General features: G+C 65.5%; 50 protein-coding genes and 1 pseudogene (1 of these 51 only partly in view). 24 read left to right on the top strand and 27 right to left on the bottom strand.

The features are described 5' to 3' along the window. Positions 1-820: the final stretch of a membrane-bound PQQ-dependent dehydrogenase, glucose/quinate/shikimate family gene (locus tag CG51_RS10050; RefSeq protein ID WP_051930382.1), read on the top strand. It extends 1,610 nt beyond the left edge of the window; the window shows 820 of its 2,430 coding nt (coding positions 1,611-2,430); its start codon lies off the left edge, out of view; its stop codon occupies positions 818-820. Between the two features lie 57 nt (positions 821-877). Here the strand turns inward: CG51_RS10050 and cydX are convergent, their stop codons facing one another. The 5 genes from cydX to cydD all read right to left on the bottom strand — a co-directional run bounded on the left by cydX (position 878) and on the right by cydD (position 7,143). After that, positions 878-1,003 (bottom strand): cytochrome bd-I oxidase subunit CydX, encoded by a 126-nt coding sequence (gene cydX / locus CG51_RS19135; RefSeq protein WP_051930381.1) that lies wholly within the window; start codon positions 1,001-1,003, stop codon positions 878-880. Positions 1,004-1,015: 12 nt separating this feature from the next. After that, the gene (gene cydB / locus CG51_RS10045; protein ID WP_035744508.1) at positions 1,016-2,167 is read right to left on the bottom strand and encodes a cytochrome d ubiquinol oxidase subunit II; all 1,152 of its coding nucleotides are present in this window, start codon (positions 2,165-2,167) and stop codon (positions 1,016-1,018) included. Positions 2,168-2,171: 4 nt separating this feature from the next. Next, positions 2,172-3,752, bottom strand: coding sequence for a cytochrome ubiquinol oxidase subunit I (locus CG51_RS10040; RefSeq protein WP_035744507.1), 1,581 nt, complete (start codon positions 3,750-3,752; stop codon positions 2,172-2,174). Between the two features lie 83 nt (positions 3,753-3,835). Further along, positions 3,836-5,512, bottom strand: coding sequence for an amino acid ABC transporter ATP-binding/permease protein (locus tag CG51_RS10035; protein WP_035744505.1), 1,677 nt, complete (start codon positions 5,510-5,512; stop codon positions 3,836-3,838). Further along, complete coding sequence (gene cydD, locus CG51_RS10030; RefSeq protein WP_084695135.1) at positions 5,509-7,143, bottom strand: thiol reductant ABC exporter subunit CydD; 1,635 nt, start codon at positions 7,141-7,143, stop codon at positions 5,509-5,511. Before cydD ends, CG51_RS10035 begins: the two co-directional genes overlap by 4 nt. Positions 7,144-7,283: 140 nt before the next feature. Between cydD and CG51_RS10025 the strand changes: the two genes are divergently transcribed. The 3 genes from CG51_RS10025 to CG51_RS10015 are packed head-to-tail and all read left to right on the top strand — an operon-like array spanning position 7,284 to position 11,429. After that, positions 7,284-8,618: a cytochrome c gene (locus CG51_RS10025; RefSeq protein ID WP_198947722.1), complete on the top strand. Its 1,335-nt coding sequence runs from the start codon at positions 7,284-7,286 to the stop codon at positions 8,616-8,618. A 20-nt stretch (positions 8,619-8,638) separates the two neighbouring features. After that, positions 8,639-9,109, top strand: coding sequence for a (2Fe-2S)-binding protein (locus CG51_RS10020; protein WP_035744503.1), 471 nt, complete (start codon positions 8,639-8,641; stop codon positions 9,107-9,109). Further along, the gene (locus CG51_RS10015) at positions 9,102-11,429 is read left to right on the top strand and encodes a xanthine dehydrogenase family protein molybdopterin-binding subunit (protein ID WP_035744502.1); all 2,328 of its coding nucleotides are present in this window, start codon (positions 9,102-9,104) and stop codon (positions 11,427-11,429) included. The genes CG51_RS10020 and CG51_RS10015 overlap by 8 nt, the downstream gene beginning before the upstream one ends. Here the strand turns inward: CG51_RS10015 and CG51_RS10010 are convergent. Further along, on the bottom strand, positions 11,426-13,663 hold the full coding sequence (locus CG51_RS10010) for a glycoside hydrolase family 3 N-terminal domain-containing protein (RefSeq protein ID WP_198947723.1): 2,238 nt from the start codon (positions 13,661-13,663) through the stop codon (positions 11,426-11,428). The two genes, CG51_RS10015 and CG51_RS10010, sit on opposite strands and share 4 nt — an antisense overlap. 226 nt (positions 13,664-13,889) lie before the next feature. On the opposite strand from CG51_RS10010, the gene CG51_RS10005 reads away from it, so the two are divergent. Next, positions 13,890-15,356, top strand: coding sequence for an MFS transporter (locus tag CG51_RS10005; protein ID WP_051930379.1), 1,467 nt, complete (start codon positions 13,890-13,892; stop codon positions 15,354-15,356). Between the two features lie 12 nt (positions 15,357-15,368). Here the strand turns inward: CG51_RS10005 and CG51_RS10000 are convergent, their stop codons facing one another. The 3 genes from CG51_RS10000 to CG51_RS09990 form a co-directional block, all read right to left on the bottom strand. Continuing rightward, the gene (locus CG51_RS10000) at positions 15,369-16,046 is read right to left on the bottom strand and encodes an SDR family NAD(P)-dependent oxidoreductase (RefSeq protein WP_035744499.1); all 678 of its coding nucleotides are present in this window, start codon (positions 16,044-16,046) and stop codon (positions 15,369-15,371) included. 37 nt (positions 16,047-16,083) lie between these two features. Further along, a complete protein-coding gene (locus tag CG51_RS09995) occupies positions 16,084-18,120 on the bottom strand; it encodes an NADH:flavin oxidoreductase (protein ID WP_035744591.1) in 2,037 nt (678 codons plus the stop codon). Positions 18,121-18,248: 128 nt separating this feature from the next. Continuing rightward, positions 18,249-18,866, bottom strand: coding sequence for an NAD(P)-dependent oxidoreductase (locus tag CG51_RS09990; protein ID WP_035744496.1), 618 nt, complete (start codon positions 18,864-18,866; stop codon positions 18,249-18,251). Between the two features lie 105 nt (positions 18,867-18,971). Between CG51_RS09990 and CG51_RS09985 the strand changes: the two genes are divergently transcribed. Further along, complete coding sequence (locus CG51_RS09985; RefSeq protein ID WP_035744494.1) at positions 18,972-19,355, top strand: winged helix-turn-helix transcriptional regulator; 384 nt, start codon at positions 18,972-18,974, stop codon at positions 19,353-19,355. 32 nt (positions 19,356-19,387) lie between these two features. On the opposite strand, the gene CG51_RS09980 is transcribed toward CG51_RS09985, so the two are convergent. From CG51_RS09980 to CG51_RS09950, 7 genes are all read right to left on the bottom strand, one after another. Further along, entirely contained in the window at positions 19,388-19,789 is a 402-nt protein-coding gene (locus CG51_RS09980) for a type II toxin-antitoxin system VapC family toxin (protein ID WP_035744491.1), read from the bottom strand. Next, a complete protein-coding gene (locus CG51_RS09975) occupies positions 19,789-20,034 on the bottom strand; it encodes a type II toxin-antitoxin system Phd/YefM family antitoxin (protein WP_035744488.1) in 246 nt (81 codons plus the stop codon). The genes CG51_RS09980 and CG51_RS09975 overlap by 1 nt, the downstream gene beginning before the upstream one ends. A gap of 129 nt (positions 20,035-20,163) precedes the next feature. After that, a complete protein-coding gene (locus CG51_RS09970; protein ID WP_035744486.1) occupies positions 20,164-21,543 on the bottom strand; it encodes an aminotransferase family protein in 1,380 nt (459 codons plus the stop codon). An 85-nt stretch (positions 21,544-21,628) separates the two neighbouring features. After that, complete coding sequence (gene glcF, locus CG51_RS09965) at positions 21,629-22,939, bottom strand: glycolate oxidase subunit GlcF (RefSeq protein ID WP_035744484.1); 1,311 nt, start codon at positions 22,937-22,939, stop codon at positions 21,629-21,631. After that, positions 22,939-24,024 carry an FAD-binding protein gene (locus CG51_RS09960; protein ID WP_035744482.1) on the bottom strand — a complete coding sequence of 362 codons (1,086 nt, stop codon included), beginning with the start codon at positions 24,022-24,024 and terminating at the stop codon, positions 22,939-22,941. Before CG51_RS09960 ends, glcF begins: the two co-directional genes overlap by 1 nt. Before the next feature lie 11 nt (positions 24,025-24,035). Further along, positions 24,036-25,472 carry an FAD-linked oxidase C-terminal domain-containing protein gene (locus tag CG51_RS09955; protein ID WP_035744480.1) on the bottom strand — a complete coding sequence of 479 codons (1,437 nt, stop codon included), beginning with the start codon at positions 25,470-25,472 and terminating at the stop codon, positions 24,036-24,038. A 186-nt stretch (positions 25,473-25,658) separates the two neighbouring features. Further along, positions 25,659-27,815: a malate synthase G gene (locus CG51_RS09950; protein WP_035744478.1), complete on the bottom strand. Its 2,157-nt coding sequence runs from the start codon at positions 27,813-27,815 to the stop codon at positions 25,659-25,661. Between the two features lie 106 nt (positions 27,816-27,921). On the opposite strand from CG51_RS09950, the gene CG51_RS09945 reads away from it, so the two are divergent. Continuing rightward, on the top strand, positions 27,922-28,731 hold the full coding sequence (locus CG51_RS09945; protein WP_035744590.1) for an IclR family transcriptional regulator: 810 nt from the start codon (positions 27,922-27,924) through the stop codon (positions 28,729-28,731). A gap of 439 nt (positions 28,732-29,170) precedes the next feature. On the opposite strand, the gene CG51_RS09940 is transcribed toward CG51_RS09945, so the two are convergent. Beyond that, a complete protein-coding gene (locus CG51_RS09940) occupies positions 29,171-31,480 on the bottom strand; it encodes a molybdopterin-dependent oxidoreductase (RefSeq protein WP_035744475.1) in 2,310 nt (769 codons plus the stop codon). Positions 31,481-32,573: 1,093 nt separating this feature from the next. Further along, on the bottom strand, positions 32,574-33,587 hold the full coding sequence (locus tag CG51_RS09935; protein WP_035744473.1) for a zinc-binding alcohol dehydrogenase family protein: 1,014 nt from the start codon (positions 33,585-33,587) through the stop codon (positions 32,574-32,576). Positions 33,588-33,835: 248 nt separating this feature from the next. Here CG51_RS09935 and CG51_RS09930 point away from each other — a divergent pair, with 248 nt between their 5' ends. The 5 genes from CG51_RS09930 (at position 33,836) to CG51_RS09910 (ending at position 39,176) form a co-directional block, all read left to right on the top strand. Beyond that, positions 33,836-34,861: an ABC transporter substrate-binding protein gene (locus tag CG51_RS09930; protein WP_035744471.1), complete on the top strand. Its 1,026-nt coding sequence runs from the start codon at positions 33,836-33,838 to the stop codon at positions 34,859-34,861. Between the two features lie 6 nt (positions 34,862-34,867). After that, positions 34,868-35,635, top strand: coding sequence for an ABC transporter ATP-binding protein (locus CG51_RS09925; RefSeq protein ID WP_035744469.1), 768 nt, complete (start codon positions 34,868-34,870; stop codon positions 35,633-35,635). A gap of 211 nt (positions 35,636-35,846) precedes the next feature. Beyond that, the gene (locus tag CG51_RS09920; RefSeq protein ID WP_035744589.1) at positions 35,847-36,659 is read left to right on the top strand and encodes an ABC transporter permease; all 813 of its coding nucleotides are present in this window, start codon (positions 35,847-35,849) and stop codon (positions 36,657-36,659) included. A gap of 72 nt (positions 36,660-36,731) precedes the next feature. Further along, the gene (locus tag CG51_RS09915) at positions 36,732-37,979 is read left to right on the top strand and encodes an Hsp70 family protein (RefSeq protein WP_035744467.1); all 1,248 of its coding nucleotides are present in this window, start codon (positions 36,732-36,734) and stop codon (positions 37,977-37,979) included. A 129-nt stretch (positions 37,980-38,108) separates the two neighbouring features. Beyond that, the gene (locus CG51_RS09910) at positions 38,109-39,176 is read left to right on the top strand and encodes an AI-2E family transporter (RefSeq protein WP_035744465.1); all 1,068 of its coding nucleotides are present in this window, start codon (positions 38,109-38,111) and stop codon (positions 39,174-39,176) included. Here CG51_RS09910 and CG51_RS09905 read toward each other — a convergent pair. Together CG51_RS09905 and rocF are read right to left on the bottom strand one after the other, a co-directional pair. After that, positions 39,173-40,219 carry an ornithine cyclodeaminase gene (locus tag CG51_RS09905; RefSeq protein ID WP_035744464.1) on the bottom strand — a complete coding sequence of 349 codons (1,047 nt, stop codon included), beginning with the start codon at positions 40,217-40,219 and terminating at the stop codon, positions 39,173-39,175. The genes CG51_RS09910 and CG51_RS09905 overlap by 4 nt on opposite strands. 6 nt (positions 40,220-40,225) lie before the next feature. Then, positions 40,226-41,152 carry an arginase gene (rocF, locus tag CG51_RS09900; RefSeq protein ID WP_035744463.1) on the bottom strand — a complete coding sequence of 309 codons (927 nt, stop codon included), beginning with the start codon at positions 41,150-41,152 and terminating at the stop codon, positions 40,226-40,228. Positions 41,153-41,271: 119 nt separating this feature from the next. Here rocF and CG51_RS09895 point away from each other — a divergent pair, with 119 nt between their 5' ends. Beyond that, the gene (locus tag CG51_RS09895; RefSeq protein ID WP_035744586.1) at positions 41,272-41,706 is read left to right on the top strand and encodes an Lrp/AsnC family transcriptional regulator; all 435 of its coding nucleotides are present in this window, start codon (positions 41,272-41,274) and stop codon (positions 41,704-41,706) included. Between the two features lie 38 nt (positions 41,707-41,744). Here the strand turns inward: CG51_RS09895 and CG51_RS09890 are convergent, their stop codons facing one another. Further along, the gene (locus CG51_RS09890; RefSeq protein WP_035744460.1) at positions 41,745-42,623 is read right to left on the bottom strand and encodes a universal stress protein; all 879 of its coding nucleotides are present in this window, start codon (positions 42,621-42,623) and stop codon (positions 41,745-41,747) included. Further along, the gene (locus CG51_RS09885) at positions 42,620-44,113 is read right to left on the bottom strand and encodes an amino acid permease (RefSeq protein ID WP_051930375.1); all 1,494 of its coding nucleotides are present in this window, start codon (positions 44,111-44,113) and stop codon (positions 42,620-42,622) included. The genes CG51_RS09890 and CG51_RS09885 overlap by 4 nt, the downstream gene beginning before the upstream one ends. 435 nt (positions 44,114-44,548) lie before the next feature. Between CG51_RS09885 and CG51_RS09880 the strand changes: the two genes are divergently transcribed. Genes CG51_RS09880 through CG51_RS09870 form a run of 3 tightly spaced genes read left to right on the top strand, consistent with a single transcriptional unit; the run spans position 44,549 to position 47,095 of the window. Continuing rightward, a complete protein-coding gene (locus CG51_RS09880) occupies positions 44,549-45,652 on the top strand; it encodes a methionine ABC transporter ATP-binding protein (protein ID WP_051930373.1) in 1,104 nt (367 codons plus the stop codon). Next, positions 45,621-46,295 (top strand): methionine ABC transporter permease, encoded by a 675-nt coding sequence (locus CG51_RS09875; protein WP_035744457.1) that lies wholly within the window; start codon positions 45,621-45,623, stop codon positions 46,293-46,295. Before CG51_RS09880 ends, CG51_RS09875 begins: the two co-directional genes overlap by 32 nt. A gap of 23 nt (positions 46,296-46,318) precedes the next feature. Continuing rightward, on the top strand, positions 46,319-47,095 hold the full coding sequence (locus CG51_RS09870; protein WP_035744455.1) for a MetQ/NlpA family ABC transporter substrate-binding protein: 777 nt from the start codon (positions 46,319-46,321) through the stop codon (positions 47,093-47,095). A 445-nt stretch (positions 47,096-47,540) separates the two neighbouring features. Here the strand turns inward: CG51_RS09870 and CG51_RS21120 are convergent, their stop codons facing one another. The 3 genes from CG51_RS21120 to CG51_RS09855 are packed head-to-tail and all read right to left on the bottom strand — an operon-like array spanning position 47,541 to position 48,335. Continuing rightward, positions 47,541-47,639 carry a hypothetical protein gene (locus CG51_RS21120; RefSeq protein WP_416171697.1) on the bottom strand — a complete coding sequence of 33 codons (99 nt, stop codon included), beginning with the start codon at positions 47,637-47,639 and terminating at the stop codon, positions 47,541-47,543. Beyond that, on the bottom strand, positions 47,599-47,901 hold the full coding sequence (locus CG51_RS20725) for a hypothetical protein (RefSeq protein ID WP_143412884.1): 303 nt from the start codon (positions 47,899-47,901) through the stop codon (positions 47,599-47,601). Before CG51_RS20725 ends, CG51_RS21120 begins: the two co-directional genes overlap by 41 nt. A gap of 2 nt (positions 47,902-47,903) precedes the next feature. Next, positions 47,904-48,335 (bottom strand): LPD3 domain-containing protein, encoded by a 432-nt coding sequence (locus CG51_RS09855; protein ID WP_269845389.1) that lies wholly within the window; start codon positions 48,333-48,335, stop codon positions 47,904-47,906. Between the two features lie 168 nt (positions 48,336-48,503). On the opposite strand from CG51_RS09855, the gene CG51_RS20035 reads away from it, so the two are divergent. Continuing rightward, positions 48,504-49,067 (top strand): AAA family ATPase, encoded by a 564-nt coding sequence (locus CG51_RS20035; RefSeq protein WP_156961339.1) that lies wholly within the window; start codon positions 48,504-48,506, stop codon positions 49,065-49,067. Between the two features lie 21 nt (positions 49,068-49,088). Here CG51_RS20035 and CG51_RS19130 read toward each other — a convergent pair whose 3' ends face one another. Further along, complete coding sequence (locus CG51_RS19130) at positions 49,089-50,159, bottom strand: siderophore-interacting protein (protein WP_051930370.1); 1,071 nt, start codon at positions 50,157-50,159, stop codon at positions 49,089-49,091. Positions 50,160-50,503: 344 nt separating this feature from the next. Here CG51_RS19130 and CG51_RS09845 point away from each other — a divergent pair, with 344 nt between their 5' ends. The 3 genes from CG51_RS09845 to CG51_RS20030 are packed head-to-tail and all read left to right on the top strand — an operon-like array spanning position 50,504 to position 52,739. Continuing rightward, a complete protein-coding gene (locus tag CG51_RS09845) occupies positions 50,504-51,439 on the top strand; it encodes a sulfurtransferase (protein WP_035744578.1) in 936 nt (311 codons plus the stop codon). Next, complete coding sequence (locus tag CG51_RS09840) at positions 51,439-52,578, top strand: YeeE/YedE family protein (RefSeq protein ID WP_035744448.1); 1,140 nt, start codon at positions 51,439-51,441, stop codon at positions 52,576-52,578. The genes CG51_RS09845 and CG51_RS09840 overlap by 1 nt, the downstream gene beginning before the upstream one ends. Then, entirely contained in the window at positions 52,575-52,739 is a 165-nt protein-coding gene (locus tag CG51_RS20030; protein ID WP_156961338.1) for a hypothetical protein, read from the top strand. Before CG51_RS09840 ends, CG51_RS20030 begins: the two co-directional genes overlap by 4 nt. A gap of 42 nt (positions 52,740-52,781) precedes the next feature. Here the strand turns inward: CG51_RS20030 and CG51_RS09835 are convergent, their stop codons facing one another. Then, positions 52,782-53,255, bottom strand: coding sequence for a YbaK/EbsC family protein (locus CG51_RS09835; protein WP_035744446.1), 474 nt, complete (start codon positions 53,253-53,255; stop codon positions 52,782-52,784). A gap of 157 nt (positions 53,256-53,412) precedes the next feature. Between CG51_RS09835 and panB the strand changes: the two genes are divergently transcribed. From panB to CG51_RS19525, 4 genes and pseudogenes are all read left to right on the top strand, one after another. Beyond that, positions 53,413-54,303, top strand: coding sequence for a 3-methyl-2-oxobutanoate hydroxymethyltransferase (panB, locus tag CG51_RS09830; RefSeq protein ID WP_051930368.1), 891 nt, complete (start codon positions 53,413-53,415; stop codon positions 54,301-54,303). 235 nt (positions 54,304-54,538) lie between these two features. Then, the gene (gene panC, locus CG51_RS09825; protein ID WP_035744445.1) at positions 54,539-55,414 is read left to right on the top strand and encodes a pantoate--beta-alanine ligase; all 876 of its coding nucleotides are present in this window, start codon (positions 54,539-54,541) and stop codon (positions 55,412-55,414) included. 157 nt (positions 55,415-55,571) lie between these two features. Beyond that, a complete protein-coding gene (locus tag CG51_RS09820; RefSeq protein WP_084695133.1) occupies positions 55,572-56,627 on the top strand; it encodes a linear amide C-N hydrolase in 1,056 nt (351 codons plus the stop codon). A gap of 328 nt (positions 56,628-56,955) precedes the next feature. Beyond that, positions 56,956-57,201 (top strand): annotated as a pseudogene (locus CG51_RS19525) (hypothetical protein); the annotation flags it as partial.

Raw genomic sequence — 57,201 nt, 5'->3', positions numbered from 1 at the left:
GCCGGAGTTTTCAGGCATCGATCCGAAGAAACCCCTCGGTATCGACGAAACGGACATGTGGGGGGCGACACCCTTCGATCTGATGTGGTGCCGCATCCGCTTCCGCGAGGCGCGGTGGGACGGGCCTCTCACGCCTCCAGGCGAAGATTCCGTTTTCTTCTTCCCCGGCTCGCTGGGCGGCAGCAACTGGGGCTCGGGCTCCTTTGATCCGGAGCGCAAAATCCTCGTCGCGAACTGGAACCGGGTGCCGATGTATCTTCGGCTGATGCCACGGTCAGAAGCGGACGCGGCTGGTCTGAAGGCTGCCGACGGTCGTCCCGGCGTCAGCGTGGGTGGCGCGGTCCCGCAGGAGGGCACGCCCTATGCCGCAGACCTGAAACCCTTCATGTCGCCTTTGGGCGCGCCTTGCCTTGCGCCGCCCTACGGCCTTGTGACAGCGGTTGACCTCACCACGAAGGAGGTGCTCTGGCAGCGCCGGTCGGGCACGGCCGAGGACAGCGGTGTAACCATCGCGGGCAGCACTATCCGCTCGCGTCTTCCGATCAGCCTCGGCGTTCCCGGGCTGGGAGGCTCCATCACCACCAAGTCGGGGCTCGTGTTCGTCGCGGCTTCGGGGGAGCAGTCGCTCCGCGCAATGGACCTCGAGACGGGCGATATCCTGTGGAAAGGGCGCCTGCCGGCGGGCGGCAACGCGACCCCGATGACCTATCTCTCGGAAGAGAGTGGGCGGCAGTTCGTGGTCATCGCGGCAGGTGGTCATAACCTCATGCAGACGCAACCGGGCGACTATCTCGTCGCCTATGCCCTGCCGAGACAGTAACGTCCTGCCCCTCGAAGAAGCCGGCCCGGAGCAATTCGGGCCGGCTTTCTCATGGCGTCAGCGCTGGTGGCCGGCCTCGTCCAGCGTCTCGCGGCCATCCTCCAGTATCTCGAACCACATTGCATTCAGCACAGCAAAGGTTACGGCCAGCGGCAGACCGAGTATCCAGGCGAAGTACCACATATTCGGATCCTTTCAGTAAGCGTGACTGTCGCCGGTCACGTCCTCTTTTTTAACCTTGCCCCAGAGCAGCTTGTAGGCCCAGGTGGTGTACAGGGCGATGATCGGCAGGAAGACCACCGAGGTCACCAACATGATGAACAGGGTCAGGTGGCTGGAAGACGAATCCCATACGGTTATGCTTGCCCCCGGCATTTCGGAGGACGGCAGGATGAACGGGAACATGGAGAGCCCGACGGATGAGATCACTCCGAAGATGGACAGTTGGCTCAACATAAGCACACCGACCTCCCGCTTCGCCGCTATCATTCCCAGAACGCCGAGCGCACCGACAAAGCCTGCCGCCGGGGCGATCAGCATCCAGGGATGGGCGCCATAGTTGGTGAACCATCCCCCCGCATAGACCTCCACCGTCTTGGCGAGCGGGTTGGAGGGACCGTTCTCCGGAAAGGTGCTCGTGACCACATAACCATCGATGAAGGCCCAGAGCAGCAGCCCGCCGAGAGCATAAAGCACCAGCGTCGCTATCGCCGCCCATGTGCCGAACCGCCGCGCCCGCTCCTGCACCGGCCCTGTGGTCTTCACGATGAGCCATGCGGCGCCATGCATGGCAAGCATCGCGACTGACAGGACGCCGCAAAGCAGCGCATAGGGGTTCAGAAGACCGATGAACCACCCATCGTAATAGATGCGCATGTCCGGGCCGAAGCGGAAGGGCACCCCCTGAAGCACATTGCCCACTGCTACGCCAAAGATGAGCGCGGGCACGAACCCCCCGATAAACAACGCCCAGTCCCAGTTGTAGCGCCAGGTCAGACTCTCCCGCTTCGAGCGGTATTTGAAGCCAACGGGCCGCAGGATGAGCGCGAACAGGATCGCAAACATCGCAAGGTAGAAGCCCGAGAAGGACACGGCATAGAGTGGTGGCCACGCGGCGAAGATCGCGCCACCGCCAAGGATCAGCCACACCTGGTTACCCTCCCAGACTGGCCCGATAGTGTTGATGACGATACGCCGCTCGACATCGTTCTGACCCGCGAAGGGCAGGAGCATACCCACGCCGAGGTCGAATCCGTCCGAAAGCGCAAAGCCGATCAGAAGAACGCCCAGAAGAACCCACCAGATAAGGCGGAGTGCGTCGTAGCTTAGCAAATCATGCAGGATCATGGCATCACTCCGCCGGCGTCACGATGGGTTTCGGGATGAGGGGCGCCTCCGGTTCGTAGTCCGGCTGCGGGCCCTTGCGGATGGCGGCCAGCATGAGCTTGACCTCGATCACGATCAGCGTGGCATAGATCAGAGTGAAGCCGATGACCGTCATCAGCACCGTGCCGGCCGAGAGGTCGGAGACGGAGAGGAATACCGGCAATACCCCTTCGACTGCCCAGGGCTGACGACCGTACTCGGCAAGGATCCAGCCGCATTCCGCCGCAACCCAAGGCAACACCATCGCCCAGACCGCCACTTTCAACAACCAGGGGTGCCGATCGAGCGATCGCCTCGTGCTCATCACGAAGAAGGTGCCCATCAACAGGATGTTGAAGAACCCGACGGCCACCATGATCCTGAAGACCCAGAACAGCACCGGAACGTTGGGTACCGTGCTCCAGGCCGCGCGGTCGATCTGATCCTCCGTCGCCAGCCGCGGGTCGTCGATATACTGCTTGAGCAGCAGCGCATATCCGAGATCCGCCTCCCTCTCGCGGAAGGAAACGCGCGCCGCGCCGGAAGCGGCCGCGTCAGGCGCCATGCGGATGGTCTGAAGCGCGTCATAGGCGATCATGCCAGACCGGATCCGCTCCTTCGCATGATCGACGAGATCGAGAATGCCGGGTATCTGCGTAGTAAGGGAGCGCGTGCCGATCAACCCCATGACCCAAGGGATATGAATGGCGTAGCGATTCTCCCGCGCCTGCATGTCCGGGATCGCGAAAAGGGTGAATGGGGCAGGCGCGGGCTCCGTTTCCCACATGCCCTCCAGCGCTGCCATCTTCATCTTCTGGTGCTCGGACGTGAGGTAGCCCGACTCGTCACCCAGCACCACGACCGAGAGTGCGGCCGCAAGCCCGAAGGATGCGGCGATGGTGATCGACCGCTTGGCGACCGCAACATGCCAGCCGCGCAGCAGATACCAGGCCGAGACCCCTAGCACGAAGACAGACGCCACGACATAGCCGGCGGAGACGGTATGCACGAATCGCGCTTGCGCGACCGGGTTCATCAGAACATCGAAGAAGCTGGCAACCTCCATCCGCATCGTGTCCGGGTTGAAGTGCGCGCCCACCGGATTCTGCATCCAGCCGTTGGCAATGAGAATCCACAGCGCGGAGAAGTTGGAGCCGATCGCCACGCAGTAGGTCGCGATGAGGTGGCCCACCTTCGACATCTTGTCCCAGCCGAAGAAGAACAGACCGACGAAAGTCGCCTCAAGGAAGAAGGCCATCAACCCCTCGATGGCCAGCGGCGCACCGAAGATGTCGCCGACATAATGGCTGTAGTAGCTCCAGTTCATGCCGAACTGGAACTCCATCACAATGCCGGTCGCTACCCCGAGGGCGAAATTGATGCCGAAGAGTGTGCCCCAGAACTTGGTCATCTGGCGCCAGATGACCCGGCCCGTCATCACATAGACTGTCTCCATCGCGGCAATCATGACGGATAGGCCCAGCGTGAGCGGCACGAATAGGAAATGGTAGAGCGCCGTCAGAGCGAACTGGAGACGCGAAAGTGTGACAACGTCAAAAAAATCCATGGCTGGCCTTTCCGGGCGAGCTCTTGCTCCGTTCCTGGACGTCCGCGGCGCGCGGGCGTCGGTCTGGCAAGGGCGCGGCTGTCCTAATCGGGACGTAGCGCCGAAAGGGCGGCGGTATAGCTCGCCTCCCCCTGACGATGGAGACAGGCAATCCGGCCCTGCTCCATCGTTATCAGCAGGTCGGCGCCTTCAGCCTCCCGCCGTACATGGGTTACGATCACCATTGTGTGACCTGATCGGCGCAAATCAAGCCGTTGGGCAATATCCCGCGCCGTTGTTGCATCTATGCCCTCCGTCGGCTCATCGAGCAGCCAAAGCGGCGCCGGGCGGAGAAACAGCGTTGCGAGGGCCAACCGCCGGGCCTCTCCGCCGGACAGGCCGATCCCGCCCTCGCCCAGCGGAAAGGCAAGACGAGCGGTGAAGCGGGGGAGCCCGGCATCCTCCAGCCCCCGTATAAGCGCCGCGTCATCGGCGCAGGGGTCAGCGAGGCGGAGATTATCGGCGAGGCTGTCCTGAAAGAGTTCGCTCCGCTGGGTCAACAAAGTGGATGGCAGAACGGCCACCTCCCCCCGCCGTGCCCGAACCTCCCCCGCGAGCAGCAGAAGAAGCGTCGATTTGCCCGCCCCTGACGGGCCGATGACGGCCACCTTCTCCCCCCTGCGCAGGCTCAAGGTGATGTCATGCAACGTTTCTCCGCGCGCAACCGGGCCGGCGGACACGTGCCGCAAAACCACAGCCTGCCCCTCAGGTGGGAGGGGAAGCGGCGCGGGCGAAGGCAGCATCACCAACCGCGGACCAAGCCGCCGTGCCGCCAGCCGCGCGCGCGCAGCCTCCGCGCCTACCCGACGCAACGCGGCCAGCGGATCGCCTGCGGCCACGGCCAGCAGAATGCCAAAAGCCGCCACGGCCACCCCGATGCGGTTTTCCGACACCATCCCGGCAACAACCAGTGTCACAGCCGCGATCAGCACGGCGCTTACGACTGTCGCGCCAGCACCCGCAGCGACCTCAACTCGATTGGCACGGTCATCCGCGCGCGCCAGTGCCCCATCCAAAGCAGCAATTCGTTCGCATTCTGCCGGAAGGCGCCCGGCCATCGCGTAATCCGCCTGATTTCGCACAAGCGTGATGACATGGCCGCGCAAGCCCTCCAACCATCGGCTGCGGGCATATATCGCGGATGAGCCCGCCCGAAGCGAAAGCAGCGGGATGATCGCCACAGCGGCAGTCAGTACGATGAAGGCCCCAAGACCCAGCACCGGCGAGACCACCGCCAATGCCAGCCCGACCCCCAGCGCCGCCAGTCCCGCCGCCGCCAGCGGGACGGCAACTCGCAGATAAAGCGAATCCAGCGCCTCGCTGTCGGCGCTGATCCGGAACAGCAGGCGCGAGGGGCGGGTGGCAAGCGCGCCCGCCGCCTCGGACGGGCTCCACCCCCGGAACAGGCGCACGCGTAGCTCAGCCAGCGCGCCAAGCGTCGCACCATGGGTTACCAGCCGCTCGCCATAACGCGCCACGGTGCGGAGCACGGCAAGCAGGCGAATGCCCGCAGCAGGCATCAGGACACCGAAGCTCAGCGCCGTTGCCATCGACAGCCCTGCGAGCGCCGTCGCTGTGATGAACCATCCCGAAAGACCCAGCAGCGCGACACCGGCCAGAGCCGTGATCGCGGCAAGTCCTGCGCCGAGCAGAAGCCGCCCTTCCCGCCCTTCGGCAAGCGCGCGAACCACGGGGGCAAAATCCTTGCGCATACGCCTCATGCAGCAGCCTCTCCACGTGGAGGATCAATCGCGATAGTACGGTCCATCCGTGCGACAAGCCGGGGATCGTGAGTGGCGACTATGAGCGTGCGGCCGCGGGCAAGCCTCAGCAACCCCTCCGTCACCGCATCTGCGGTCGCGCTGTCCAGATGAGCAGTCGGCTCATCCGCCAGGATCAGGCCCGCAGGCGATGCGGCGGCACGCGCGAGGGCCAGGCGCATCGCCTCCCCCCCCGAAAGCCCCGCCCCATCCTCGCCAAGCGGCCTGCTGCCGCGCACCGCGGCGACGCGCGACAGCCCCGCCAAGGAGAGCGCGGCGGCCACGGCCTCATCGGAGATCTCACGGCCTGCCCGCACATTCTCCGCCAGCGACAGCGGCAGTAGGTGCGGCTCCTGCCCCAGCCATGCCATCCCCGCCCGGAGCGTTGCGGCGCCATCACCCGCCATAGGTATCCCGCCGACGAGTACCCGGCCGGAGCCAAGCGGCACCAGACCCGCGATCAAGCCTATGGCGGTGGACTTGCCAGAGCCGCTTGCCCCAGTCAGGGCAACGTGCTCGCCCGCCGCCACGCTGAAGCTCACCGGGCGGCTGTCCTGCCGCGCGGGCTGTGCTGCTTCCAGTAGCACCGAAGGCGGTTTCGCCTCTCCCACCCGGACGGGGAGGGCCAGAGCACCGGCAAACGCCGTCCCGGCGGGGGCAAGCCCGTCGAGCTTGTCGAGCGCCGCCTCTCCTGATGCCCGATCATGCCACACCGCCGCCAGATCCCGCATCGGTTCGAAGAAAGCGGGGGCGAGAAGCAGAATGAACATCCCTTCCGGCAGCGAAAGCCGCGCGCCCCACGCGCCGAATGGCAACTCTCCCAGAAGGTGAAAACCCACATAGACCGCCACCATCGCCACCCCGAGAGCCGAAAAAAGCTCCAGCACCGCTGACGAAAGAAATGCAATCCGAAGCACCGCCATGGTCCGGTCCCGAAGATCTCCCGCCATAGCGGCCAGACGCGACTCCGCCCCACCCACGGCGCCCAGCCCCCTGATCGTCGCCATGCCGCGCAGCCTGTCGAGCAGAAATCCGTTGAACGTGCCGACCGCGCCCAGTTGCGCATCGCTCGCCGCCTTTGCACGCCAGCCGATCAGCGCCATGAATAACGGGATGACCGGAAGCGCGATGAGCAGCGCCAGAGCTGCCAGCCACGACAGCGGAAGGATCACCAGAAAGATCACCACCGGCACTACCGTCGCCCGAAACCGCGCGGGGCGGAAACGACTCAGGTAGGGCACGATCAACTCGGCCTGCTCGGCCAGCACACTCGCCGCAAGACCTGAGGATGGGCGCGCCGCATCGAACGGGGCGTGCCCGGCCAGTGACCCGACGACCGCCGATCTGAGCTGTGACAGTTCCGCCCTTGCCCCGCGAAAGGCCAGCCGCTCCGACAGCGCCTGAACACCAGCCTGGACAAGGCGAACAAGAAAGAAGCCCCCAACCGGCAGGAGAACATCGCCGAAACCAGCCGCCATCCGTCCGATGCACACCGCAAGCAGCGCCGCCTGCGGCAACCACAGAAGTGACGCGAGGGTGGAGAGCGCGGAGGCCGCGGTGATCATTTTCGCGTTCGGCAGAGTTTCCGTCATGGCGGACCGCTCGTATGGACGTGTGTGATCTTCACACTAACCTTGAAGCGGTGGAAGGACTTATTCCGCCGACATAATGCCGCAGGCCGCGGAGAGGCGACTTTCAAAGTGGATTGCACTCGCCCCCACCGGGTGAGAAGATGACTGGACCCAGCGGAAGCGAGGCGAAAATGATAGGGCGCGTGCTCGTTGGAATTGCGGCAATCGCCGTGGTTGGCGTGATCGGCTTCGGTATTTATGCGTGGCATCCTGCCATCGCGCCGGTGGCAAGGCCCGCGCCGAACAGCTTCGACCCCGCGCTGGTTGAAAAAGGCCGGGTTCTGGCTGCAGCTGGCTATTGCGCGACCTGCCACACCGCGTCACGCGATGCCCCGCCCTATGCGGGCAACTACGCGATGAAGACGGATTTCGGCACGATCTACTCCAGCAACATCACACCTGAGCCGGAGACCGGGATCGGCACATGGTCTGAAGCGGCATTCTCCCGTGCCATGCGCGCAGGTATCGGACAGAAGGGCGAGCATCTGTTTCCGGCCTTTCCCTACGACCATTTCTCTCGCATCACGGATGAGGATATCTCGGCACTCTATGCCTACATCATGAGCAGTGTGCCGCCGGTTAAGGCAGTGAAGCAGACGAATGAGTTGCCCTTCCCGCTCGACCTGCGGATCCTTCAGGCTGGCTGGAAGCTGCTCTTTGCGGATCTGCATCCCTTCGTGCCAGACCCCGACAAGCCCGCCGAATGGAACCGTGGCGCCTACCTGGCGGAAGGCATCGCCCACTGCGGTGCCTGCCACACGCCGCGCAACCGTCTTGGCGCAGAGCAGAAGGACGCGCAGTATGAGGGCGCTCCTATCGACAACTGGTATGCGCCGCCCCTGACCGCCCGAAACCCTTCGGGCGTACCCTGGCGCGCGGCGGACTTTCACGACTATCTCGCAACGGGGGCGACGACCTATCACGGTGCGGCCGCAGGGCCGATGGCGCCGGTCGTGCATGCGGGGATCCGCCAGCTCCCCGACAGCGATCTCTGGGCCATCGGCATCTATCTGGGCGATATCGTCGGTGCCCCTCCCGCGGATGAAGGGCAGAGCCCCGCCGTTCTCGCCGCCTTGCAGGCGGAGGCGCCTCAGGCGGATTACCGACTTCAGGAAGGGCAGCGGCTCTATGCGACGGCCTGCGCCTCCTGCCACTACAACAGCGGGGAGATCGTGAAGGGGCGCCCCGATCTGGGCATCAATTCCTCCACGCGGCTCTCCGATCCGGCCAACCTGATCCACGTGATCCTTGACGGACTGCGCACCGATCAGGGAATGACGGGCATCGTCATGCCCGCCTTCGGCCATGCGCTTGATGACGGCCAGGTGGCCGCCATCGCCGCCTATCTGCGCGCGACCCGCACGACGGAACGTCCCTGGCCCGATCTGGAAAAAGCCGTGGCGCGTATCCGTGCAGAGCCGCCGCTTGCACATTGAACGGGTCAGGAGGTGACCAGATGACCAAGTTCACCCTGAACGGACAGCCGGTGACAGTGGATGCCGAGGATGACACCCCGCTCCTCTGGGTGATCCGTGACATTGCCGGGCTTACCGGGACGAAGTTCGGTTGCGGGATCGGCATGTGCGGGGCCTGTACCGTGCATGTCGGCGGGCGCGCGACGCGATCCTGCATCACGCCGCTTTCGTCGGTGGAAGGAGCGGAGATCACGACGATCGAGGGTTTGCACCCCGACGGCAGCCATCCCGTGCAGAAGGCATGGCGGGCAATCCGCGTACCTCAGTGCGGCTACTGCCAGCCCGGCCAGATCATGCAGGCAGCGGCCTTTCTGAAAGACATGCCCGACCCGACCGATGCCGACATCGACGCGGTGATGACAGGCAATCTGTGCCGCTGCATGACATATGTCCGCATCCGCAAGGCGATCCGCGAAGCTGCGGCTGAACTCCGGGAGACCACCAATGGGTAACCTCCGTCTTCCGCCACGGGGAGAGGGCATCCGTGGCCTGACCCGGCGCGGCTTCCTCATCACCATGACAGCTGCGGGCGTCACCTTCGGCTACGCCCGTCACGCATTCGCCGCGATGGATCCGGCCCAGCCGGATGGCGTGCCGGTGCCGCCCGTGGGTCCCGTCTTCGAGCCGACGATCTGGTACACGATCGACAGTCAGGGAAAGGTGGAGGTCAACATCATCCGGGCGGAGATGGGCCAGCATGTCGGCACCGCCATCGCCCGGATCCTCGCGGACGAACTGGAGGTTCCATGGGCGGATGTGCGCATCACCCATGTGGACAGCGCCGCGAAGTGGGGCATGATGGTGACGGGTGGAAGCTGGTCCATCGCACAAAGCTGGGGGATATACCGGCAGGCGGGCGCAGCGGGGCGCATCGCGTTGACCGAAGCCGCCGCCGCCCGCTGGAACGTATCGCCGGCAGATTGCGTGGCGCGGGAGGGGCGCGTGACTTCCGGCGCCAATTCCCTGTCCTACGGGGAACTGATCTCGGACGGCCTCACGCGCGCTTTCACGGAGGATGAGCTGAAGGCGCTGCCGCTGAAGCCCGTGGGCGATCTGCGGCTCGTCGGTCAGGATGTCGAGGCGCTGGACATCCCGAACAAGATCACCGGCAAGACGATCTTCGGCATTGACGCGAAGATCGACGGCGCGGTCTGGGCCGCCCCCATCCTGCCGCCGACGCGGGTCGGCTCCAAGGTCAAAACCATTGACGACAGCGCCGCAAAGGCGGTTAAGGGCTATCAACAGACGATCACGCTCGACGATGCCTCCGGGACCGTTCCTGGATGGGTGATGGTGATCGCCTCAAGCCACCTTGCCGCGCAAAGGGCGGCGGCACAGGTCAAGGTCACCTGGGACGCGGGCCCGACGGCCAAAGTGACCGAGGACGATATTCTCGACCACGCGCGCAAGCTCATCGCCGACGGGAAAACCGGCGCGATCCTCGACACGGGTGACAGCAACACGGACCCCGCCTTTGCCGCCGCGGCGGACAAACTAGAGGCAGAATATACCACGGCGACCGTGCTTCACTTCCAGCTGGAGCCTCTCAACGCCGCCGCCTTCCGCAACGCCGACGGGATCTGGGAGATCCATACCGGCAACCAGTGGCAGTCGCTGATCCTGCCAAGCCTCGCCGCTGCGCTCGGCGAGCCTGAAGACCGGATCGTGATGCGCACCTACATGCTGGGCGGCGGATTCGGACGGCGGCTGAACGGCGACTATGCCGTTCCCGTCGCGCTCGCCTCCAAGGCGCTGAACGGCAAACCGGTCAAGATGATCATGACGCGCGAACAGGACGTGTTGTTCGACAGCCCCCGCTCCGCCTCCGTGCAGCGCGTGGCGATGGCCTTCGACACGCAAGGACAGGTCACCGCGATGGAGCACGACGCAGCAGCGGGCTGGCCGACACAGGTAATGGCACCTCCTGCTCTGCCCAAGGCCGCGAATGGGGAACCCTACGATCCCTTTGCGATTTCCGGCGCCGACCATTGGTACAGCGTGGGCAAGCAGAAGGTCCGCGCGATTTCCAACGATCTTGCCAATGCCACCTTTCGGCCCGGCTGGCTCCGGTCCGTCGGGCCGGGCTGGACGATCTGGGCGGTGGAGAGTTTCATGGACGAGGCGGCCCACAAGCTCGGCCGCGATCCGCTGGAATTCCGTCTATCGCTGCTCCGACCGGAGGGAAGGAACGCGGGAAGCGCGCCGATGGCGGTCGGCGGCGCCTCGCGGCAGGCAGCCGCGCTCCGCCGTGCGGCAGAGATGATCGGCTGGGGCAGCGAAATGCCGCCGGATAGCGGCATCGGCCTTGCGACCAGCTTCGGGCAGGAGCGCGACATGCCAACATGGGTGGGCTGCGGCGCCCGTGTGCACGTGGACCGCAAGACCGGCTATGTCAGGGTGGAAAAGCTCGCGATCGCCACCGATGCCGGCATCATCGTGGATCCGGATGGCGCGCTGGCCCAAACGGAGGGCGCAACTCTCTGGGGTCTGTCCATGGCGCTCTATGAGGGGACAGCGTTCGAGGGTGGAAATGTGCGCGATCAGAACCTCGACACCTATACACCGCTCAGGATGATCGACGCGCCGGAGATGGACATCGCCTTCCTGCCCAGCACAGAAGCGCCCGTGGGGATGGGAGAGCCGGCAACCACAGTCGTGGCTCCGGCCATCGGCAATGCGATATTCAACGCGGTGGGTATCCGGATGCGGCACCTGCCGATCACGCCGGACGCCATCCTGGCCGCGCTCGGCCAAGGGGCACAGAAAATCTAGTCGAGACGGAACGCGGCGGCGACGCCGCTTTCCGCATCGGGCGCAATCCACAGATCGAACCAGCCCGGATCAGCGGTGGGCTGCATATCCGGGCCCAGATAAGCCAGTTCACCCACCCCCAGATCAAAGCTCACTTCAACCGCGCCGCCTGCGGGCACGGTGACGTGTCTGAAGGCCTTCAGCAGTCGTCGTGGCTGCGCCACTTGGGCCGCCCTGTCGCGCAGGTAAAGCTGGGCCACCTCCGCCGCGTCGCGTGCTCCTTCGTTGACCAGCCGCGCCGTGGCCGTAAGCCGACCGCCCGCCATCAGCCGGTCCGCCGAAAGGCGAGGCGGCTCATAGTGTACCGACCCGTATGTAAGACCATGTCCGAAGGGATAGAGCGCCCCATCGGGAAGGTTGCGATAATGTGCTGTATAGGCTTCATCCGCCGCCTGCGCAGGCCGACCGGTGGACAGGCGCGCGTAGTAGAAAGGCTGCTGTCCCGTCCTGCGCGGAAAGCTCACCGGCAGGCGACCTGAAGGAGCGAACGAGCCGAACAGGAGGTCAGCGACGGCATTCCCCTCCTCCTGCCCGAGAAACCATGTCACCATTATGGCATCGGCCTCGGCCACACTGCCGGTCAGGGCCAGAGCGCGCCCGGTTTTGAGCAGGACCACAACGGGGCGCCCTGCCTGCATGACCGCCTCGACCAGCGCAGCCTGCGGAGGAGGCAGGTCGATTTCGGTGCGGGAGTGACCCTCGGCGGACATCCACTGGCTTTCCCCCACCGCCAGAAGGACGACATCCGCGGCGCCTGCCGCAGCAACCGCCGCGTCGATGCCGCCGGGCAGGTCGCTCTCGATCCCGCAGCCCGGGACGACAGTCAGCCGGTCGGGATCGCTCAGGGCCGCCCGAATACCAGCCTCCAGCGTAACCGCATTCTCCCGCTCGCCGAAGATCGACCACGGGCCAAGCACGTTGTCCGCATCTGCGCCGAACGGGCCGATCAGCGCGAGACGGAGATCGGGGCGAAGTGGCAACAGCCCACCCTCGTTCCTGAGCATAACGACAGAGCGGCGCGCCGCCTCCCGCGCCAGCGCCACATGGGCGGGCGAGCGGACCACCCGCCCCTCCCGCTCCGCATCCATCCCCCGCCACGGATCGTCGAAAAGTCCGAGCGCCTCCTTCACCCGCAGGACGCGGCGCACCGCATCATCCAGTCGCGCCATCGGCACCACGCCTTCCGCCACCAGCTCCGGCAGGTAGCGCTGGTAGAGGCGGCTGTTCATCGACATGTCGACGCCGGCCAGAAAGGCCAGACGAACAGCATCGCGCGCATCCTCTGCAAAACCATGCGAAACAAGCTCCGCATCGGCGGTGTAATCGGACACGACATAGCCGCGGAAACCCCATTCCCGTCGCAGCACCTGTTGCAACAGCCAAGGATCGGCGGTGGCCGGGATCCCGTTGACCGTATTGAAGCCGCACATCACGGAACATGCGCCAGCGTCGAACGCCGCCCGGAAGGGTGGCAGATACACCTCTCTCAGCGCCCGTTCCGAAAGCTCTGCGCCCGCATAATCCAGCCCGCCTTCCGCCGCACCGTAGGCCGCGAAATGCTTCGGCGTCGCGACGAGGGCGGATGCATCCCGCAAATCGTCTCCCTGAAAACCGCGGACCCGTGCGGCCGCAAAAAGGCGACCGAGCAGGACGTCCTCTCCGGCTCCCTCCACCACGCGGCCCCAGCGTTGATCCCGCGCGATATCCACCATCGGCGCGTAGGTCTGATGGATGCCGGAGGCGCCCGCTTCCATCGCGGCAGCGCGGGCAGTGCGGGTGGCGAGATCCGGATCCCAGCTTGCCGTCTCCGCCAGCGGCACGGGAAAAATCGTCCGCAATCCATGAATGACATCGGCGGCCAGCAGAAGCGGGATGCCCAGCCGGCTTTCCTGCACGGCCAGACGTTGGGCATACCGCGCTTCTGCCGCGCCGATTCCGTTGAAAAGCGCGCCGATCCGGCCCTCACGGATCTCCTGCGCCACTGCCTGCTGGCCGGGATCGAAAGCATCGGGATTGACGTTCCCCGGCCGCCAGCGGAAGGGGTCGTTGACGAGCGTCAGTTGCCCCGCCTTTTCCTCCGGGGTCATGCGGTTCAACAATGTCTCAATCCGCTGCTGCGCCTCGCCCTTTGCGGGAACAACGGAAAGCAGCACCGGCATCGCGGCTCCAGCCAGAAGAAGATCACGCCGGCTCATTCGGAGGGTCATGGTTTCGCTGTTCAGGGAGGCCCGTCGCGATTTAGAACTCCCACGCACAGCTTGGCAAGTCTCACCCATGGGTTGCTTCCCATTCCGCGCGCGGCTCCAACCGCCATGCCGAACCTTGCCAACGGGCAAAAATGCCGCATGTTGTCGCAGGGTGGATTGCCTCTCACCATCGTCAGGCTTAACCCGCCCCAATATCTCCATAGCGGAAAAGCCGATGAGCGATACCACAGTCGCAGCCCCCTCCGATCTGCCCCCGGCGGCGCTGCTGCCGCATTCGCGCAAGATGATGATCTTTGCTCTCCTGATGCTCACGATCTTCATGGCGATGCTTGACGTGCAGGTGGTTTCCACCGCGCTGCCCGCGATCATCTCCAATCTGGGGGGGGCAGAGCGGATCGGCTGGATCACCGCTGCATATATGCTTGCCCAATGTGCCACCATGCCGATCTACGGCAAGCCCGTGTTGTTGTTCGCTGTTGTGCTCTTCCTCATCGGCTCCTTCGCCTGCGGTCTTGCGCCCGACATAAACTGGCTGATCGCGGCTCGCGTTCTCCAGGGGCTGGGCGGCGGTGGCGTCATGGTCAGCGTCTTTTCGGTGAATGCCGATCTTTTCGAGCCGCGGGAACGCGCGAAGTATCAGAGTTTCACCAGCCTCGTGTTGATGTGCGCAGCTTCCATCGGACCGGCGCTCGGCGGAACGCTCACGCAGGTTTGGGGCTGGCGCAGCATCTTCCTCGTCAACCTTCCGATCGGTGCGGTGGTCATCGTGGGGCTTACCCTCCTGCTGCCGCGGCGACGCCTTTATGTGCGGCGCAAGATCGACGTGGCGGGGGCAGTGACGCTGACGATCGCCATCATCAGCATCGTCATGCTCGCGGACGTGCAGCAGGTATTCGAGGGACACGCGGCGCTCGGCGCGGCGGGGCTTGCAACGCTTGCGATCGTGAGCATCCTTCTCTGGGTGCGGTTCGAGCGGCGGGCGGCGGAACCGATCATCCCCCTGTCCCTCTTTCAGAGCCGCAGCTTCCCGCTTCTCCTCCTCATCGGGGCGGCAAACGGGGCCATCGCCATCGGTCTCGTGAATTATCACGCGATCTATCTTCAGCTTTCGACAGGTCTCGCCCCTGCGAAAGCAGGCCTGTTCTTCATCGCGATCACCTGCGGCATGGCCATAGGCTCGCTCATCGCCGGGCAGGTCATCTCCCGGACGGGACGGCTGCGGGAACTGTTGTTGATCGGCATGGGCTTTGCCTCGCTCGGGCTGTGCGTATTGGCCTATCTCCCGGCGGGGCAAACTTCCTATGGGGTGGTGGGCGCCGTCATGATGGCGATCGGCTTTTCCAACGGGCTCGTCCAGCAGTCGCCGGTGATCGGCGTTCAGGCAGAGGCACCGCGCAAGGACGTCGGCGCGGCGACGGGCGCCGTTACACTGCTCCGCATCGCCGGCGCTGCCGTGGCGGTTTCCATCTATGGCGCAATCGTGTCTGCCCATCTTGAGAGCGCCGGCTCCCCCGGACTGGAAGGCCTGCGGGCAGAGGTCGCGGGCGGGGGGCCGGGAGCGCTCGCGGCTGAGGCGCTCGTCTCCACGACCTATCACATATTATACCTTACTTCCGCCGCCATCGCGCTCGCAGGGCTCATCCTGGCGATCCTGCTTCCCCGGAAGAGGCTAACGGACTAACAACATGAGACGTCAGTCCTCGTAGATCATCTTCCGGGTCATTCCGCCGTCGAGCACCAGAACCTGGCCGGTCATGAATCCCGCAGACGCAAGATATAAGACCGCTTCCGCTACATCCGCAGGCGTTCCCACCCGTCCCGCCGGATGCTGGGCATGGTCGCGGGGGCCAAGCCCGGTGCCATCCGCGATCCATCCCGGTGCGATCGCATTCACCCGGATACGTGGGCCAAGGCTCACAGCAAGCGCATGGGTCAGCGCGATCAGCCCGCCCTTGGCGGTTGCATAAGGTTCTGTCTCCGGCTCCGACATGACGGCGCGGGTGGACGCCATGTTGACGATGGATCCGCCCGCCCGAAACCGGGGAATGGCGGCCCGCGTGACCAGAAAGGCCCCGGTCAGGTGGCTGTCCACCACCCGCCGCCATTCAGCAAGCGACATCTCCGCCAGAGGGCCGCCGTAGGGTTTTGCGATCCCTGCATTATTCACCAGCAGGTCGATCTCGTCCCAGCCCAGCATGTCAAAGGCCGCCGTGACGGAATCCTCATCCGTCACGTCGCAGATCACGTGCTGCGCAGCGCCCGCCCCATCCCGAAGGTCGAGCGATACGACATCCCACCCAGCTGAGGCCAAAGCCTCACAGATTCCGGTGCCGATGAGACCAGCACCCCCTGTCACGATTGCGCGTTTCATGCGGCGGGAGATAGCGCTTCCTCTCGCCGCTGCCAGATCAGATCAGTCGCACCAGCCGCAGTGCATCGTGGATGGCCGCATGAACATTCCGCGACGCCACGGCATCGCCGATCCGGTAAAGCCGGTAACCGGAAGCCCCATTGGCGGCGATCTCCTGCGGCGCGCCGGTGACAAGCGCCGCGTAATCCACCGCCCCCCCGTTCAGGGAACCTGGCTTCAGCGCAAAGTAGATATCGTCAAGCGGCCGTGTGCCGTGGTTCACGACGACCTGATCCACCCGCCGCTCCTGCACCGCGTCGCCGTAATCACTACCCAGCCGCGCGATAAGGCCATTTCCGTCACGCAGCACCTCCTGAACACGCCAGGTCACCGTCATGACCGCGCCTGCCTTCTGCAAGGACCGCACATAGGGGACAAGGTTCATGCTCATCACCTCCGGGGCCAGGTTCCGGTCGGGAAACACGATCTCTACCTGCCCGCCGTTTCTGGCGATCATCTCCGCGGCCTGCAATCCGGCATGGTCGCCCGCATCGTCATAGACCAGCACGCTCCGCCCCGGTGCCGCGTCGCCGGACAGGATATCCCAGGCAGAGACAGTCAGGTCATCCCCCTTCGCCAGAACGGGCCCCTCCGGCATTCCTCCTGTCGCCACCACCACGACATCGGGCCGCGTTTCCGCGACGGTCTCTTCCTCGGCAAAGGTGTTGACACGAAAGCTGACACCCAGCCGTTCGCATTCGGCCATACGCCATCCGATGACGGAGAGCATCTCTCGCCGCCGCTCGCTGCGCGCGGCAAGGCGCAGTTGCCCGCCGGGTTGGGCAGCTGCTTCCAGCACGGTCACCGCATGACCCCGCTCCGCCGCGACACGCGCCGCTTCCAAGCCTCCCGGACCTGCCCCGACGACCGTCACGCGCTGCGGGTGCTTCGACGGCACGATCCGGTGCGGAAGCTCGATCTCGCGCCCGGATGAAGGGTTGTGCAGGCAGAGCGCCATACCACCCTGATAGATGCGGTCGAGACAATAGTTCGCGCCGACACAGGGACGAATCCGTTCCTCCTCCCCCGCCAGCAGTTTTGCCACCAGATGAGGATCAGCCAAATGGGCCCGCGTCATCCCGACCATGTCAAGCGCGCCGCTCGCCACCGCATGCCGCGCCGTGGCAAGGTCCGGTATCCGCGCGGCGTGAAACACGGGAAGCCCGGTCGCCGCCCGGATGCGTGCCGCGAAATCCAGATGCGGCGCCGCAGGCATGCCCTGTATGGGGATGACATCGGTCAGGCCCGGATCGGTGTCGATATGCCCTCGGATGACGTTCAGGAAATCGACCATGCCGGAAGCCGTCAACCGCTCCGCGATCCGAAGGCCCATCTCGCCGTCGATGCCGCCGGGTAGCCTCTCATCGAACGTCGCCCGCAGCCCCACAATGAAATCCGGGCCGCACCGCCTTCGGATCTCCGACAGCACATCAAAGGTCAGCCGGAGCCGATTGTCCAGATCTCCGCCATAGGGCGCCTCCAGCGTGTTCGTCAGCGGCGACCAGAACTGGTCGAGCAGGTGGCCGTAGCACTCGAGTTCGATCCCGTCGAGACCCGCTGCCTGCATCCGCTCCGCAGCGTCGGCATAGTCCCCGATGATCCGCGCAATGTCCCACTCCTCGACGCGTTTCGGAAACGCCCGGTGCGCTGTCTCCCGCTCCCCGCAGGAGGAGACGACGGGCAACCAGTCCCCTTGGTCCCACCGTGTCCGGCGCCCCAGATGGGTGAGCTGGATCATCACCGCCGCCCCCGCCTCATGGCATTCGTCGGCCAGCTCCCGCATCCACGGCACCACCTCGTCCTTCCAGGCGAGAATATTGTTGAAGGCGGGCGGGCTGTCGCGTGAAACCGCGGCCGATCCGGCCGTCATCGTCAGAGCCACACCCGCCCGCGCCCGTTCACCGTGATAGGCGCGATAGCGCGCCTTCGGCATGCCGTCCTCGGCATAGGCGGGTTCGTGGCTGGTGATGAGGATGCGGTTGCGAAGCGTGAGATGCTTCAATTTGTAGGGCTGGAGGAGGGGATCGTTGGACATCATGACCTCTGGCTATCGGCCACAGGCTTTTCACAAATTACCTCGCAGGCAAGCACTGAACTATCGTTGGCGCGCATGTAATTGCCTTGCGGCGTCAGGGTGTTGCCCCGCCGCCTCGTCTCGCCCTTTTAGTAGGCGATGGTGAAGCGCGCGCGGCTGTGGCGCGGAGTATCCACCTCATCCAGCAGGGCGAGAGCGAAATCCTCGTAGGAGATCCTGCTGTCGCCCGACGCATCGACCAGCAACTGATCCGCGCCGAGGCGGAACGTCCCGGTCCGCTCCCCGGGGCCGAACATCGCGGCGGGAGAGAGGAAGCTCCAGTCCACATCCGTCACGCCCCGCAGCGTGTCGAGGAAATCGGCACCGGGCAGCGCCTCGGACTTGTAGGCATCCGGAAATTCCGGCGTATCGACCAAACGTTTTCCGGGAGCAACCTCAAGCGACCCTGCCCCTCCCACAACCAGCAGCCGCGGAATGCCTGCCTTCCGCACGAGGGCCAGAACCTGATCCGCCGTCACATCGGCAAACCGCGCGGCGCTGATGAGCAGATCGGTGCCTGCGAGGGATTTCGCCAGCGCATCTGTCTGCGCCGTCACATCGCCCTGAACGAAAGTCACACCGGGCGGAAGCGCTGTCGCCGGCGCCTTGCGACCGATGACGGTGACCGAATGCCCGCGCCGCAGCGCTTCCGCCACCAGCCTTTGCCCGACATTCCCCGTGCCGCCCAGAATCGCAATCTGCGCCATGATCCGTCTCCATATGGTAACAAAACGTAACCTGAATATTGACGTAAACGGAGGACCGGCTCAAGAAGGGCCAACAACGTTGCAAGGTAACCTTGGAGACCCCCGATGACGCTCCACCGATCCACAGCCATCTATGCACGTAACTGTCCCGTTCGGGACGTTCTCGACAGGTTGGGCGACCGGTGGAGCACGTTGATCCTTCAGCATCTGGCCGAAAGACCACTCAGGTTTTCGGAACTGCTCCGCGCGATCGACGATGTCTCCAAGCGCATGCTTTCCCGCACACTGCGCGCACTCGAGGAAGACGGGCTGATCACCCGCACCGTCTATCCGCTGAAGCCACCTGCGGTGGAATATGCGCTCACCCCTCTCGGGGAGAGTTTCCTGCCGCATATCGAGGGATTGGTCCGCTGGGCCGGTGAACACCATACCGCCATCCGCGCGGCGCGTGCGGCCTTCCAGCAGACGCGGGAGGAGACGCTGGCCTGATCAGAACGGACAGTCTGATCGGATGGGACCGATCAGAAAGGGTTGTCCAGCCGCACGCCCGTCGGCAGAAAATCCGCGACATTGCCCGTGACCACCACGGCATCGCGAGCCAGAGCCGTCGCGGCGATCATCAGATCGGCCCCGTCATGGCCAATCTCCGCCGAGAGCCGCCCCCAGATCAGCGCATCCTCCGCGCCGAAGGGCAGGATCCGATCCGAGAACAGCAGGACCGTGCGCTCCACCCAGTCGCGAAGGTCGGCGGCAAAGGCAGGGTTCCGCGCCTCCTGCCGACGGATGCCGCGCTCGATCTCCCCCAGCGTGATTACAGAAAGGAACAGCTCCTCTTCCGGTCGTGCCGCCAGCCAACGCGCGACCTGCGGAGCCCTGTCCGGTCGTCGCACGGCAGAGATGACATTAGTATCGAGGAGATACATCAGAAGTCCACGTCGCGCGGCGTGACCTTCGGGCGTGATGCATCCTCCAGCCCTGGAAAATCCAGCAGATGCGAGACGAAGCTCCGCCGACCCGCCTGCGCATCACGGACCAGACGCTGGTATTCAGAGGCGGAGAGGACGACGACCGCTGGCTTCCCACGACGGCTCACCTCCTGAGGGCGCCCGGAAAGCGCGGCGTCCACGACAGCGCTGAACCGGTTCTTTGCATCCTGTAGCGTCCACATGACACACCTGTCTAGCTATCTGGCTAGATAGATAGGACAAATGGTATAAGAAGTCAAAGCCCGGTGCGTGCTTTGAGCCGGGGCATCGAGCCCCGCCCCAAAGCGCTGCCGCGGACAAAACAATCGGGATCAGCCAAAGACCTTCGTCAGCGCCACGTCTATCGCATCGGTGATCCGGTCGATATCGTCGGGCGTGGCGATCAGCGCAGGGCTGAGACAGAGCGTATTGTTCAGCCCCGGCAGAGACCGGTTCGTCACCCCGATGATGACACCCTGCGCATTGGCCTCCGCCACGACCCGCTGGGCCAGCTTTTCGTCCACCGGCTCCTTCGTCTTGCGGTCGGCGACCAGTTCCGCGCCTTGGAACAGACCCTTGCCACGCACGTCCCCCACGACGGCATGCTTCTCCTTCAGCGCCTCCAGATTGGCCATGAGACGGTCCCCCATGGCGAGCGTATTTGCCAGAAGCTGCTCGTCCTCGATGATCCGCATGTTCTCAAGCGCCGCAGCGGGGCCTGAGGCGCAGCCGCCGAAGGTGGAGATGTCGCGGAAATAGGACAGGGGATCGGCGGGGTCGTCCTTGAAGAAATCGAAAACAGCCTCGGTCGTCACAGTGCAGGAGATCGCGGCATAGCCGGAAGCGACACCCTTGGCCATCGTTACAAAGTCGGGCTCCACCCCGTAGTTCTGATAGCCGAACCACGTGCCCGTCCGGCCAAGACCGCAGACCACCTCGTCGATATGCAGCAACACTTCATACTTGCGGCAGATTTCCTGCACGCGCTCCCAATAGCCCTCCGGTGGCACAATCACTCCGCCGCCCGCGGTGATCGGCTCAAGGCAGAGCAGGCCCACCGTGTCCGGCCCTTCGCGCAGGATCACTTCCTCGATGGCGTCGGCGGCCCGCTGGCCATAGTTCTCGACATCCCATTGCTTGCGGTATTCGAGGCAATGGGGCACCTGCACGAACCCCTCCGGGAAGGGGCCGTAGAGCGCCGCCCGCTCCGGCTGCCCGGCGGAGGCCAGCGCACCGATGGTGGTGCCGTGATAATCGCGCTCCCGATACAGGATCTTGTTCTTGCGGCCCTTGTGATGGCGCGCCGAGATCTGGCGGACCATCTTGAACACTTTCTCGTTCGCCTCGGAGCCGGAGTTCGAGTAATAGACCCGCGTCAGACCGGGCATCTTCTCGATCAGCTTTTCGGCGAACAGCGAACCGGGAATGGACCCCGCCGACTGCGCGAAATAGTTCATGCGGATCAGCTGGTCGCGCACGGCATTGGCGATGCTCTCCCGACCGTAGCCGACGTTGACCGTCCATACGCCGCCGGAGACGGCATCCAGAAACTCCCGCCCCGCCGCGTCCCAGACGCGCATCCCCTTGCCTTCCACGATGATGCGCGGATCGGCCGTTTCCAGCGCCTTGTGCTGCAGCAGGTGATGCCAGACATGGGCGCGGTCGGTTTCGATGACATGGGAGAGGTCGTTCTGAGAGAAGGGCAGGTTCATGGGGCAATCCGGGTCAAGAGTATCCCGCCGTCAGCGGGCGATCCGCTGAGGATTGCGCGAAGCGTGCCGCGGATCAAGCACCGCGTCATGCAGCGGGCCGGGAATGGCCGGGAAAGTCGCGCCCCGCCAGCTTTCTCGGCATCGGCCCTCCTGTCGCCCAGTCGATGAGCTCCACGGTATGGACGACCGGCACGGCAGTGCCCGAGCCGATCTGCATCATGCAGCCGATGTTGCCCGCCGCGATGACCTCGGGCGCCCTCGCCTCCAGCGTGGCAACCTTCCGCCGCTTCAGCTCTGCCGAGATCTCGGGTTGCAGCAGGTTGTAGGTGCCGGCGGAGCCGCAGCACAGATGCGGGTCGGCAGGCTCCACCACCTCGAACCCGGCGCGTTTCAAGGCGGTCTTCGGCGCGGTCTTCACCTGCTGGCCGTGCTGGAGCGAGCAGGCGGCATGATAGGCCACGCGGATGCCCTGAGGCGCCTGCTCCGGCACACCCAGCCGCTCCAGCAATTCGGAGATGTCGCAGGCAAGGCGCGACACCTCCGCCGCTTCCCGCGCCAACGGGTCGTTGCGGAACATGTGGCCGTAGTCCTTCATCGTGGTGCCGCAGCCGGAAGTGTTGATGACGATGGCGTCCAGCCCCTCCACCCCGGTGAAGGCCCGGATGGCGGCGGCGGCCTGCGCATGGGCCTCTCCCTCCCGTCCCATGTGATGGACGAGACCACCGCAGCAGCCCAGCCCGCGCGGGATCACCACCTCGCAACCCAGCCGGGTCAGCAGCCGGATCGTCGCGTCGTTGATATCGCTGTCCAGCGCCCGCTGCGCGCAGCCGATGAGCAGGGCCACGCGCATCCGCCGCTCTCCCTCTGGCCGAAAGGTCTGCGCCGCATCGTTCGGGCTGGGCTTCGGCAGCGTCCGCGGCGCCATGTCCAGCATCGCACGCAACCGCCGGTCCGGCATCAGCGCCGCGAAGGGCCGCGCGAGTTGCGCGCCCCTGAGCGCCAGCCGGAAGCGCCCGGGATAGGGCAGGATCCGCGCCAGCATTCCCCGCAGCATCCGATCCATCCACGGGCGGCGATAGGTCTTTTCCACATGCGCGCGCGCGTGGTCTATCAGGTGCATGTAATGCACGCCGGACGGGCATGTGGACATGCAGGACAGGCAGGACAGGCAGCGATCCAGATGCTTGACGGTCTTTTCATCCGCCGGGCGGTTCTGCTCCAGCATATCCTTGATGAGGTAGATGCGACCACGCGGGCTGTCCAGCTCATCGCCCAGTACCTGATAGGTCGGGCAGGTGGCAGTGCAGAAACCGCAATGCACACAGGCGCGGAGAACCTGATTGGCGCGGGCGGTGCCCGGATCCTCCAGTTGTTCGGGCGTGAAATTGGTCTGCATCAGCCCATCCTTCCGGGATTGAGAATGCCGCGCGGGTCAAACTGCGCCCGCAAGCCCGCCGTCAGCGCCGCGATTGGCGACTGTTCTGGCGGGAATGCCCCCGCCCCCGCGCCGCGTATCCGTGTTGCATGTCCGGCTATCGCACCTGCAAGCGCACGCGCGTCCGTCCCCTCGGGCAGCAGCGCCCAGACCAGCCCGCCGCCCCAGTCCAGAACCACGGGCGCATCCAACCGCGCGACAAGCCGCGGCGCTTCCGAGGGCCGGATGTTGAAACGCCAGACATCACCCGCCTTCCCGTGGAACGGCCTGACCTCCGCCAGAGCACGCCACTGGTCCTGCCCGTCCACGATCTCGGCGGCGCCAAAAGGCGCGAGCCGCCGCGCCAATGCGCCCGACCTGTGACGGACAGAGCCTTCCAGCCCCTCCAGCCGCAGCATCGCGCCGACGCCCGGCAGCCAACCGGCCCCGCTCACGTCATAGGGCGAGGTCAGCGCGGAGGCGAGCGCCGGCACCGCTTCCGCCGCGCCGAGATCGGGGAGCACCACCGTGGCCTGAGCCTGCGCGGCGGGAAGCAGCTTGAACGCCACCTCCGTCAGCACGCCGAGGGTGCCCCAGCTTCCCGCCATGAGCTTGACGAGATCATAGCCGGTGACGTTCTTCATCACTCGTCCGCCGTTCTTCACCACCGTGCCGCTGCCATTCACGAACCTCACCCCGATGAGGCTGTCGCGGCAGGCGCCCGCCTGCACCCGTCGCGGCCCCGAGGCATTCGCGGCGACCACGCCGCCGATGGTGCCGATCCCCGGCGCGCCGGTCAGCCCCGCCCAGTCGGCAGGTTCGAACGGCAGGCGCTGCCGCTCCGCCGTCACCGCCGCCTCGACCTCCGCAAGCGGCGTACCGGCCGCCACCACCAGTGTCAGTGCACCCGGCTCGTAAAGGCGGATCCCCCGCAGCCCGCCTGTCTCCAGCACGGCGGCGTTGGTTTCCTGCCGCCCCGTCGTCCGGGTGCCCCCGCCGCGGATTTCCAGCGGATCGGTCGCAAGACGGATCGCATCGGCCAGTTCTTCTTCGCTTTCAGGTCGCATGCCGTCTCCGTTCAGGCCGCAACACGGCGCGAGCCGGTGACATGCAGCGGGAACACCTTGGCCGGGTTCAGCAGCCATTTCGGGTCGAACACATCCTTCACCCGCAACTGCGCCTCCAGATCGTCGGGGTTGAACTGCGCCTCCATCAGGTCGCGCTTCTCCACACCCACGCCATGTTCACCGGTCAGGCAACCGCCGACCTCGACGCAGAGCCGCAGGATATCCGCACCGAGCGCCTCGCAAAGCTGCAGATCGCCTGGCTTGTTCGCATCGAACAGGATCAGCGGGTGCATGTTCCCATCGCCCGCATGGAACACATTGGCGACGTCCAGCCCGTAGTCGCGCGACAGATCCCCGATCCGGCGGAGCACCTCTGGCAGCGCGCTGACCGGAATGGTGCCGTCAAGACACATGTAATCGCCCATCTGGCCCATCGCGCCAAAGGCGGATTTCCTGCCAAGCCAGATGCGCCGCGCCTCGTCCTCCGTCCGGGCCTCGCGGAATTCAACCGGGTCGTGGCGTTCCGCTATGGCCCGGATCAGAGCGATCTGCTCCGCGATCTCCGGCTCCGACCCCTCGACCTCCACGATCAGCAGCGCTTCACAGTCGGGATAGCCCGCATGGGCAAAGGCTTCCGTGGCCACGATGCAGGGGCGGTCCATGAACTCGATGGCCACGGGCAGCACGCCCTCCCGGATGATGTCGGAGACACAGGTCCCTGCCACCTCGTTCGCGGCAAAGCCGATCAACACGGGACGCGCGCCTTCAGGCTTGGGCAGGATACGCAGCCACGCCTCCGTCACGATCCCGAGCTGCCCCTCCGAGCCGCAGACGACGCCGAGCAGGTCGAGCCCCGGCGCGTCGGACCACGGGCCCCCGATGGTCACGACCTCTCCCGCCATGGTCACCAGAGTGACACCCAGCAGGTTGTTGGTCGTCACCCCGTATTTGAGGCAATGCGCCCCGCCGGAATTCATCGCGATATTGCCCGAGATCGCGCAGGCAAGCTGCGACGAGGGGTCGGGCGCATAGAAGAACCCGTCTGCCTCCACCGCCCCGGTGACGGAGAGGTTGGTGCGGCCCGCCTCCACCCGGATGAAACGGTCGTCGTAATCGACCTCCAGCACCCGGTTCATGCGTGCCAACCCCACGACAACCGCATCCGCCGTGGGCATGGACCCCCCCGCAAGGCTTGTCCCGGCACCCCGCGGCACCACCGGCACCCCCTCGGCATGCAGGATTTTCAGCGCCGCCGCGACCTCCGTCGTCGTGCGGGGCAGTACCACGGCGAGCGGCGGGCAGCGATAGGCCGAAAGCGCGTCGCATTCATAGGCCAGCGTCTCCGCCGGATCGTCGATCACCGTATCCGCAGGCAGCGCGTCGCGGAGTGCCCCCACGATCATAGCCTTGCGGGACAGGATCGCCGCATTCGGTTCCGGCATCTGCATGGTGGCTCCTCCCCTTCGCTCCCACAGGCCACAGTGGAGCGGCGCGGCGGACCGCGCAACCCCCCATTCCTCCGCCCAACCTTGGAAGGTCCGCGGAACGGCATCGCCTCCATCACACGGGAGAGAAAGGGACGCACCGCCTGCTGCGGCGTCCCGTACCCCTCTCCCCCGCGGCCACTTCCGTCGTCAGGCGGCCCGCAGCGCCTTCGCCTCCCGGCGACGGGCATGGAGCACCGGCTCCGTATACCCCGAAGGCTGCTCCACCCCTTTGAAGATCAGGTCATGCGCGGCCTTGAACGCCGGCCCGTCGAAGGCCGGGGCCATGGGTCGATAGGCCGGATCGCCCGCATTCTGCCGGTCCACCTTCTCCGCCATGCGACGCAGCGCGTCCTCCACCTCGGCTTTTGTCACCAGCCCGTGCACCAGCCAGTTGGTCACGTATTGCGAAGAAATCCGGCAGGTCGCGCGGTCCTCCATCAGCGGCACATCGTTGATGTCCGGCACCTTGGAGCAACCGATCCCCTGATCCACCCAGCGGACGACATAGCCAAGAATACCCTGGCAGTTGTTGTCCAGATCCCGCGCCACCTCCTCCGCCGAGAGGTTCCGTCCCGCCAGCAAAGGCGGCGTGAGCAGGGTGGCGAGCGCCGGACGCGTGCGGGACTTCAACGCCTCCTGCCGGTCGGCCACGTTGACCAGATGGTAATGCGTGGCATGCAGCACGGCGGCGGTCGGCGAAGGCACCCAGGCCGTCGTGGCGCCTGCCTCAGGATGGCCGATCTTGACCTTCAGCATCTCCGCCATGGCGTCGGGCTTGGCCCACATGCCCTTGCCGATCTGCGCGCGCCCCTCGAAACCATCGGCCAGTGCAACATCGACGTTGCCATCCTCATAGGCCTTGAGCCAGGCGGCGCCCTTCATCTCCTCCTTGGGAATGAAGGGGCCAGCCTGCATGGATGTGTGGATCTCGTCGCCCGTCCGGTCGAGGAAGCCCGTATTGATGAACACGATCCGGTCCTTCACCGCGCGGATGCACTCGCCAAGGTTGGCGGACGTGCGCCGCTCCTCATCCATGACGCCGAGCTTCACCGTGTTGCGCGGCAGGCCGAGGATATCCTCCACCCATGCATAGGTGCGGTCGGCGAAGGCGACTTCCTCCGGCCCGTGCATCTTTGGTTTCACCACATAGACCGAGCCTTTGCGGCTGTTGCGCGGCCCCTCGCTCTTGCGAAGGTCGTACATCGCCGCAGCCACGGTCATGATGGCATCCATGATGCCCTCCGGTGTCTCCTGCCCGTCCAGCAGGACCGCATCCGTGGTCATCAGATGGCCGACGTTGCGCACCAGCATCACAGCACGACCCGGCAGGGTGAGCGTGGAGCCATCGGGGGCGGTGAAGGTCCGGTCCTCAACCAGACGGCGGGTCATCGTCTCGCCACCCTTCTGGAAGGTGTCCGTGAGCGTTCCGGTCATCAGGCCCAGCCAGTTGCCATAGACCTCCGCCTTGTCGGCGGCGTCCACGGCGGCGATGGAATCCTCGCAGTCCTGAATGGCCGTCAGTGCTGCCTCAACCACAACGTCGCGCAGCCCGGATGCGCTGCCCTTTCCGACCGGGTGGGACGGATCGATCACCAGTTCGATGTGCAGGCCGTTCTGGCGCAGGAGCCAGCTTTTCTTTTCACCGTCTTCGGTGAAGCCGACGAAGACCGCCGGGTTCTCGAAGGGATGCTCCGCATCGCCCACAAGCGCCACCAGCGATGCGCCGTCGCGCTTCCAGCCGGTGACATCCTTGTGGGCTGCCCCCGCGAGCGGCACGGTCCGGTCAAGGAAGTCTGCCGTCCAGGCCACCGCCTGCGCGCCCCGCTTTGCGTCGTAGCCCTTGCCCTCTGCCTGTCCGGGCAGCGCATCGGTGCCGTAAAGCGCGTCGTAGAGCGAACCCCAGCGCGCGTTGGCCGCGTTGAGCGCGAACCGCGCGTTCATCACCGGCACGACGAGCTGCGGCCCCGCCACGGAGGACATCTCCGGGTCCACCTCGGGCGTACCGATGGTGAAGGCCGGGCCTTCGGGGACCAGATAGCCGACCTCGCGCAGGAAGACCTCATAGGCGGCGGCATCCCACGGCTGGCCCTTGCGCTCCAGCACCCAGGCGTCGATCTTGGCCTGAATATCCTCGCGTTTCTTCAGAAGGCGGCGGTTCTCCGGCGCAAGCGATGCCAGCATCTCGCCGTAGCCCTTCCAGAACGCCTCGGCCTTCAGGCCAATACCGGGCAGCAGCGCCTCCTCGACAAAGGATACGATTTCGGGCGCGACGCTCAAATTCGCGCGGGTCAGGTGGTTGGTCATGTGACACTCCCTCTATTGGGGAGGAGCATAGGGCGGGGGGTTGCGGCGCGGCAGGGGTTTTGGCAAAATTTTCCACGATACGGAAAATCAGGAAGCGATTCTGGAAATGGCGGATCACGGATCGGTCCAGTCGGTAGAGCGGGCGCTTACCCTGCTGGAACTGCTGGCCCGTCAGGAAGACGGCGCGCGGCTTTCCGATCTCGCGACGGAGGCAGGGCTTGCCGCCTCCACCGTTCACCGCCTGCTGACCACACTCGAACGGCGCCGCTATGTACAGACGGATTCCGCTGGCCGCTGGCATGTCGGACGGCAGAGCTTCGCCGTGGGACAGGCCTATTCGGCGCGGCGGAGCTTCATCGCCCCCGCCATGCCCTTCCTCCGCCAGCTCCGCGACCAGACACGGGAAACAGCCAACCTCGGCATTCTGGAGGAAGGGGAAGTCGTGACCATCTGCCAGGCGGAGAGTAGGGAGATCACCCGCGCTACCGCCGCACCCGGGGGACGGACGCCGGTACTTTCCTCCGGCATGGGAAAGGCCATCCTCGCCACGTGGGAGGACGAGGCGATCGCCCGCTTCATCGACCGCTTCGGCATCAGGCCCGTGACGCCACGGGGCCTGACCTCTGCCAAGGCGGTGATGCAGGAGATCGCGGCCATCCGCGCGCGGGGCTACGCCGTGGATGACGAGGAGTTCGTTCCGGGACTGCGCTGCGTCGCCGCCGTTGTGCGCGATCCGAACGGAGACGCGGCCTGCGCCCTTTCCATCTCCGGCCTCGCCGCGCGAATGCCGCCCGACCGGGTGGAGGATTTCGGCCGCCGTGTTGCCGGTGCGGCCGCACGGCTGACCGAAGCGCTCGGTGGTCAGCCCGAAGGCAAGCCGGAGGGTCAGCAGCCCTCCGCACCGGCCTTCCGCTGATTCACCAGCGCTCCCACATACTCCCTGAACGCTACGCGCTGCCCAAACATGCGGGTGCGGGACCGCCGCTCATATTGGCAGGCTGAAAAATCCCTGCCAAGCTGCTGAAAAAGTCATGGATATACCTGACTTTGCGTCGAAAATCATACAATCGGGCCGGTCACGAGACAAAACCTGCGGTTTCTTGGGAGGTCGTCAACCATGTTGGGAAGATTTTCACCTCGAACAACCTCGGAATACTTTTTCAACGACCTGTCAGAGCGAGGCGGCAATCCAGATGACAGACAATTCCAAATAATTTCGCGGTTTTGCCTCCTGCATCCGCACCTTCCCAGCCGAGCACCGATCCCGGCCGGGATCACTGGGAACCAACCGGCAACCCAACGCCTCCCTCCTCCGCCCTGCTTGCGTAAGAGAAGAGCGCTGCGCTCTCTACGCTCTATGCCGTCCGGCGACGCAGCTCCTCCAGATAGGTCTCGGCAGGGTCGGGAGCATTGCCGCGATAGGGCTCCACCCTGACCACACAGGTATGTGCCGAACATCCCTGACCGAAGCGCGACGTGCCGATGTCGAGCGTCAGGACGTTGGGATTGCCAGACAGCTCCGGCCCGTCGTCCGGCGACGTGAGCCAGGAGCCGGTCGGCAGGAAGACGACACCCTGCGCGATGCGTTCCGTCACCTCCGCCGTGGCAAGGCAGGCGCCACGCTTGTTCCACAGGCGCACGGCGTCGCCATCGCGGATGTCCAACGCTTCCGCGTCCTCGGGATGGATCCGCATCCGCTCTCGCCCCGACCGCTTTCCTGCGCGACTGGCGGCAGCGCTTTCCAACTGGCTGTGCAGCCGCCCCTCCGGCTGACCCGAAATCAGGTGAAAGCCTTGCGCCTCGCCCCCGAGCCACTCGGCGGGCGGCAGCCAAGCCGGATGGGCGCGGCAATCCTCGTAGCCAAGCTCGGCGAGCCGCTTGCTCCCCAGCACGATGCGTCCACTCTCGGTGGGCAGGCGATGCGTCTCGGGATCCGCGCGGAACGCGGCAAGATAGACATGGTCCGCCTGCACGGGAACGCTGGTGGTTCCCCTCTCCCAGAAGGCATCAAAATCGGGCATCTCGTGGCCGAAGCGGGCCACCGCGTCCGCCCGCGCCTCCTCATAGAGATGCCGGATCCAGTCCATTTCGTCCCGGCCTTCGGTGAAGGCCGCGCCCACCCCCAACCGATCGGCAAGCGCCGCAAAGATGTCATAATCATTCCGCGCCTCGCCCAGCGGGGCGATTGCCTGTTTCATCGCAGCGACGATGTCCGATCTCCGGTTGCCCGCCAGATCGTTCCGCTCGATGGAGGTGGTCGCCGGCAGCACCAGATCGGCTCGGAGCGCAGTCGCCGTCCACATCGGATCCTGCACGATGACCGTCTCGGGCCGCTGCCAAGCCAGCGCCAGCCGGTTGAGGTCCTGATGGTGATGGAACGGGTTGCCCCCCGCCCAGAACACCAGCCGCGTCTCGGGGTAGCGATAGATCCGGCCTTCGTAGTCGAAAGGCTCACCGGGTTTTTCGAGCAGATCGGTGATCCGCGCGACCGGGATGAAACTCGTGTTCGGCTTGCGCCCCTGGCTGATCGCGGGCGAGCGCGAGACGGCAAACGGCGCGCCCACCCCCCCGAGCGAGCCGTAACCGTAGCCGACTCCGCCCCCCGGCAGTCCGATCTGGCCGATGACCGCAGCCAGCCCCAGTGCCGCCCAGAACGGTTGCTCTCCATGATGCGCGCGTTGCAGCGACCAGCTCACCGTCAGCATGGAGCGCGTCTGCGGAAGCGCCGCTGCCAGCGCGCGGATCGCGCCCGCGTCCAGCCCGGTGATGGCGCTCGCCCATTCGGCATTCCGGGGCGCGCCCTCCACGCCCTTCAGATAATCGAGATAGACATCCGACCCGCTCGTGGCGCGGGCAAGGAACTCCTTGTTCTCGGCCCCCGCCAGTACGATCTCCCCCGCCAGGCCGAGCATCAGCGCGGTATCGGTATTGGGCCGGATCGGCCACCATTCCGCGGGCACCCAGTCCGGCAGATCATCGCGGGAGGGGGAGACGAGCACGATCCGCACCCCCCGCTCCACCATCCGCGCAAGATACCCTTCCAGCCGGTGCGCGCCGATTCCGCCCGCTTCGTTCTGTGCCGTCCGCGGGGTCAGCGCGCCGAAGACGACCAGCGTTTCAGTGTGTTCTGCCACGCTGTCCAGCGTGTTGGCCCTGCCCGCGCAGGCATCCTCCGAGCCGAGGACATGGCGCAGGATCACCGGCCCAGCCGCGACAGAATAGGTATCGACATGCCCGGTGTAGCCGCCAACGAGATTCAACATCCGCTTCAACAGGCTCGGCGCATGGTGGAAGCGACCGCAAGATGTCCAACCATAGGAGCCAGCGAAGATCGCGTCATTGCCATGGTCCTGACGCACCCGGTCGATCTCTCCGGCGGCAAGCGTCAGCGCTTCGTCCCAGTCCAGCGGCACGAACCGCTCGGACCCTCGCCCGAGACCATCGGGCACCCGGCCCGCCCGCTTCGCCGCCAGCCAGCCCTCCCGCGCCATGGGGCGCAGGATGCGGCGCTCCGGCTCCGCCCAGTCCGGCACCGAGGCAATGATGGGCGAGGGCGAGGGATCGTCGCCATAAGGTTCCACCCCCACGATGCGAGCGCCATCGACAAGAATCGAATAGGTGCCCCAGTGGCTGCAATGCGGTACGCGTCGAATAGCGTCTTTCATGGTGGGCCCCCGTTGGATCCCGCAGCCCTGCGGGTGAGACGACCATAACCGCGCCAAGCGCCGCCGCAAGAGGCTCCCATGACAAGAACCCGTCGATGCTAAAGGGAGCCGCCTCTCGCAGGCTGCTGAAAAAGTCCTGAAGTGTCCCGCGATGCGCCGGAAATCGGAAATCGGCCCGGACAGGCCCGGAAGTATATGGATTTCCGGCTGGATTTCGTCAGATGGCGAGCGATTTCCGCTCCAACACAGGCCAAAAAGGCCTTTTCATCAGCCTGCTCGCGTCCCCGAAGCAACGCGCGGCGGGAAGTGCCGTGGCAAACGGCACCCCGAGCCGCAGGCGAGTTGTACCTCCGCGTGCGCAGGGCGGTTCATGGTTGCGCCCCCCGAAGGGGGTTGTCCGGGCGCGCAGGTTCGCCGATGGCTCTCGGTGCGCCCGCCCTGTCGTCAGTCCCGTGGTGGCTACCTCTTCCACGCGGCCAGTACTGGGCGAGAGTACTCGCGGCAGCCTCCTGCGCGGGAACTGAGGGGGGTGCGGCCAGCACGCCACGGATACAGGGGCGTTCCGGTGATGAGCCCCCTCCTCGCGGATCGCCCCTGCGCGGATCACCGCAGGACACGAAAAGACGTGGCAGATCCCAGTCCGCCGAAACACTGTCCTCCCCGGCGGCTGTGGATTCGCTGGTATTAGGAAAGGGCCGGTCCATTTGTGACAGAGGCAATCACAGAGACAGTTTGCAGATCGGCGAAGAAAGCCGAAGCGCCGTGCGGATGCCCGGCAACCGGAAGGCTGACCCGGATACGCTCGAAATAACGGGTTTTCGGACGGATTTGGTCACAAGTGCCATCGCAACCTTGGAAGGCCTTTTCTGCAGCCTGTTAAGCCCACTTCGGACAGCAACCGTGTTCCGTGAATCCCGCTGCACCTTGCAAGCAGGCGACTCCTTCCGATCCAAACGGGAACGCGGTTGAGCAACCGCGCCCTCCCCTTCACGGCCCCGGAACAACGCGTTCGTCAGCTCTTTCACCGGCCGTCACCAAGCGGGGGAAGCCAAGCTCTGGCCCGCAAGGTGCACGGCGGCCCTGAAATAGGACCCTAGAACCCCTCCAGCACGATCTTGCCCCGCGCGGTGCCGCTTTCGATCTTGGCATGTGCGGCTTTCAGATTGGCAGCGTTGATCGGCCGCATGACCTCCGTCACCGTGGTGCGGAGGCGACCGGCATCAACCATTTCGGCCACCTCCGTCAGCAGCTGCCCTTGCTTTCCCATATCCGATGTCTCGAAGACGGCACGTGTGAACATGAACTCCCAGTGAATTGACACCGCCTTGGGCTTGAACAGCAGAATGTCGAACGCATCGGGATCGTCGATCAGCCCGTAGCGGCCCTGCGGAGCGATCGCCTTTGCCGCTTCCGCCGCATGAGCCTCGCTCTGGGTGATGGAAAAAACCCAGGACGGGGCGCCGATTCCAAGCGCCTCTACCTGTTGCGCCAGCGGCTGGCGGTGGTCGATCACATGATGAGCACCGAGCTGACGCACCCAGTCCTGCGTTTCGGGCCGGGAAGCGGTGGCAATGATCGTTACATCCGTCAGGGCGCGGAGCAGCTGGATCGCGATGGAGCCCACGCCCCCCGCCGCCCCGATGATGAGGATGGCATTGGCCGCACCCGCCGCGGGATGGCGTACATCCAAACGGTCGAACAGCATCTCCCACGCTGTGATTGCCGTTAGCGGCAGCGCCGCGGCCTCCGACACCGACAGGCTGGACGGCTTGCGCCCGACGATGCGTTCATCAACCAAATGGAATTCGGCGTCACTGCCCTGACGGGCGATGGACCCCGCGTACCAGACCTCGTCTCCCGCCTTGAAGGTCGTCACCGCTTCGCCCACTTCCACCACACGGCCAACGGCATCCCAGCCCAGGACTTTCCAGCCTCCGGCCTCGGCTCCCGCGCGCTGCCGGACCTTCGTGTCGAGCGGATTGACGGAGACAGCCGCCACTTCCACCAGCAGGTCGTGCGGGCCGGGGACGGGCCGGGGCAGCTCGATGTCCTGCAATGCATCCATCCGGTCGATGGCACCCGGCTCACGGTATCCAACGGCTTTCATCGGCTTGATCTCCTATGGAATCCGCCTTGCGGCATGACCCGACAATGCCGTCGCCACCCGATGATGGCAAGCCGTGCCATATCCCCAACCAAGAAAAGCCAACGGGCATTGCATTTCGTGCCTCAGGAGGGCATGGGAAGCGCAAGCTGCGCCCTCCTCCGCGCCTCTCCGGCCCTGCGATGAGGCGCGACATGCGATCCCGGCCGGAAGAAACGCCCCGGCAGGATACGACCGGAGGAGGAGAGACGATGACCATAACCCTGAATCGCCGCCAGACACTGATCGGTATGGGCACGCTCGGCACCGCTGCAGCGATCGGCCTACCGGCACGGGCCGCCCAGACGCGCAATCTTGCCGTCCTGCACCTTGCCAGCCACGCCCCGAGCTTCATCGCCTTCGAGCGCGGCTACTACAAGGACGCGGGCCTCGACATCGAGCTGAAGTTCTTCGAGGCAGCCCAGCCCATGGCCGTCGCCATCGCCTCCCGCGATGCCGATTTCGGCGTCACGGCGATGAGCGGCGGCCTCATCAGCCTTGCGGAGAAGGACGCGATCAAGGTGATCGGCGGCGCGCTGTCAGAGGAAAAGGGCCTTGTCGGCAATGTCATCCTCGCCTCCAACAAGGCGCATGAGGCAGGGCTGACCGATCCTTCCAAACTCGGAGGCCACAGCTTCGGCATCACCACGGCGGGGTCATCCTTCCACTTCATGGCGCACAAGATCGCGCAGGCCAACAACATCCCGATGGACGAGATCCAGCTTCGTCCCCTGCAGAAGCTCGGGGCGCTCGTGGGCGCGCTCTCCACCGGGCAGATCGACGCCTGGGCCATCCAGCCGAACGTCGCGCGCAAGATGATCCGGGAGAATGCGGCGCAGCAGATCGGCCTCCTCTCTGATTACGCACCCGATTATCAGGTGACGACCGCCTTCACCTCCACCCGGAACGCGGCGGAGGAGCGGGCGATGACGGAGGCTTTCGTCGCTGCCTATTCCCGCGCGATCGCCGATTACAACGCCGCCTTCGTGGACAATACCGCGACGGAGGAGGAGCGCGACGCGCTGGCCCGGATCGTGCACAAATATGTGGAAAGCGACAGCCCGTTCGACACCGCGAAACAGAACCTGATCGACGGCGCGATGCGGATCAACCCCGGTCTCGCGCTCTCGCTCGGAAGCTGCGTGGAACAGCTCAACTGGTTCAGGTCGGAGGGAATGGTGAAGGAAACCGTGACCAAAGCGCAGCTGTTCGATACCAGCTACGTCAAGCCGCTCTGACCGGCCATGGACCTGAAGCTCGACCAGATCAGCCATTCCTACGGGCCGGTGGAGGTGTTGCGCGATATCTCCCTGGAGATACCGGAGGGACAGATCCTCTGCCTCATCGGTCCCTCCGGCTGCGGCAAGTCGACGCTTCTGCGTTTCCTCGGCGGGTTGGAGCGGCCCACCTCCGGGCAGGTGCTCCAGATCGGCGCGCCGCCTGCGGGATCGCTGAACCCCCTCACCTACGTGTTCCAGCACTTCGCGCTGCTGCCTTGGCGGAGCGTGGAGGGCAACATCCGCCTCGTGCTGGAGGATCATCGCCTGCCCCGCCGGGAGGTGGAGGAGATTGTCACCGACGTGCTTGCCCGCACTCGGCTCAGCGATTTCCGCAAGGCGCTGCCGAAGCAGCTTTCCGGCGGGATGCGCCAGCGGGTCGCCATCGCGCGGGCGCTGGCCGTCCGCCCGGCGGTCATGCTGATGGACGAGCCGCTCTCCGCGCTCGACAGCCAGACGCGCGAATTGCTGATGGACGATCTCGTCACGCTCTGGACACGCCAGCCCTTCACCTCCGTTTACGTGACGCACAACCTGAACGAGGCGGTGCGGCTCGGCCACCGGGTCGTCGTCCTCTCCCGCCGCCCCGGCCGGATCCGGGAGATCGTGGAGATCGACACCCCCCTTGCCGACCGTCGTCCCGGCGACCCCGCTCTGGAGGCCAAGCAGCAACAGCTGTGGTCGCTCATGCGCGATGAGGCCGCCGCCGCTGACAAGGAGCTGGTCAATGGCTGATCCGACCCGCCGCCCGACGGCCGTGCCGATGCCCGACCTAGACGGTTCCTCCGGCCACAGTACGCCGAACCCGCGGCCTGCACCCGCGACCGGAGCGGCTGCGCCCGCAGCAGCCCGGACAGACGCGCCCTCCGCCGCCGCGTTGCAGGCCGCGACGTCCTCCGGAGCTACGCTTCATACTGCCACGACGGGCGCGAATACCCCAACCGCGATCCCGGGCCGGTCCGGCCACGCGGCGACAGAGACCCGGCCGGTCCCGTTTCGCGGCGGCGGCTTCGCGCCCAAGCCTGTGCGCGGCGTGGCGCTCGCCCTCTTTGCGCTCATCCTCGTGCTGGCCGAAGTCGGCACCCGCACGGGCGTCATCTCAAGCCTCACCCTGCCGCGGCCCTCCGCGGTGCTGGAGACGCTGGTGCAACTGTGGCAGAGCGGAAACCTATGGCGTCATCTGCTGCCGTCGCTCCATCGTCTGTTCGTGGGGGCGAGCCTTGGCATCGTCGTGGGCGTTTCCGTCGGCGTGATGATCGGGCTGTTCAGCTATGTCCGGGCGGGGCTGGTCCCGCTGGTGGCCGCGCTGTTCCCGATCCCGAAGATCGCCCTGCTCCCGCTTTTCGTGATCTGGTTCGGCATCGACGAGACATCGAAATACGCGCTGATCGCCTTCGGCACCTTCACTCCCACGGTGGTGGCGACCTATGGGGCGGTGGACAACGTGGACCGGTCGCTCATCCGCATGGGGCAGAGCTTCGGCCTGTCATGGTGGTCGATCGTGCGCAAGATCGTGCTGCCGGGCGCCTTCCCTGCCATGCTCTCGGGGCTTCGGGTATCCATCTCCATCGCCATCATTCTGCTGGTCGCGGCGGAGATGCTGGGCGCGCAATACGGCATCGGCTCCTATATCCTCGAAGCGGGGTCGCTCTACGATCTGGAGAAGCTCTTCGCAGGCGTCACGATCCTGTCGCTCATGGGGCTGATCGTCAACTTCGTCATAGGCCTGATCGAGAAGCGCTTCCTTGCCTGGCGCTGACCGGATCTGCGGTTGAACCCGCTCCGGCTTCTCTGATACCTCCCCTCCTTCGCGCCGCCACGGGAGACAGAGATGCCGACGCTTGCCATCGACTTCGGGACTTCCAATTCCGCCGTCGCCATCCTGACGCCGGAGGGGCTGCGCCGCCTGCCGCTCGAAGCGGGCAGCGACACCCTGCCCACCGCCGTGTTCTTTCCCGTTCGGGGTGGTACGATGAAGATCGGCGAAGCGGCGGGCGAGGCGCTGATCGCCGGGGAGGAAGGGCGCTACATGCGCGCGCTGAAAAGCGTCCTCGGCACAGCACTGTTCCATGACTCGCGGCTCATCGGCGGACGCCGTCGCACGCTGGCGGATGTCGTCACCGCCTTCCTTTCGACCGTGAAGGAGCGGGCGGAGGCCGTCTCCGGTCTCACCTTCGACGCGGCGCTTTCCGGTCGGCCCGTGCATTTCCACACCGCCGATCCCGACCGTGACGCGCGGGCGGAGGCAGACCTCGCGGCCTGCTATGCCGCAGCAGGCTTCACCTCCGTCCGTTTCATGGCGGAGCCCGAGGCAGCAGCGCTCTCCAGCCACGGGCTTGGCGCTACGGGGAAGATCGGCCTGGTCGTCGATATCGGCGGCGGCACGTCCGACTTCTCCCTCTACCGGATGGAGGGCGGAAAACTCCGCATCCTTGCCAGCCATGGCATCCGGCTCGGCGGCACGGATTTCGACGAATCCGTCTCCCTCTCCCATGCGATGCCGGAACTCGGCTACGGCAGCAGCCTTCGGCGCGAGATCGGCCCCGGTACGCTGCCCATGCCAAACGCGCTCTATGTCGATCTGGCGACGTGGAGCCGCATCCCCTTCGTCTATACGCCGGAGAACCGGCGGGAGGTCGCGCGGATGATCCGTCTCGCGACAGCGCCGGAGAAACTGGAGCGCCTCTCCGCTGTGCTGGAGGAGGAGCTGGGCCACGAACTCGCCTTCGCGGTGGAGCACGGCAAGATCGCCGCAAACGGGCCGGAGGCTACGGGCGTCATCGACATGGGCATGATCGAGCGCGGCCTTGCCCCCGTGGTCACCGGCGCCTCGCTGGACAGGGCGCTCGAAAACCATCGCGCTGAACTGGCCAGAGCCGCGGCGGAGACCCTGCATTTCGCCGGCGTTCCGCCGGAAAGCGTTGGCACCGTCATCCTGGTCGGAGGCTCCAGCCTCATGCGCCTTGTGGCGGATGAGGCCCGCCGCCTTTGCCCCGCCGCCCGCATCGAACGCTCTCATGCCTTTACAGCGGTGGTGGACGGCCTCGCACTCGCACTCGCCGAAGAACCCGTCGCCTGACGGGCTTTCTGACAGGCCGGATCGCGCTATCCTGCATGGCAAGCAAACGCGAGGGGCAGAGATGACGAACGGCGATCAGATCGCAGCAGCAGCTGACAGGCGAGCGCACCGCCAGACGACGGTTGGACGATGAAACCGCCATCTGTTCAGCGGGCAAGCTTCATCACCCTGATCGTTCTTGTCACCATCGCCTTCCTGTGGCTGTTGCTGCCCTATTACGGGGCAGTGCTCTGGGCGGTAATCCTCACTATCCTGTTCAATCCGCTCCAGCGCTGGCTCACGGCGAAGCTCAACCAGCGTCGCGGCTATGCCGCTCTGGGCGGCCTGCTCGTCTGCGTCTGCATCGTGGTGATTCCGGGCGTCATCATAATCGGCCTTCTCGCGGCAGAGGCGGCCAGCCTCTACCAGCGGTTGTCGAGCCAGCAGATCGATTTCAGTGAGGTCTTCAACACTTTCCGCGAAAACATGCCCGATTTCGTCAACCACGCGCTCGAAGGGCTTCAGATCGGCAGCCTGGAGGACATCCAGCAGCGCGTGACCTCGCTCCTCGCCAGCGCGAGCCAGACCATCGCCACCCGGCTGGTCTCCGTCGGGCAGGACACGCTCCAGTTTACGGTGAGCCTGGGCGTGATGCTTTACGTCCTTTTCTTCCTGTTCCGCGACGGGCCGGAAATCGTCAACCAGCTCCGCCGCTCCAGCCCGCTCGATTCAAAGCACACCGAATATATCGCCAGCCGTTTCGCCTCGGCAGTGAAGGCGACGGTAAAGGGCAACCTCATCATTGCGCTCGTTCAGGGGGCGATCGGCGGGGTCACGCTCTGGTTCATGGGGGTAGAGGCCGCGTTGCTGCTCGGTGTGGTGATGGCGGTGTTGTCGCTCCTGCCCGCCGTGGGGGCAGCGCTCGTCTGGGGGCCGGTCGCCGTCTATTTCTTCATGACAGGCGATTATCTCAAAGGAGTGCTGTTGATTGGGATCGGCGTCTTCGTCATCGGGCTGGTGGACAACCTGCTCCGGCCGCCACTGGTGGGTAAGGACCTGCGGATGCCGGACTACATGGTGCTGGTCTCGACGCTGGGGGGGCTCGCGCTCTTCGGGATCAACGGCTTCGTCATCGGCCCGCTGATCGCCGCGCTCTTCATCGCGGTCTGGTCGCTTTTCAGCGGTGATGACCCGCCGGACAGATCGCCTGCGGATTAGCGGCTCCGCATCAGCATCCCGTAAAGATCGCGCGGATCGTCGGGATCGGCCAACAGGTCCAGGTCCTGACGCATCCCGAGTTCACCCGACTTCTTGTGGACATAGCGCAGGGCCGAGAAATCCTCGATCGCAAAGCCCACGCCATCAAAGAGCGTGATCTGCGCAGCCTCGCGGCGCCCCGGCGCGGCGCCCGTGATGACCTGCCACAGCTCGGTGACCGGATGGTCGGCGTCGAGCTGCTGGATCTCCCCCTCCACACGCGTCTGCTCCGGGTGCTCCACAAAAATGTCGGACCGCAACAGGATGTCGCGGTGAAGTTCCGTCTTGCCGGGACAATCTCCGCCGATGGCGTTCAGATGCACACCCGCGCCCACCATGTTATCGGTCAGGATCGTCGCATATTGCTTGTCCGCCGTGCAGGTGGTGATGATTTCGGCGCCTTCGATTGCTGCCTCCGGCGTATCGCAGGCAGTAACGTGGAAGCCCTGTTCCACAAGATTGGCACGGCACTTCTGCGTCGCCGCGGGGTCTATGTCGTAAAGCCGCAGTGTATCGATGCCGAGCACAGCCCGGAAGGCCAGCGCCTGAAACTCGGATTGCGCCCCGTTGCCGATCATTGCCATGGTCCGGGCGCCCTTCGGCGCAAGGTACTTCGCAGCCACCGCCGATGTCGCCCCGGTTCTGAGCGCGGTGAGCAGTGTCATCTCCGACAGCAGGACGGGATAGCCGTTGGAGACATTCGCCAGCAGCCCGAAAGCCGTCACCGTCTGCAGACCCTCCCGCGTGTTCTTCGGGTGGCCGTTCACATACTTGAACCCATAGAGCTCGCCGTCGGATGTGGGCATGAGTTCGATCACTCCCACATCCGAATGACTGGCCACACGGGGCGTACGCTCGAAGCCCTCCCACCGCCGAAAGTCCTCCTCGATCGTCCCGGCGATGCCGGTCAGCATCGGTTCCACGCCGATGGCATGGACGAGCCGCATCATGTCGGCCACGGAGACAAAGGGAACGAGAGCGCGCGGAGAGGGAACAAGGGTCATGTCAGATCATCCGAAACTGCGGGTCGGGCGGTCGAAGACTTTCCGACCCATGAGGCTGGCGACGAGATCGACCATCAGCCGCGCCGTGCGGCCCCGGTCATCAAGAAAAGGATTGAGTTCGACGAGATCGAGCGAGGTCACGAGGCCCGATTCATGCAACAGCTCCATGGCGAGATGCGCCTCACGGAATGTCGCGCCGCCGGGAACCGTGGTGCCGACCGCGGGTGCTATGGAAGGGTCGAGGAAATCGACATCGAGCGAGACATGGAGCAGCCCGTTTTCCGCCCGGACGCGGTCCAGAAACTCGGAAAGTGGCGCCACAATACCCCGCTCGTCCAACACCCGCATATCGTTGATCGCGATATCATGCCGAAGCAGGGCGGCATGTTCCGCGGGATCGACAGAGCGGATGCCGAACAGGCAGATCCGCTCCGCCGGAATGGGCGCCGGGAACGGCGGGAACGGCCCGAACCCGTCACGTCCGGCGATATAGGCCACCGGCGTGCCGTGGAGATTGCCCGACTCGGTCGTCTCCAGGGTGTGAAAGTCCGAATGCGCATCCAGCCACAACAGAAACAGCGGCCGCCCCGCCGCTTTCGCATGGGCGGCGACCCCTGCGACGGATCCAAGCGCGAGCGAATGGTCACCCCCCATCACGATGGGAAAGCCTTCCCCCATAGCATCCTCCACCGCGGCGGAAAGCGCGGCGGTCCAGGCGATTGTCTCGGGCAGGGAATGCACGGCGGCATTGGCCACGCTCACCGGCGCCGGCGCCGCGGGAACGACATCGCCGCGATCCACCACGCTCCGGCCCAGATCCTCCAGCGTCCGGGATATGCCCGCGACGCGATAGGCCGCCGGCCCCATCAGGCAACCGGCGTTCTTCTGTCCGCTGTCGATAGGCGCTCCGATCAGGATGCAGGGTTTGGCCACGAGCAGTCTCCTTTCGCTTTTCGGTATATGGTGGCGGAATGATGGCAGTTTCTGCTATAAATTTGCGCGAAATGAACGCACAATCGCCCATATTGCGCATAATGATCGCCAGTATGGACATGGATGATATCGACCAGCATATCCTTTCGGCGCTCCGGCGCGACGGGCGGGCCTCGCATTCGGAGATTGCGGGGGCGCTTAACCTGTCCCGCGCGACGGTAAGGGCACGGATCGACCGCATGGTGGCGCGGGGCGATATCGCCGGTTTCACGGTGCTCACGCGGGCCGATGTCACACAGGCGCCTGTCCGCGGCCTCATGCTCATCGGGATCGAGGGGCGTGGCGCGGATCGGATCACGCGGCGTCTCCTCGGCATGGCGGAAGTGCAGGCCGTCCACTCCACCAACGGGCGCTGGGACATCGTGGCGGAGATCGGCACAGAGACGCTGGCCGAACTGGATGAGGTCATCGCCCGTATCCGCCGTATCGAGGGCGTGACCACCAGCGAAACCAACCTGCTGCTCTCCACGCACCGTCCGCAGAGTTCGCGCTGACGGGAGGGCCGTCAGGAAAGGCAAATCGCCAGCGCCCCTCACGCGATCCAGCGCGGCAACACCACTCTCGGCACAGGGGCGAGGCGCACCAGCCGCCCCGAATTCGACCCGATGAACACCTTCAGCAGCGGCCCATACACGCTCGACCCGATAACCAGCAGTTCCGTCTCCTCCCAGCCCACGTCGTCCAGCGCCTCCTGCCAGCCCGCCCCGCGCCCGATCCGCGTCTCCAGCGGCACGGGCGATGTCCAGCGCTCCCGGATCGCCGCGTGAAGTGCCTCAGCATGGCGGCGTAATTCCCCGCTGACGAGGTGCTCCGCGTGATAGCCCGCCCCCGTGGGATACATCTGGTTCGCCCGCGTCACGAAGGTCAGCACACGGAGCGGGAGTGACAACGCCGCAGCCACCACCCCCGCCCGCTCAGCGATCGAATGGGCAGCCTCCGTCGCCGGCACGGCACAACTCACACGCCGAAGTGCGACGCCCGGTGCAAGGCCGCCCCGCGGGGCCAGCGCGACAGGAACGCTCGCCCCGTGCAGCACCTCCGTCGCCGTCGGACCCTCCGCGAACCGTCCCGGCGGAGCGGAGGCGGCAGACCCCAACACCACGTAATCCGCTCCGACGTCCCCCGCCGTGGCCAGCAGGCCCTTGGCAGCGGAGGGAGCAGTTCGCGTGACGAATTCCGCTTCCAGCCCCACGGGGAGAAGTGCCCGCGCCGTCTCCTGTGTGCGGTCTGCATGTTCCCGCAGGAAGCGGGCATATTCGTAATCCACACGCGCCGGTGACGGTGTGGTCCACCCCTCCGCCGCGATGGTGCACACAACCATCCGTCCGCCGGAGGCCTGCGTCATGGCTGCAGCCAGCCCCAGCGCCTCGCGCCCGCCATCGTCAGCGGACAAGCCAACGAGAAGCATCATTGCCCCGCTCCCCCGCTGCCCGGTCCTTCGCCGCTCCTCTCCTGCTCCGCGCGTTCCAGCCGCGAGTGGCGCGCGGCATAGGTAAAGTAGAAGATCGCCGCCAGGGTGCCCCAGATCGCCGTCAGCTCGAAAACGATCCGGGAGAGGTTGGCGATGAGGTAGAGACAGCAGCAGATGGACAGTATCGGAAGCGCTGGAAAGAACGGCACCCGGAAGCCGCGCGGCGCATCCGGATTACGGTAGCGAAGGAGGATGACACCGAAGGACACGACCGTGAAAGCGATGAGCGTGCCCATGCTCGTCATGTCCCAGAGAACTGCCGCTGGCACGAAAGCCGCGACCATTGCCACCAGCGTCGCCACGATGAATGTGTTCGCAACCGGTGTCATGGTGCGTGGGTCGACGCGGTGAAAGATCGGCGGCAGCATCCCGTCCCGCGACATGGCAAAGAGAATGCGGGTCTGACCATAGAGCACGATCAGTGTTACCGAAAAGACGGAGATCACCGCCCCGGCCGCCAGCACGATGGCCGGAATGCGCGATCCGGTGATGTTCTGCAGGATGAGCGCCAACCCGGCCTCCTGCCCCTCGAACTGATCGGGCGGCTGCGCCCCGATCGCCGTGAAGGCAACGAGCACGTAGAAGGTGATCACGATCAGCAAGGCGCAGATGATGGCCAGCGGCAGGTTCCGGCGCGGGTTCTCCACCTCCTCCCCCGCTGTGGAAACGGCATCAAGCCCCACAAAGGTGAAGAAGATCGAGCCTGCGGCGGCGCTGATCCCGGTGAAACCATGCGGTGCGAACGGGGTCATGTTGTCGGAATTGAACGCAGTCAGCGCGATAGCGATGAAAAGCACCAGTACGCCAAGCTTTATGACCACCATGATCGCGTTGAGCCTTGCCGATTCCTTGGCCCCGCGGACGAGCAGCAAGGCGCAGAGAAACACCAGCACCGCAGCGGGCAGGTTAATAAGCCCCTCGCCGCCGAAGTGCAGGTCATACCCGTCAGCTACCAGCGGCGCCGACAGCATCCAGCGCGGCAGCTCGTGACCGGTGACGTTCCAGATCAGGTTGTGGAGATACTCGCTCCATCCCACCGATACCGCGGATGCGGAGATGCCGTATTCCAGCACCAAACAGGCGGCCACGAGAAAGGCTGGCCCCTCGCCGAGTGTCGCGTACGCATAGGAATAGGACGAGCCCGACACCGGTATCATCGAACTCATCTCGGCATAGCAGAGCGCCGTCATCCCCGCGGTGACGCCCGCCAGCAGGAAGGAGATCAGTACGGCAGGCCCAGCGACCGGCACCTGCTCGCTCAGCACGAAGAAAATCCCGGTGCCGATGGTCGCTCCCACCCCGAACATGATGAGCTGAAAGAGCGTGATGGACCGCCCGAGATGTTCGGACCCTGTCTTTTCGCCGTCGATGGTCGGGTCGATGCTTTTCGTCCGGGTCAGTCGCCGGAGCAGGGGCACGGATGCGGCCATGCTGTGTCAGTCCCTCGTCAGCGCCGCGCTCTGCGGCTTTTCTTGGAAAGAGTAACTTCTGTTGGAGGATAGCGCGCGCTGCCGCGCCTGCGACAATTCATTCGCATTCCCGCCCCCAGAGACATTGCCTCGACGGCCGGGACATCGCATCTGCTTTTTAAACCGTTCCTCTCGGCTCCGGCAGCGCTCTGAGCGAATGGTAAAAAACGATGACGTTTGTCACTTCCCGTCACGCGGCGAACATTGTTTCGCGTACCTTGGTACCGTCGCAACAGGGGCCGGGTGGGCGCCGGTCAAAGCAGCCCTTTCTCCCCACCACGTATTGTTCCCCGACCGCACCCGCCATTGCAGCGGGCGGGGATAGGCACTATCCCCCGCCCACCGAGCCGCAGCACCCAACGCGGCCGGACTGTCTGCAGCCCGAAGGAACTGGCGATGAAACCGATTGAGCGACCGACAGACGGCACGACAGCGGCAGGCGCCGCCATCGTGTTCGATGCGGTCGGCAAGGCCTATGCCAAGCGCGGCAGCGGCAGCGTCACCGCGCTGGAAGACGTAAGCCTGACCGTCGCGCCGGGTGACATCACCGGCATCATCGGCCGCTCGGGAGCGGGGAAATCGACACTTCTGCGCATGGTCAACGGGCTGGAACGCCCGACGACGGGCCGGGTGCTGGTTGGCGGGCGAGACGTGGGCGCGGCCAGCAATGCCGAACTGCGCCAGATTCGGCGCGAAGTTGGCATGATCTTCCAGCACTTCAACCTGCTCGCCTCCCGCACGGTGTTCGACAATATCGCCCTGCCGCTGGAGATCGCCGGAACCCGTCCCGCAGAGATCGCGCCGCGGGTGAACGAGCTGATCGACCTCGTTGGCCTCGGGGACCAGCGGAGCCGCTATCCCGCCGAACTCTCGGGCGGGCAGAAGCAGCGGGTGGGCATCGCCCGTGCCCTGGCCACCCGTCCGAAGGTGCTGCTGTCGGACGAGGCGACCTCCGCCCTCGACCCGGAGACGACGCGCACGGTGCTGGCGCTGCTCTCGGACATCAACCGGGAACTGGGCCTGACGATCCTGCTCATCACCCATGAGATGGCCGTGGTGCGCGATATCGCGAGCCATGTGGCCGTGCTCGACAAGGGCCGCCTCGTGGAGACGGGAGAAACCTATGCCGTCTTCTCCCGCCCCGCCCACGCCACGACGCGCTCCTTCCTGACCGGCATCACCGGGGTCGCCCTTCCCCGTTTCATCGCCGACCGCATCCGGCCCGACGCCGGAGCCGGCGCTGCGGAGGAGGTGCTGCAGATCACCTTCACCGGCAGCCACGCGACGGACCCGATGCTCGCCCGCCTCACGGTGGAACTCGGTGTGCCGGTGAACATCCTCGCCGGCGCGATCGAGGAGATCGGCCCGCATCCTTTCGGCAGCCTCATCGTCTCCGTTCCGGCGGAGCGGGGGGAGGCATCGCGCGGCTTTCTTGAATCCCACGGACTACTGACGGAGGTGCTGGGCTATGTCTCCCGTGCTGATCAACCTTCTCTATGAGTCCACGCTGGAGACGCTCTACATGGTGGCGATGTCCACCGTGTTCGGCACGCTCGCCGGCCTGCCGCTCGGCGTCTTCCTCGCCACGTCGCGGCGGGGGGAGATCCTTGCCGCCCCCGCAGTAAACGGGGTGCTGGGACTCATCGTCAACGCGACCCGCTCGGTGCCGTTCATCATCCTCGTCGTCGCGATCATCCCCTTCACCCGCGCGCTCGTCGGCACATCCATCGGCACCACCGCGGCCATCGTGCCGCTGACGATCGCCGCCGTGCCCTTCATCGCACGGCTGGTGGAGACGGCGATCCGCGAGATAGACAGCGGCCTGATCGAAGCCGCCCGTGCCATGGGCGCGACCCCGCTCCAGATCATCCGCAAGGTGCTGATCCCGGAGGCACTGCCGGGGATCACGCTCGGCCTCACGCTCGCCGTGGTCAGCCTCATCGGCTATTCGGCCATGGTGGGCGCGGTCGGCGGCAAGGGGTTGGGGGATCTGGGCATCCGCTACGGATATCAGCGCTTCATGCCTGAAGTGATGCTGATCGTCGTCATCATCCTGATCGTGCTCGTACAGCTCGTGCAGACGGTGGGGGAGCTCATCGCTGCCCGTCTCGACAAACGCGCCGCAAAGAATCGCGGTCGCTGATTTCACACGCAAGAGGTATTCCCATGCTGCGTCTCACAACCTTCGTCTCCGCCCTCGCGCTTTCGGCGGTCGCCGCCTTCGCCACCGACATCAAGGTCGGCGTGTCTCCGGGCGAACATGCCGAGATCATGGAGGAAGTCGCAAAGGTCGCGAAGCCCAAGGGGCTGAACATCGAAGTGGTCGAATTCTCTGACTACGTCGTGCCGAACCAGGCGCTGGCCGATGGCGACCTGAACGCGAACTCGTTCCAGCACCAGCCCTATCTCGACAACCAGATCAAGGACCGCGGTTTCGATCTTGTCTCGGTCGCCAAGACGATCACCACGCCCATGGGCATCTATTCCAGCAAGCTGAAATCGCTGGATGAGCTGAAGGACGGCGCGAAGATCGCCATCCCGAACGATCCTACCAACGGCGGGCGGGCGCTCCTGCTGCTTCAGGATCTGGGGCTGCTGAAGCTGGCGGATGGCACCGGCCTTGTGCCGACGGTGCTCGACGTGACCGAGAACCCCAAGAAGTTCACCTTCCTCGAACTGGATGCGGCGCAGCTTCCCCGCTCGCTGCCCGACGCGGACGCGTCGATCATCAACACGAACTACGCGCTGGCTGCTGGGCTGAACCCCAAGACCGACACGATCGCGCGGGAAAAGGCCGAAAGCCCCTATGCCAATGTCATCGTGGTCCGCCGCGCCGATGAGCATGCAGACTGGCTGCCCACGCTGATCGAGGCGTATCACTCGCCCGAGATCAAGACCTTCATCGAGGAGAAATACCACGGCTCGGTCATCACCGCCTGGTAATTCCCTCCCGGTTTCCTGCAGGAAATCTTCTCTGCCGGGGGCATGATGCCCCCGGTGCACACGGCCCCTGCCCTTCTGAACCCCATCGCGCCTCTCGGCTAAGGCTATCCCCCCGATGCACGGAGCGGATCGCCCCCCGCGTGCTCGGGGCTCGGCTCACAGCTTCCATCCGCCCTGTGGCACCGACCCGGTCTCCTGCAGCGGACACGGGGACCTCTGGCGTCCGGGGCCAGCTTGCTCTCCCCCGCCGCCCGAAACCCGTTCGGACATACGGACATGGTCGGCCGCGCGGCGGCTATCCCTCTTTGCGGGTCGTTGAGACGCTTGCGATTCTCGGCGGATGAGCGCCCGCTCACGAGCAACAGCTTCTCCGCCTCCGAAAACAGAGGCTCGAGGGGGCACAAGGGATCCACAGCCGCGATAGGGAACTCGTGCATGAGGTCCGTCATCCTGACGTTCCCGCACCGTCCTTGCCAATCTCCTTGCGCCACGCCTGCGCGGTCTTATCCACTTCCGCGTGCCAGTCGTTGCGAACCGCGTCCATCTCCTCCTTCAGCCGCAGGTATTTCCCGGCGGAATGGATGCCATGGATGCCCGGTGCCAAGCTCCGTGAACAGCGGGCGTCCCGGCACCAGAGCCAGCAAGTTCCAGTTGCCGCCCATGGCATTCGTGATGGCCCGCTGGATGATGCCGCGCTCGTTTTCTCCCTTCGGCGCGATGTCGAGCTTGTCGATCCGGTCCTTGACAGCGTTGGTGAACCGGCTTTCCTTGGCTCTCCCGTTGAAATTCTCAGGAAGGAAGTCCACGTTCAACTCGGCGGGGTGTCTTCTAAACCGTAACTCTGGCTCCGGTCAGTGGCCGAGGTTCGAGAGAACTTAGCCCCGTCACCCCAATCCTTCGAAATATCGTAGTGGAACCGACCTTGGGCGGTTTTGCGGACTTTGACGATCACATCCTTCTCGGCGCCATCGAGAAGGACGCGCGCCGCGAAGGTATGCCATGCCTCCACCAGTTTCTCCCGCCCCTTGGTGTCCTGCTCCGTTCTGATCAGCATCCCCTTTTCGAGGATCTCCTTTATCGCGGGAACGATGCGATAGAGGTCTGGCCCCTGCCGTCCACCGATATTCTTCGCACCTCGGGTCTGAAACCCGATGGTCCAGCCGGTATCCGCGTTCACCACCTCCGTCCCGACAAGGTGGTCCCGATACCACACCCGGGCTTTCCGCTCGAGGTGCCGGATGTCATCCCACTCCCGGAGTTCGTTGCCGGTGAGGCTGGCGACAGGTGCGCGATCAAAGACCGTGCTCTGGGATTTTCGCCCCTGCCCCGCCCGCCAACCTTAACCAACCTATGCAGTCGCATCCGCAGATCACTGCGAAGCGCTGATATCGGATAGGTAATCGCAAATGTGCGCTCGGCAGGAACCCAATCTCCGACCTGCCGACCTGCCGACCTGCCGACCTGCCGACCTGCCGACCTGCCGACCTGCCGACCTGCCGACCTGCCGACCTGCCGACCTGCCGACCTGCCGACCTGCCGACCTGCCGACCTGCCGACCTGCCGACCTGCCGACCTGCCGACCTGCCGACCTGCCGACCTGCCGACCTGCCGACCTGCCGACCTGCCGACCTGCCGACCTGCCGACCTGCCGACCTGCCGACCTGCCGACCTGCCGACCTGCCGACCTGCCGACCTGCCGACCTGCCGACCTGCCGACCTGCCGACCTGCCGACCTGCCGACCTGCCGACCTGCCGACCTGCCGACCTGCCGACCTGCCGACCTGCCGACCTGCCGACCTGCCGACCTGCCGACCTGCCGACCTGCCGACCTGCCGACCTGCCGACCTGCCGACCTGCCGACCTGCCGACCTGCCGACCTGCCGACCTGCCGACCTGCCGACCTGCCGACCTGCCGACCTGCCGACCTGCCGACCTGCCGACCTGCCGACGATGCGGCTCCCGCATACTGTAGGCCTGCGCAAGAGGAAATGCCTTAGACCCGTTGGCCGCGCGGGCGCCATTTCGCCCCGGCGGGGAAGTCGCGCGCGGGGTTGGTGTTGCCTGCGCTGACACCTCGCTGCCAGAGGTCGTGCACCTCCCCGGCCACCTGTGGATGTTCCGCCAGCCACAGACGGATCTCCTGCGCGGCGCCCGCTTCGGCGCCCGCCCAGAGCACGCCGCTGTCAGCCGCCTCGCGAAGCGCGGGGAGCAGCGCCGCAACCTGCCGGATCTGCACAGCTTGCGGGGCGTTCTCCAGCGGCGGGCCTTCGCCCTCCAGCAGCACCACGCCACGCGCATCCGGGCGCAGCACCTCCAGTAGCCGCTGGATCACCGGACGTGCGGCGGCATCGCCCGCCAACGTCACGTTCTCCGCCGCGCGGAGCGCGGGAACCGCAGGCTCTGTCTCCGGGCCGGAGAGGCCGCAGCGGTCACCCTTGCGCGCCCAGCGGGCCCATTCAGCACCAGCCCCGCCGCCTTCGTGCAACAGGATGTCCAACTCGATGACGCCCGCATCCGGCTCAACGCTGCGGATCGCATGACGGCGGACAGCCGGGCGCCAGGCCGGATCCACCGGCAACGGCAGCCCGTCAGGTCCTGCCTTGGGCCAGCGCGGCGCCATGCCCTCGGGCGGGAAATGGAACCGCCCGTAGGGAGCCTCCGGATCGGCGAAACGCGCGAGATCGCTGCCGGTCAACGTAAAGCGCCGCCAGTCCCCAAGCCGCGCCACCCCGGCGACGGTCATCTCGCGGAAGTCCGCGTAGAGCGTGCCTACCTCCGCCGCGCCGGTCCATCGGATCACCGGATGCTCCGTCACGCAGAATTCCAGCAGGTGAGAGGCGATGAAATCCACCATCTCCTCCATTCCCGAGCGGTCCGGTGCGCGCGCCTCCACCTCCACCCCATCGGTTGCGGGCCGGAACAGGGCCTCTCCCATGGAAAGCCGCGCGCGGAGCGCCTCCCCCTGCCGCTCAAGCGTCACGTCCTGCTCCCGCAGGTGCCCGGCGAGCGCCTCGATAAGCGGCAGGGGGTCGGAGAGCGGCACATGGGCGGTCGCGGTGAACATGGCATTTCCTTTCCGTCGGGCGGGTGGTCCCCGGACAGCGAATGCGCAACCCCGGAAGGCTCCCGGATATTGAGATAGGCATACAAGAGCCGGAAAACCACGGTCATGAAGGTTCCGCATAACGGCAAGAAAGGACAATCTGATACTGTTGATGGGCTTTCCGGTAGAATTTCCGCAGTCACCGTGAGACAGTGGAACCTTCTTCCGCTCAAGGCGGCTCTGGGCGGCTCCTGTCCGCTCCACACCCGCGCCCCCCGCGATCCACCGGTCTTGCCAAGCCGCGCCGCCGCGCAGACATGGGTATCAAGGCAGCTGCCATCCCAACCCATCAGCGGAATGACGCCATGAAACTGTTTTCCCTCACCGCTCTCGCTGCGATCGGCTGGGCGGCGATCGTCTCGGCCGGGACGCCGGCCTTCGGCCCGCTCGTCACGCCCGCCGAACTGAACACGGCCCTCACCGGGTCCGATGCGCCCACGGTGCTCGACATAAGGGAGGCCGCTACCTACGGGCAGGGGCATATTCCCGGCGCGATCTCCGCCCCCTATGCGCTGTTCCGCGGACCGGCGGACAATCCCGGCCAGCTCGTGCCGGAGGACGTGCTGCAAGAGCGCTTCCGCGCGCTGGGTCTGAAAAAGGACCATCCCGTGGTGGTCGTGCATCAGGGCAAGGACGACAGCGATTTCGGCGCCGCCGCGCGCGTGTACTGGACACTGAAATCCTCTGGCATCAGCCCGCTTGCCATCCTGAACGGCGGACAGGGCGCGTGGGCGGCGGAAGGGCTACCGCTGGAGACGCGCGCCAACACGCCCACCCCCTCCGACGTCGAAATCACCTTCTCCCACCGCTGGCTCGCCGATACGCAGGATGTCGCCGCCATCGTTGACGGCAAGGAAAGCGCCCGTCTCATCGACGCACGCCCGTCCGCGTTCTTCAAGGGCGACCAGGCGCATCCGCAGATGACCCGACCGGGCACCCTGCCCGGGGCGGAGAACGTGTCGCATTCCGTCTGGTTCGACGGTCCAACGACCGTGACCAACCCCGCAGGCGCGGAAGCCGTGCTTGAGAAGCTCGGCCTGAAGCGGGACGAGGAGATCGTGGCGTTCTGCAACACCGGGCACTGGGCCGCGACGGACTGGTTCGCGCTGTCCGAACTCGCGGGGCTTCCCGATGTGAAGCTCTATCCCGACAGCATGGTCGGCTGGTCGCAGGGTGGCGGCGCGATGGAGAACACGCCCGGCCTCCTCCAGAACCTGCTGAACCAGATCCGGTCGAAGTGATGGCCCTCGCCTCCGGCCATCTCGCAGGCGCGTCCTCCCCCGCCGGGGAAGGGGCGAAGCGCCTTCTGCTCATCCTCGCCGCACTGGCGGCGGTCTTTGCCGTGTCGCTGTTTGCGGGCGCGCGATACGGGCTGCTGCTTGCCATCGGGCTGGGCTTCGGCATCACGCTCGAAGGTCTGCACTTCGGCTTTGCCGGGCCGTGGCGCGCCATGATCCTGCGGCGGGAGCCTGCGGGCCTTCTGGCGCAACTGCTGGCCATAGGCCTTGTTGCCGTCGTCGCCTTCCCGCTCCTGCAATCCCATCCGGGAGAGATTGGCGGGGCGGAAGCGCCCGTCGGTTGGGCGATGATCGGCGGGGCCTTCGTCTTTGGCGCGGCGATGCAGGTGATCCTCGGCTGCGGCTCGGGAACGCTCGTCAATGCCGGCAGCGGCAACGCGGTGAGCCTCGTGGCCCTGCCCTTCTTCTGTCTCGGCAGCTTCTTCGGGGCGGCGCATCTGCTGTGGTGGACCGATCTCGGCGCGCTGCCCATCATCGTGCTCCACGGGACAGGCGGACTAATGGTGACGCTGGGCCTGCTCGCCGCCGTGGCGCTGCTGGTCTTTCTCATCGGCAAGCCCGGCACGCGCGGGCTGCCGCCCCGTCTGATCGTCGCAGCCCTCCTGCTGGCGGCTCTGGCCGTGGCCAACCTCGTCGTCGCGGGCCAGCCCTGGGGCGTGGTCTACGGCCTCGGCCTCTGGGCGGCGAAAGGGGCGGTCGCCCTCGGCGCGGACCTGTCGGGCAACGGCTTCTGGGGTGCACCGGGAAATGCGGCGCGGCTTCAGGCAAGCATTCTGACCGATGTCACCTCGCTCACCAATATCGGCATCATCCTCGGCGCGTTTCTGGTGGCCGCATGGCGCAGGCACGGCCTTTCGCAGCCGCTGCCGAAACTGCCCGCCCGGGCCTGGGGTGCGGCTGTCGTGGCAGGGCTGCTGCTCGGCTATTCCTCCCGCCTTGCCTTCGGCTGCAACGTGGGGGCCTTCTTCTCGGGCATCTCGACGGGGAGCCTGCACGGCTGGGCATGGTTCGCGGCAGGGTTCGCGGGATCCTGCCTGGGTGTGAAACTGAGGCCCCTCGTCGGGCTGGAGGCCCGCAGATGACCCGCCGTCTCACCGCTGGCATCGTCATCGCCCTGCTTGCCGGGCTGCTGTTCTTCGACCATGCGACCGCCGCGCTGAACCCCTACAAGGCGCCGCCCGTCATCGCGCTCGGCTCTGGCGTAGCAGCGACGGGGGGCTTCTGCGGCGCGCTTCCGCAATAGCAGCGCGCCGCCGTAAGGATCACGCCATCGTCCTCCTGGCGATCACTCGGCGATAAGGGGACGCGCCGTCGCCTCCGCCACCCTCAAGGCGTCGGCATAGGCCAGCGCCACCATCAGCCCCCGCCGGCCACCGTTTATCACCACCTCCTCCGCCTCCGCCGTCTCCTCGAACGCGACCGGCACGGGGCGCTTCTGGCCGAAGGGGCTGATCCCGCCGGTGTGAAAGCCGGTCATCCGCTCCGCCTTCTCCGGCGGCATCATATGGGCGGATTTCCCCCCGAACGCCGCCGCCACCCTCTTCATCGACAGGCTCCTGTCCGAAGGTATGACGGCGCAGGCGGGCCTGCCGTCCACCTCCACCATCAACGTTTTCAGAACCCGCCCGGGCGGCACACCGATGGCTTCCGCGGCATGCAGGCCGATCCGGTCCTGCCCTGCGACGTAGTCATATTCGATCATGCGAAAGGCGACCCCTGCACGTTTCAGCGCCTGCGTCGCGGGGGTGGCTGTGCTCATCGTCTTCTCCGTTCTGCGGGCGGAGCCTAGCGCGCGGCGCAAGGCCGGAAAAGCCGTCACAGATCCCCTCTCCCGTTCGCATCCACAGAAAATCCTTGCCATCTCGCTGAACTTGGGGAGGATGCGCGCCAAATACGACGCCTTCCGGGGGGAGAGGATGAGCGCCACACCACAGACACCCGCACCGTATGGCGCCCGCCGCCTGACGCCGAGCGACATCCGCGCCCGCAAGGGCGGTACGCCCGTTGTCTGCCTCACCGCCTATACCACTCCCATGGCCCGTCTGGTGGACAGGGAGGCCGATCTCATCCTTGTCGGTGACAGCGTGGGCATGGTGCTCCATGGCATGCCTTCCACCCTTGGCGTCACGATGGAGATGATGATCCTGCACGGGCAGGCGGTGGCGCGCGGGGTGGAGCGGGCGGCGCTGGTGGTGGACATGCCCTTCGGGAGCTACGAAGAAACCCCCGCGCAGGCCTTCCGCAACGCCGCTCGCCTCATGGCGGAAACCGGCGCACAGGCGGTGAAGCTGGAGGGCGGTCTCCACATGGCAGAAACCGTCGCATTCCTGACGGCGCGCGGCATCCCGGTGATGGGCCACGTCGGCCTGACGCCGCAGTCCGTCAACGCTCTGGGCGGATACCGCGTGCAGGGCCGCGGCGGGGATGCGGCCCGCGTCCGCGCCGATGCCGCCGCCCTGGCGGAGGCCGGGGCCTTTGCCGTGGTGCTGGAGAAGGTGCCCGGCACCTTGGCCGACGCGATCACGGCAGAGATCGCCGTTCCCACCATCGGCATAGGAGCCAGCGCGGGCTGCGACGGGCAGGTGCTGGTGATCGACGACATGCTGGGTCTGTTCGGCGATTTCCGCCCGAAGTTCGTCCGCCGCTACGCCGAGCTTGGGGAGAGCGCCGCGGAGGCGATCGCGCAATACGCAGCCGATGTGCAGTCGCGCCGCTTTCCCGCGCCGGAACACGTCTTCGCCAGCGAGGCTCCCGGCACGGGCGGATTAACAGGCAGGTCAACGGCCCCAGGCAAGGCCGGGTCATGATCCCCGCCCTGACATGCCGCGCGACGCCTCCCACCGGGCGGCAAGCCAGGCCAATTCGCTGTCGCCCCGCAATATCTGTCCCGCCCCCCCACGTTTCACACGACGGGCCGGCGGTGTTGCGCGCCGCGCCTCGCCCTGCACGGCACTCGGGGGAGAGGACGCCCTGCCCGATCCGTGGAAACCGCAACAACGCTGCCGCGACCGGTGTTTACCCCCGCTCCGCAAAGGTTCGTCCATGACCATCCTCCGCCGCACCGCCGATCTCCGTCCCCGCGTTGCGGGCTGGCGCCGCTCGGGAGAGACGGTGGCCGTAATCCCGACCATGGGCGCATTGCATGACGGGCACCTGAGCCTCGTCCGAGCCGCCAAGGCGATGTGCGAGCGGGTTATCGTCACGATCTTCGTCAATCCCCGGCAGTTCAACAGCCCGGAAGACTACGCGAAATACCCCCGGACGGAGGAGGCGGACGCCGCCCTTCTCGCCCCCTACGGCGTGGACGTGGTCTTCGTGCCGGAGGTGGAGGAAATGTATCCGCCGGGTTTCGCCACGACCGTGTCCGTCACCGGTGTCACCGAACCGCTGGAGGGCGCGCATCGCCCTGGCCATTTCGACGGCGTGGCGACGGTCGTGACCAAGCTCCTCACCATGACCGGGGCCGACCGCGCCTTCTTCGGAGAGAAGGACTGGCAACAGCTTCTCCTCGTCCGGCGGCTGGTGGCGGATCTGAACCTGCCGGTGGAGATCGTGGGCTGCCCCACCGTGCGGGAGGCCGACGCCCTCGCCCTCTCCTCCCGCAACCTCCGTCTTTCGTCCCAGGAACGCCAGATCGCCTCCGCCCTCCCGGATGCGCTCGCCGCCGTTGCTCAGGCGGTGGAAGCGGGCGCCCCCGCTGCTCCTGCGCTGGAGGACGCGCGAAAGCGCCTCGTCGCCGCGGGGTTCGGGGAGATCGAATATCTTGAGCTACGCGATGCGGAAACACTCGGAGAAGCCCGCCCGGGGACTCCCGCGCGGCTTCTCGTCGCCGCCTGGGCGGGGAATGTCCGCCTCATCGACAACATGCCGGTCACGCTTCCAGTCCCTCTGAACCAACTAAACATCCGGCAGGCATGAGACCCGGCGAACCAGCATCATCGCCTGCAGGTGATTGCTGAGGTGTCTGGAACTTTGCTCCGCGGGGCAACGTTGTTCTCGGTCACGATGCTTGGATGTCGCTCCTTATCGCCTCTCACCCCGAACTCCCTAAACACATATATCTAGGAGATTCAGGATGTTGAAAAGGATTTTGGGTTCATTAGCCCTTGTTGGGCTTACGACGGTGCCGCTGGCATCTGGACCAGCCCAAGCCTGTTCGCGCGTATTGTGGAATGGCAATCCGGGACAAGTCTATGTGGGGCGAACCCAAGATTGGACTGAGAAGGTTGACAGCAAGTTTCACAAATTTCCACGCGGCCTGGTCCGTAATGGCCTCACGCCACAAAACCCGCTGCAATGGACGTCCAAATACGGGAGTTTCGTGATCACCGGTTATGATCTCGGCACGCATGAGGGCGTGAACGAGAAGGGACTAAGCGGCCATTTGCTGTTTCTGGCCGACGAAGCCTCCGATTTCGGCGAGCGCGACACCTCGCGTCCAGGCCTCAATATTGCGATGTGGCTGCAATATTATCTCGATAATTTCGCCACTGTCCAAGAGGCGGTTGACGCCATAGAGCGTGACGACATCCAGATCGCGCCTATCGTCTTTCCGAACGGCAAGCAATCCCTGCTGCATCTATCTCTGGAGGATGAATCGGGTGATTCCGCGGTGGTCGAATATGTTGGCGGACACGCCAAGGTCTATCACGACCGCCGTTTCATCGTGATGACCAACGAGCCCACATATGACAAGCAGATCGCCAATCTGAAACAATATCGCTCATTCGGCGGGGACAAGGCGTTGCCGGGCGAACGTACGCCAGCGGACCGCTTCGTCCGTGCAGCCTACTACGTCACGGCTCTCCCGCCGGCGCCCAATCCGGAAACGGCGGTCGCCTATCTGTTTAGCGTTATCCGTAACGTCTCGGTGCCGTTCGGCGCACCGGATCCAAACCGACCGAATGTGGCTGGTACTGTTTTCCGCTCGGTTATTGATTTCAGTGATCAGCGATATTTCTTTGAAAGCACTTATGCGCCGAATGTCGTTTGGGTAGACTACGGAAAGCTCGACTATAGCGAGGGCAAGCCTGAGGAAGGACTTGCTGTCGAGCAACAAATATTCTCCCTCAGCGGGAATGTGACAAGCAAGGTCGAGCCGGTTCCAACCTTTGATTTTGGCAAAAGCTAAAAGAGGTATAGCGTGGTTGGTACGCGGTGATATCACGGTGCTGAACTGACCGTCGTCATAGCAGGTAAATGCTTGCCGCGTAGGCAGATTCGTTTTCTGGATGCGCTTTGATTTGCCCTCCGGCATGACAGTGCCGATCCCCCCGATCGGCCACTCTGCGTTATCCGAACGCAGATTTACGTAGCGCTGGAACATCCCGCACAGGAATACTGGTCGGGCAAAGGTGAAAGGTCATGGCGAAGGGCCGCCGAGCACCTTATCGAAGCCCTATCTGTTTGCTCCCCCCGGTTTGATGGTGCGATTCTTTCTTTGGAATGGAAGGAGGCGCATGGGACAAGTTCGTCACGGCAGCGCCACGACCACGCACGCCGTCAGAGCAGCAATAAGGAGGGCCAGCCCGCCATCGGTCCGAGGGCAGGCCCGAATGATCGCAAGCTTCGGTCGCGCAGCTGAGCCGTGAACTGGGCATCAATCCCGAGACCGTTGCGAAGTGGCGCAAGCGCGCGACGGTCGAGGATAGGAAGACCGGGCCGTCGGAGCAGCACTCGACGATCCTGACGGAGGCCGAGGAGGC

Origin of the sequence: Haematobacter missouriensis, from assembly GCF_000740775.1 — a bacterium.
Lineage (GTDB): Bacteria > Pseudomonadota > Alphaproteobacteria > Rhodobacterales > Rhodobacteraceae > Haematobacter > Haematobacter missouriensis.
The sequence above is the reverse complement of the archived record's forward strand: the minus strand, read 5'-3'. Positions and strand labels throughout refer to the sequence as shown.

Coding starts and splice junctions, on each gene's coding strand:
- cydX (WP_051930381.1), bottom strand. CDS start 1,003: ATGTGGTACTTCGCCTGGATACTCGGTCTGCCGCTGGCCGTAACCTTT.
- cydB (WP_035744508.1), bottom strand. CDS start 2,167: ATGATCCTGCATGATTTGCTAAGCTACGACGCACTCCGCCTTATCTGG.
- CG51_RS10040 (WP_035744507.1), bottom strand. CDS start 3,752: ATGGATTTTTTTGACGTTGTCACACTTTCGCGTCTCCAGTTCGCTCTG.
- CG51_RS10035 (WP_035744505.1), bottom strand. CDS start 5,512: ATGAGGCGTATGCGCAAGGATTTTGCCCCCGTGGTTCGCGCGCTTGCC.
- cydD (WP_084695135.1), bottom strand. CDS start 7,143: ATGACGGAAACTCTGCCGAACGCGAAAATGATCACCGCGGCCTCCGCG.
- CG51_RS10025 (WP_198947722.1), top strand. CDS start 7,284: ATGACTGGACCCAGCGGAAGCGAGGCGAAAATGATAGGGCGCGTGCTC.
- CG51_RS10020 (WP_035744503.1), top strand. CDS start 8,639: ATGACCAAGTTCACCCTGAACGGACAGCCGGTGACAGTGGATGCCGAG.
- CG51_RS10015 (WP_035744502.1), top strand. CDS start 9,102: ATGGGTAACCTCCGTCTTCCGCCACGGGGAGAGGGCATCCGTGGCCTG.
- CG51_RS10010 (WP_198947723.1), bottom strand. CDS start 13,663: ATGAGCCGGCGTGATCTTCTTCTGGCTGGAGCCGCGATGCCGGTGCTG.
- CG51_RS10005 (WP_051930379.1), top strand. CDS start 13,890: ATGAGCGATACCACAGTCGCAGCCCCCTCCGATCTGCCCCCGGCGGCG.
- CG51_RS10000 (WP_035744499.1), bottom strand. CDS start 16,046: ATGAAACGCGCAATCGTGACAGGGGGTGCTGGTCTCATCGGCACCGGA.
- CG51_RS09995 (WP_035744591.1), bottom strand. CDS start 18,120: ATGTCCAACGATCCCCTCCTCCAGCCCTACAAATTGAAGCATCTCACG.
- CG51_RS09990 (WP_035744496.1), bottom strand. CDS start 18,866: ATGGCGCAGATTGCGATTCTGGGCGGCACGGGGAATGTCGGGCAAAGG.
- CG51_RS09985 (WP_035744494.1), top strand. CDS start 18,972: ATGACGCTCCACCGATCCACAGCCATCTATGCACGTAACTGTCCCGTT.
- CG51_RS09980 (WP_035744491.1), bottom strand. CDS start 19,789: ATGTATCTCCTCGATACTAATGTCATCTCTGCCGTGCGACGACCGGAC.
- CG51_RS09975 (WP_035744488.1), bottom strand. CDS start 20,034: ATGTGGACGCTACAGGATGCAAAGAACCGGTTCAGCGCTGTCGTGGAC.
- CG51_RS09970 (WP_035744486.1), bottom strand. CDS start 21,543: ATGAACCTGCCCTTCTCTCAGAACGACCTCTCCCATGTCATCGAAACC.
- glcF (WP_035744484.1), bottom strand. CDS start 22,939: ATGCAGACCAATTTCACGCCCGAACAACTGGAGGATCCGGGCACCGCC.
- CG51_RS09960 (WP_035744482.1), bottom strand. CDS start 24,024: ATGCGACCTGAAAGCGAAGAAGAACTGGCCGATGCGATCCGTCTTGCG.
- CG51_RS09955 (WP_035744480.1), bottom strand. CDS start 25,472: ATGCAGATGCCGGAACCGAATGCGGCGATCCTGTCCCGCAAGGCTATG.
- CG51_RS09950 (WP_035744478.1), bottom strand. CDS start 27,815: ATGACCAACCACCTGACCCGCGCGAATTTGAGCGTCGCGCCCGAAATC.
- CG51_RS09945 (WP_035744590.1), top strand. CDS start 27,922: ATGGCGGATCACGGATCGGTCCAGTCGGTAGAGCGGGCGCTTACCCTG.
- CG51_RS09940 (WP_035744475.1), bottom strand. CDS start 31,480: ATGAAAGACGCTATTCGACGCGTACCGCATTGCAGCCACTGGGGCACC.
- CG51_RS09935 (WP_035744473.1), bottom strand. CDS start 33,587: ATGAAAGCCGTTGGATACCGTGAGCCGGGTGCCATCGACCGGATGGAT.
- CG51_RS09930 (WP_035744471.1), top strand. CDS start 33,836: ATGACCATAACCCTGAATCGCCGCCAGACACTGATCGGTATGGGCACG.
- CG51_RS09925 (WP_035744469.1), top strand. CDS start 34,868: ATGGACCTGAAGCTCGACCAGATCAGCCATTCCTACGGGCCGGTGGAG.
- CG51_RS09915 (WP_035744467.1), top strand. CDS start 36,732: ATGCCGACGCTTGCCATCGACTTCGGGACTTCCAATTCCGCCGTCGCC.
- CG51_RS09910 (WP_035744465.1), top strand. CDS start 38,109: ATGAAACCGCCATCTGTTCAGCGGGCAAGCTTCATCACCCTGATCGTT.
- CG51_RS09905 (WP_035744464.1), bottom strand. CDS start 40,219: ATGACCCTTGTTCCCTCTCCGCGCGCTCTCGTTCCCTTTGTCTCCGTG.
- CG51_RS09895 (WP_035744586.1), top strand. CDS start 41,272: ATGGATGATATCGACCAGCATATCCTTTCGGCGCTCCGGCGCGACGGG.
- CG51_RS09890 (WP_035744460.1), bottom strand. CDS start 42,623: ATGATGCTTCTCGTTGGCTTGTCCGCTGACGATGGCGGGCGCGAGGCG.
- CG51_RS09885 (WP_051930375.1), bottom strand. CDS start 44,113: ATGGCCGCATCCGTGCCCCTGCTCCGGCGACTGACCCGGACGAAAAGC.
- CG51_RS09880 (WP_051930373.1), top strand. CDS start 44,549: ATGAAACCGATTGAGCGACCGACAGACGGCACGACAGCGGCAGGCGCC.
- CG51_RS09875 (WP_035744457.1), top strand. CDS start 45,621: ATGTCTCCCGTGCTGATCAACCTTCTCTATGAGTCCACGCTGGAGACG.
- CG51_RS09870 (WP_035744455.1), top strand. CDS start 46,319: ATGCTGCGTCTCACAACCTTCGTCTCCGCCCTCGCGCTTTCGGCGGTC.
- CG51_RS21120 (WP_416171697.1), bottom strand. CDS start 47,639: ATGGACGCGGTTCGCAACGACTGGCACGCGGAAGTGGATAAGACCGCG.
- CG51_RS19130 (WP_051930370.1), bottom strand. CDS start 50,159: ATGTTCACCGCGACCGCCCATGTGCCGCTCTCCGACCCCCTGCCGCTT.
- CG51_RS09845 (WP_035744578.1), top strand. CDS start 50,504: ATGAAACTGTTTTCCCTCACCGCTCTCGCTGCGATCGGCTGGGCGGCG.
- CG51_RS09840 (WP_035744448.1), top strand. CDS start 51,439: ATGGCCCTCGCCTCCGGCCATCTCGCAGGCGCGTCCTCCCCCGCCGGG.
- CG51_RS20030 (WP_156961338.1), top strand. CDS start 52,575: ATGACCCGCCGTCTCACCGCTGGCATCGTCATCGCCCTGCTTGCCGGG.
- CG51_RS09835 (WP_035744446.1), bottom strand. CDS start 53,255: ATGAGCACAGCCACCCCCGCGACGCAGGCGCTGAAACGTGCAGGGGTC.
- panB (WP_051930368.1), top strand. CDS start 53,413: ATGAGCGCCACACCACAGACACCCGCACCGTATGGCGCCCGCCGCCTG.
- panC (WP_035744445.1), top strand. CDS start 54,539: ATGACCATCCTCCGCCGCACCGCCGATCTCCGTCCCCGCGTTGCGGGC.
- CG51_RS09820 (WP_084695133.1), top strand. CDS start 55,572: ATGTTGAAAAGGATTTTGGGTTCATTAGCCCTTGTTGGGCTTACGACG.